Origin of the sequence: Faecalibacterium gallinarum (assembly GCF_022180365.1) — a bacterium.
Lineage (GTDB): Bacteria > Bacillota > Clostridia > Oscillospirales > Ruminococcaceae > Faecalibacterium > Faecalibacterium gallinarum.
Map to the genome: position 1 here is coordinate 1 of NZ_BQKV01000032.1, position 57,149 is coordinate 57,149.

At 61.2% G+C, this 57,149-nt stretch carries 53 protein-coding genes, 1 tRNA gene and 1 other RNA gene (1 of these 55 running past the window's edge); 43 read left to right on the forward strand and 12 right to left on the reverse strand.

What is annotated here, in order from left to right; translation table 11 throughout:
* Positions 1-103 (forward strand): IS3 family transposase (locus JCM17207_RS05390; protein WP_238316536.1); only part of this gene is annotated, 103 nt, incomplete at its 5' end.
* Between the two features lie 76 nt (positions 104-179).
* On the opposite strand, the gene rnpB is transcribed toward JCM17207_RS05390, so the two are convergent.
* An RNA gene (gene rnpB / locus JCM17207_RS05395) (RNase P RNA component class A) lies at positions 180-517 on the reverse strand.
* 102 nt (positions 518-619) lie between these two features.
* Between rnpB and JCM17207_RS05400 the strand changes: the two genes are divergently transcribed.
* The 11 genes from JCM17207_RS05400 to JCM17207_RS05450 all read left to right on the forward strand — a co-directional run bounded on the left by JCM17207_RS05400 (position 620) and on the right by JCM17207_RS05450 (position 14,545).
* A complete protein-coding gene (locus JCM17207_RS05400) occupies positions 620-1,531 on the forward strand; it encodes an RluA family pseudouridine synthase (protein ID WP_238316604.1) in 912 nt (303 codons plus the stop codon).
* Between the two features lie 177 nt (positions 1,532-1,708).
* Entirely contained in the window at positions 1,709-3,580 is a 1,872-nt protein-coding gene (locus JCM17207_RS05405) for a M23 family metallopeptidase (RefSeq protein ID WP_238316605.1), read from the forward strand.
* 48 nt (positions 3,581-3,628) lie between these two features.
* Positions 3,629-4,348, forward strand: a complete 720-nt coding sequence (gene deoD / locus JCM17207_RS05410) for a purine-nucleoside phosphorylase (protein ID WP_238316606.1) — start codon at positions 3,629-3,631, stop codon at positions 4,346-4,348.
* A gap of 33 nt (positions 4,349-4,381) precedes the next feature.
* On the forward strand, positions 4,382-4,810 hold the full coding sequence (locus tag JCM17207_RS05415) for a cytidine deaminase (RefSeq protein WP_238316607.1): 429 nt from the start codon (positions 4,382-4,384) through the stop codon (positions 4,808-4,810).
* Between the two features lie 194 nt (positions 4,811-5,004).
* The gene (locus JCM17207_RS05420; RefSeq protein WP_238316608.1) at positions 5,005-6,183 is read left to right on the forward strand and encodes a BMP family lipoprotein; all 1,179 of its coding nucleotides are present in this window, start codon (positions 5,005-5,007) and stop codon (positions 6,181-6,183) included.
* A gap of 248 nt (positions 6,184-6,431) precedes the next feature.
* Entirely contained in the window at positions 6,432-7,928 is a 1,497-nt protein-coding gene (locus JCM17207_RS05425) for an ABC transporter ATP-binding protein (RefSeq protein WP_238316668.1), read from the forward strand.
* A gap of 21 nt (positions 7,929-7,949) precedes the next feature.
* Entirely contained in the window at positions 7,950-9,116 is a 1,167-nt protein-coding gene (locus JCM17207_RS05430) for an ABC transporter permease (RefSeq protein WP_238316609.1), read from the forward strand.
* A 1-nt stretch (position 9,117) separates the two neighbouring features.
* On the forward strand, positions 9,118-10,035 hold the full coding sequence (locus tag JCM17207_RS05435; RefSeq protein WP_238316610.1) for an ABC transporter permease: 918 nt from the start codon (positions 9,118-9,120) through the stop codon (positions 10,033-10,035).
* 205 nt (positions 10,036-10,240) lie between these two features.
* Positions 10,241-11,560: a thymidine phosphorylase gene (locus JCM17207_RS05440; protein ID WP_238316611.1), complete on the forward strand. Its 1,320-nt coding sequence runs from the start codon at positions 10,241-10,243 to the stop codon at positions 11,558-11,560.
* Positions 11,561-11,722: 162 nt separating this feature from the next.
* Positions 11,723-13,090 carry a Trk system potassium transporter TrkA gene (trkA, locus tag JCM17207_RS05445; protein ID WP_309295403.1) on the forward strand — a complete coding sequence of 456 codons (1,368 nt, stop codon included), beginning with the start codon at positions 11,723-11,725 and terminating at the stop codon, positions 13,088-13,090.
* 12 nt (positions 13,091-13,102) lie between these two features.
* Positions 13,103-14,545 (forward strand): TrkH family potassium uptake protein, encoded by a 1,443-nt coding sequence (locus tag JCM17207_RS05450; protein ID WP_238316613.1) that lies wholly within the window; start codon positions 13,103-13,105, stop codon positions 14,543-14,545.
* 69 nt (positions 14,546-14,614) lie between these two features.
* Here the strand turns inward: JCM17207_RS05450 and JCM17207_RS05455 are convergent, their stop codons facing one another.
* Positions 14,615-16,159: a YifB family Mg chelatase-like AAA ATPase gene (locus JCM17207_RS05455; RefSeq protein WP_238316614.1), complete on the reverse strand. Its 1,545-nt coding sequence runs from the start codon at positions 16,157-16,159 to the stop codon at positions 14,615-14,617.
* A 156-nt stretch (positions 16,160-16,315) separates the two neighbouring features.
* Here JCM17207_RS05455 and JCM17207_RS05460 point away from each other — a divergent pair, with 156 nt between their 5' ends.
* The 25 genes from JCM17207_RS05460 to glmS all read left to right on the forward strand — a co-directional run bounded on the left by JCM17207_RS05460 (position 16,316) and on the right by glmS (position 42,350).
* On the forward strand, positions 16,316-16,600 hold the full coding sequence (locus JCM17207_RS05460; RefSeq protein WP_238316615.1) for a hypothetical protein: 285 nt from the start codon (positions 16,316-16,318) through the stop codon (positions 16,598-16,600).
* Positions 16,601-16,759: 159 nt separating this feature from the next.
* Complete coding sequence (locus tag JCM17207_RS05465; protein ID WP_238316616.1) at positions 16,760-18,442, forward strand: phospho-sugar mutase; 1,683 nt, start codon at positions 16,760-16,762, stop codon at positions 18,440-18,442.
* Between the two features lie 199 nt (positions 18,443-18,641).
* Positions 18,642-19,808, forward strand: coding sequence for a 2-C-methyl-D-erythritol 2,4-cyclodiphosphate synthase (gene ispF / locus JCM17207_RS05470; RefSeq protein ID WP_238316669.1), 1,167 nt, complete (start codon positions 18,642-18,644; stop codon positions 19,806-19,808).
* Between the two features lie 27 nt (positions 19,809-19,835).
* Entirely contained in the window at positions 19,836-20,735 is a 900-nt protein-coding gene (cdaA, locus tag JCM17207_RS05475) for a diadenylate cyclase CdaA (protein WP_238316617.1), read from the forward strand.
* Complete coding sequence (locus JCM17207_RS05480; protein WP_238316618.1) at positions 20,732-22,039, forward strand: CdaR family protein; 1,308 nt, start codon at positions 20,732-20,734, stop codon at positions 22,037-22,039. Before cdaA ends, JCM17207_RS05480 begins: the two co-directional genes overlap by 4 nt.
* A gap of 44 nt (positions 22,040-22,083) precedes the next feature.
* Positions 22,084-23,679, forward strand: coding sequence for an NAD(P)/FAD-dependent oxidoreductase (locus JCM17207_RS05485; protein ID WP_238316619.1), 1,596 nt, complete (start codon positions 22,084-22,086; stop codon positions 23,677-23,679).
* Between the two features lie 8 nt (positions 23,680-23,687).
* A complete protein-coding gene (locus JCM17207_RS05490) occupies positions 23,688-25,016 on the forward strand; it encodes a 5-bromo-4-chloroindolyl phosphate hydrolysis family protein (RefSeq protein ID WP_238316620.1) in 1,329 nt (442 codons plus the stop codon).
* Positions 25,013-27,148, forward strand: a complete 2,136-nt coding sequence (gene recJ, locus JCM17207_RS05495; protein WP_238316621.1) for a single-stranded-DNA-specific exonuclease RecJ — start codon at positions 25,013-25,015, stop codon at positions 27,146-27,148. Before JCM17207_RS05490 ends, recJ begins: the two co-directional genes overlap by 4 nt.
* A 2-nt stretch (positions 27,149-27,150) precedes the next feature.
* Positions 27,151-29,487, forward strand: a complete 2,337-nt coding sequence (locus JCM17207_RS05500) for a RelA/SpoT family protein (protein ID WP_238316622.1) — start codon at positions 27,151-27,153, stop codon at positions 29,485-29,487.
* 7 nt (positions 29,488-29,494) lie between these two features.
* Positions 29,495-29,974, forward strand: a complete 480-nt coding sequence (gene dtd, locus JCM17207_RS05505) for a D-aminoacyl-tRNA deacylase (RefSeq protein WP_238316623.1) — start codon at positions 29,495-29,497, stop codon at positions 29,972-29,974.
* A 253-nt stretch (positions 29,975-30,227) separates the two neighbouring features.
* Positions 30,228-30,827: an MBL fold metallo-hydrolase gene (locus tag JCM17207_RS05510; RefSeq protein WP_238316624.1), complete on the forward strand. Its 600-nt coding sequence runs from the start codon at positions 30,228-30,230 to the stop codon at positions 30,825-30,827.
* Between the two features lie 15 nt (positions 30,828-30,842).
* Positions 30,843-32,297 carry a coproporphyrinogen dehydrogenase HemZ gene (gene hemZ / locus JCM17207_RS05515; RefSeq protein ID WP_238316625.1) on the forward strand — a complete coding sequence of 485 codons (1,455 nt, stop codon included), beginning with the start codon at positions 30,843-30,845 and terminating at the stop codon, positions 32,295-32,297.
* Positions 32,263-33,189, forward strand: a complete 927-nt coding sequence (locus JCM17207_RS05520) for a uridine kinase family protein (protein ID WP_238316626.1) — start codon at positions 32,263-32,265, stop codon at positions 33,187-33,189. The genes hemZ and JCM17207_RS05520 overlap by 35 nt, the downstream gene beginning before the upstream one ends.
* Positions 33,190-33,386: 197 nt before the next feature.
* Positions 33,387-33,839, forward strand: a complete 453-nt coding sequence (locus JCM17207_RS05525; protein WP_238316627.1) for a zinc ribbon domain-containing protein — start codon at positions 33,387-33,389, stop codon at positions 33,837-33,839.
* Between the two features lie 178 nt (positions 33,840-34,017).
* Positions 34,018-34,755 (forward strand): MazG family protein, encoded by a 738-nt coding sequence (locus JCM17207_RS05530; protein ID WP_238316628.1) that lies wholly within the window; start codon positions 34,018-34,020, stop codon positions 34,753-34,755.
* 22 nt (positions 34,756-34,777) lie between these two features.
* Entirely contained in the window at positions 34,778-35,047 is a 270-nt protein-coding gene (locus JCM17207_RS05535; protein ID WP_238316629.1) for an HU family DNA-binding protein, read from the forward strand.
* A gap of 97 nt (positions 35,048-35,144) precedes the next feature.
* Complete coding sequence (locus JCM17207_RS05540; protein WP_238316630.1) at positions 35,145-35,402, forward strand: RNA-binding S4 domain-containing protein; 258 nt, start codon at positions 35,145-35,147, stop codon at positions 35,400-35,402.
* 70 nt (positions 35,403-35,472) lie between these two features.
* Entirely contained in the window at positions 35,473-35,757 is a 285-nt protein-coding gene (locus JCM17207_RS05545) for a YabP/YqfC family sporulation protein (RefSeq protein ID WP_238316631.1), read from the forward strand.
* Complete coding sequence (locus JCM17207_RS05550) at positions 35,757-36,212, forward strand: hypothetical protein (RefSeq protein WP_238316632.1); 456 nt, start codon at positions 35,757-35,759, stop codon at positions 36,210-36,212. Before JCM17207_RS05545 ends, JCM17207_RS05550 begins: the two co-directional genes overlap by 1 nt.
* A 60-nt stretch (positions 36,213-36,272) precedes the next feature.
* Complete coding sequence (locus JCM17207_RS05555; RefSeq protein WP_238316633.1) at positions 36,273-36,569, forward strand: septum formation initiator family protein; 297 nt, start codon at positions 36,273-36,275, stop codon at positions 36,567-36,569.
* A 48-nt stretch (positions 36,570-36,617) separates the two neighbouring features.
* A complete protein-coding gene (locus JCM17207_RS05560; protein ID WP_373871928.1) occupies positions 36,618-37,094 on the forward strand; it encodes a S1 RNA-binding domain-containing protein in 477 nt (158 codons plus the stop codon).
* Positions 37,095-37,214: 120 nt separating this feature from the next.
* Positions 37,215-38,447, forward strand: coding sequence for a THUMP domain-containing class I SAM-dependent RNA methyltransferase (locus tag JCM17207_RS05565; RefSeq protein ID WP_238316635.1), 1,233 nt, complete (start codon positions 37,215-37,217; stop codon positions 38,445-38,447).
* A 381-nt stretch (positions 38,448-38,828) separates the two neighbouring features.
* Positions 38,829-39,701: a DUF5685 family protein gene (locus JCM17207_RS05570; RefSeq protein ID WP_238316636.1), complete on the forward strand. Its 873-nt coding sequence runs from the start codon at positions 38,829-38,831 to the stop codon at positions 39,699-39,701.
* Positions 39,698-40,252 carry a hypothetical protein gene (locus tag JCM17207_RS05575; protein ID WP_238316637.1) on the forward strand — a complete coding sequence of 185 codons (555 nt, stop codon included), beginning with the start codon at positions 39,698-39,700 and terminating at the stop codon, positions 40,250-40,252. Before JCM17207_RS05570 ends, JCM17207_RS05575 begins: the two co-directional genes overlap by 4 nt.
* A gap of 277 nt (positions 40,253-40,529) precedes the next feature.
* Entirely contained in the window at positions 40,530-42,350 is a 1,821-nt protein-coding gene (gene glmS / locus JCM17207_RS05580; RefSeq protein WP_238316638.1) for a glutamine--fructose-6-phosphate transaminase (isomerizing), read from the forward strand.
* Between the two features lie 84 nt (positions 42,351-42,434).
* On the opposite strand, the gene JCM17207_RS05585 is transcribed toward glmS, so the two are convergent.
* The 5 genes from JCM17207_RS05585 to JCM17207_RS05605 form a co-directional block, all read right to left on the reverse strand.
* Positions 42,435-42,773 carry a hypothetical protein gene (locus JCM17207_RS05585; protein ID WP_238316639.1) on the reverse strand — a complete coding sequence of 113 codons (339 nt, stop codon included), beginning with the start codon at positions 42,771-42,773 and terminating at the stop codon, positions 42,435-42,437.
* A complete protein-coding gene (locus JCM17207_RS05590; protein WP_238316640.1) occupies positions 42,766-43,059 on the reverse strand; it encodes a DUF2089 family protein in 294 nt (97 codons plus the stop codon). The genes JCM17207_RS05585 and JCM17207_RS05590 overlap by 8 nt, the downstream gene beginning before the upstream one ends.
* Positions 43,060-43,240: 181 nt before the next feature.
* On the reverse strand, positions 43,241-44,011 hold the full coding sequence (gene sigG, locus JCM17207_RS05595) for an RNA polymerase sporulation sigma factor SigG (RefSeq protein WP_238316641.1): 771 nt from the start codon (positions 44,009-44,011) through the stop codon (positions 43,241-43,243).
* Between the two features lie 112 nt (positions 44,012-44,123).
* Positions 44,124-44,828, reverse strand: a complete 705-nt coding sequence (locus JCM17207_RS05600) for a sigma-70 family RNA polymerase sigma factor (RefSeq protein WP_238316642.1) — start codon at positions 44,826-44,828, stop codon at positions 44,124-44,126.
* A 25-nt stretch (positions 44,829-44,853) separates the two neighbouring features.
* On the reverse strand, positions 44,854-45,720 hold the full coding sequence (locus JCM17207_RS05605; protein ID WP_238316643.1) for a sigma-E processing peptidase SpoIIGA: 867 nt from the start codon (positions 45,718-45,720) through the stop codon (positions 44,854-44,856).
* Between the two features lie 194 nt (positions 45,721-45,914).
* Here JCM17207_RS05605 and JCM17207_RS05610 point away from each other — a divergent pair.
* From JCM17207_RS05610 to JCM17207_RS05635, 6 genes are all read left to right on the forward strand, one after another.
* Positions 45,915-45,991, forward strand: a tRNA-Asn gene (locus JCM17207_RS05610).
* 480 nt (positions 45,992-46,471) lie between these two features.
* A complete protein-coding gene (locus JCM17207_RS05615) occupies positions 46,472-48,802 on the forward strand; it encodes a peptidase domain-containing ABC transporter (protein ID WP_238316644.1) in 2,331 nt (776 codons plus the stop codon).
* 115 nt (positions 48,803-48,917) lie between these two features.
* On the forward strand, positions 48,918-49,322 hold the full coding sequence (locus JCM17207_RS05620; protein ID WP_238316645.1) for a hypothetical protein: 405 nt from the start codon (positions 48,918-48,920) through the stop codon (positions 49,320-49,322).
* A gap of 320 nt (positions 49,323-49,642) precedes the next feature.
* Entirely contained in the window at positions 49,643-50,098 is a 456-nt protein-coding gene (locus tag JCM17207_RS05625) for a hypothetical protein (RefSeq protein WP_238316646.1), read from the forward strand.
* A 1-nt stretch (position 50,099) separates the two neighbouring features.
* Positions 50,100-51,212 (forward strand): HlyD family secretion protein, encoded by a 1,113-nt coding sequence (locus JCM17207_RS05630; RefSeq protein ID WP_238316647.1) that lies wholly within the window; start codon positions 50,100-50,102, stop codon positions 51,210-51,212.
* A gap of 27 nt (positions 51,213-51,239) precedes the next feature.
* Positions 51,240-52,697 carry an Ig-like domain-containing protein gene (locus JCM17207_RS05635; protein WP_238316648.1) on the forward strand — a complete coding sequence of 486 codons (1,458 nt, stop codon included), beginning with the start codon at positions 51,240-51,242 and terminating at the stop codon, positions 52,695-52,697.
* Between the two features lie 91 nt (positions 52,698-52,788).
* Here JCM17207_RS05635 and JCM17207_RS05640 read toward each other — a convergent pair whose 3' ends face one another.
* The 5 genes from JCM17207_RS05640 to htpG all read right to left on the reverse strand — a co-directional run.
* Positions 52,789-53,226 carry an aspartate carbamoyltransferase regulatory subunit gene (locus JCM17207_RS05640; RefSeq protein WP_238316649.1) on the reverse strand — a complete coding sequence of 146 codons (438 nt, stop codon included), beginning with the start codon at positions 53,224-53,226 and terminating at the stop codon, positions 52,789-52,791.
* A 1-nt stretch (position 53,227) separates the two neighbouring features.
* Positions 53,228-54,169: an aspartate carbamoyltransferase gene (pyrB, locus tag JCM17207_RS05645; RefSeq protein ID WP_238316650.1), complete on the reverse strand. Its 942-nt coding sequence runs from the start codon at positions 54,167-54,169 to the stop codon at positions 53,228-53,230.
* A gap of 15 nt (positions 54,170-54,184) precedes the next feature.
* Positions 54,185-54,940, reverse strand: coding sequence for a GntR family transcriptional regulator (locus tag JCM17207_RS05650; protein WP_238316651.1), 756 nt, complete (start codon positions 54,938-54,940; stop codon positions 54,185-54,187).
* Between the two features lie 413 nt (positions 54,941-55,353).
* Positions 55,354-56,475 (reverse strand): 5-bromo-4-chloroindolyl phosphate hydrolysis family protein, encoded by a 1,122-nt coding sequence (locus JCM17207_RS05655; RefSeq protein ID WP_238316652.1) that lies wholly within the window; start codon positions 56,473-56,475, stop codon positions 55,354-55,356.
* An 85-nt stretch (positions 56,476-56,560) separates the two neighbouring features.
* Positions 56,561-57,149 carry the 3' portion of a molecular chaperone HtpG gene (htpG, locus tag JCM17207_RS05660; RefSeq protein WP_238316653.1) on the reverse strand. Its footprint extends 1,340 nt past the window's final position, so 589 of the gene's 1,929 nt are visible here — the last part of the coding sequence; its start codon lies beyond the right edge, outside the window; it ends in the stop codon at positions 56,561-56,563.

Here is a 57,149-nt window from a genome sequence, read left to right on the forward strand (position 1 = left end):
ACTTGTGAATTATCTTGAGTATTACAACAACCGCAGAATTAAGACAAAACTAAAGGGCTTGCCGCCTGCTATTCACAGACAACAAGCCCTTTCGGCTGCTTAAACAATGTTTGCTTTCAAATATTGTCTAACTTTTTGGGGTCACTTCAGGAGCGAGCAGCGCGTCTTTTGAAAAATGGAAAACGAGATAGACCGTAAGCCGGGTTCTGTATTAAACGACGATCTGTCTAGGCCCGCCATTGCTGACGGGCTCGTGCCACCATCGGGACGCGCGAGCAGCGTTATATGTCCCATATAGGTGTTGCTTCCGGTAGGGTTTACAAAGCCGCATGGTCACCCATGCGCTGGTGAGCTCTTACCTCGCCCTTTCATCCTTACCGCATTGCTGCGGCGGTTTCCTTTCTGTTGCACTTTCCCTGGGGTCACCCCCGGCTGCCGTTAGCAGTTACCGTGCTCTGTGAGGCCCGGACTTTCCTCAGAGCGGTCAAAGCCGCCCCGCCGCCGTATGTTCCACTCGTTTTCCGCTCTTCATAATAGCATAAAAAAACAGGATTTGCAAGCTGGGGTATTTTTTGATATACTTAAGCTGTATTTTGTTTGGTTGAGGAGGCGGCGCGGAATGTGGCTGTATTTTCCGGTGCCGGTCACTCCGGCGGCAGAGGGGGGCGTATTGCTGCGCACTTTTCTGCGCCAGTGCGGCGTCTCCACCGACCTGGCCCGGGGGGTCAAATTCCAGGGCGGGGGCTTCTTTGCGGACGGGGCGCCGGTGCTGGCAAACCAGCGGGTTTACCCGGGGCAGGTGGTGTCCTTTGAACTGCCGCCGGAGGCAGGGGGCGTGGCTCCCCAGCCGGAGATCCCCCTTCGGGTGGCCCACGAGGACCCCTTTGCCCTGGTGCTGGACAAGCCCGCCGGGCTGGCGGTCCATCCCACCCTCAACTATCCCGGCGGAACCCTGGCCAACGGCTACGCGGCCTGGCGGGCTGCCCGGGGCCAAAGCCCGGTGTTCCGGCCGGTGAACCGGATCGACAAGGACACCAGCGGCCTTGTGCTGGCGGCCCAGAATACCTACGCCGCCCCGCTGCTGGCCCAGCACGTCCAAAAGCTCTATCTGGCAGTGGCCGAGGGGGAATTGCCCCTGGGGCCGGGGGTGATCGACGCACCCATCGGCCGGCGGGGGGATAGCATCATTGGCCGGTGCGTTACCCCCGAGGGCAAGCCCAGCCGCACCGAGTATACCATATTAAAAGCGGAACGGGGGCTGAGCCTGGCGGCCTGCGTGCCGGTGACCGGCCGCACCCACCAGATCCGGGTACACTTTTCTTCCATCGGGCACCCTCTGGCGGGGGACGAGCTCTACGGCGGCAGCCGGGAGCGGATCGGACGCCAGGCCCTCCACTGTGCGAAGCAGACCTTTTTCGTCCCGGCGGGGCAGAAAGTGGAGGATGGGTTCCGGTTCGAGACGCCCCTGCGGCTGGAACCTGTCACGGTGGAAAGCCACCTGCCCGAGGATATGCAGGCCCTTTTTTCGTGAAAACTCGGTGAAAAGTGCGTGAAACCTTTGACCAAATTCTGTGGGAACGCTTGTCTCAGGGGAGGCAGGGTGTATAATTTAACTTAACTGGCAGGCAGCCCGGCCGATTGGCGCCGGGGCTGCGGCCGCTGCCCGGGGGCAGCATCCCATCAAGCCAATCAGGAAGGAGAAACCCTTTTGATCGAAGAAAAGACACGAGAGCCGCAGCAGGAGGCCCCTTCCGCCCCGCAGCGGCCCTCAACTGGAAAAGAAAAACTGCGCTCACTCTGGGCGCGGCTCGAGTGCGTCGGCGTGCTGCGCCGCCACCGGATCCGTAATGGTGCAAAGCGTGGGATGGGCCGGGCGCTTCGGCTGCTGGTCTCAAACCCGTTCTTACATAAACTGGGCGGGATGCTCTATGCCCTGGGCTTTGCCGGGGAGTATACCACGGTCCGCATCGGCCGGGCCATCCGTGCGGCGGCCTTCTGGACCGGCCGCACCTTCTGGACAGAGCTTTCCAACATCATCCAGATGGCCTTCCCGGAGGTCAAACTGGTTCTCAAGGAACTGTTTGGCCCCTTTTATATCTTCTTCCGCGGATTGCGGAACATCTACCTCTACGGCCGCCAGATCCGCCGGGAAAAGGGGCTTGGCGCCGCTGTCCGGGAGAGCCTGTGCTACCTGGGCCGGGGCGTGATGCGGTATGTGGGCCTTTTGCCCCGGACCGCCGCCTATATTCTGCCTCTGTGCGCCCTGGGCCTGCTGGTGGTCGTGGTGCGCTATGTAATCAGCCAGCCCTATACCCTGGCCGTTCAGGTGGACGGCGTCACAGTGGGCTATGTGGAGAACGAGGGCGTCTTTGACTCGGCCCGCGAGGCGGTGCTGGAGCGAATCAACTACGCCGGCGCCTCCCAGACCGAGTGGACCATCGAACCCACCTATACCCTGGCCGTGGCGGGGGATGTGATGGACGAACGCCAGATGGCGGATACCATCCTGCGCACCGCCAGCGATGAGATCAGCGAGGGCACAGCCCTCTACCTGGACGGGGAGCTGACGGCAGTCTGTGCCGACGGCGACCAGCTGCGCTACTACATCGACAGCCTGCTGGAACCCTATGAAAACGCCGACGACCCCAACCAGACTGTCAGCTTCAACCGGGAAGTCACTCTGGAGGACGGCATCTATTTTAACGAGAGCTTTAAGAGCTACGAGGACATCGTCAACTATCTCTCGGGCGTGCAGCAGGCCCAGAAGGTTTACACCGTCATGGAGGGAGACAGCATCAGCCTGATCGCCTCCAAGAACAACCTGACGGTGGCGGAACTCTGCGCCCTGAACACCGATATCGGCCTGAACATTGATTCGGCCATCTTCCCCGGCGACCAGATCATCGTCACCAAGGAAGAAGCTGTGCTGGAGATCCGGATCACCCGGACGGTCACCTGGGAGGAGGAAATCCCCTTCACCACCGAAAAATCCAGCTCCAGTGACTATGCCTTCGGCACCACCAAGACTATTCAGGAGGGCGAGCCCGGCATCCGCAGCATCACCGCCCAGAACGTCTACGACGAAAACGGCGTGCTGCTGGAACAGCAGATCCTCAGCAGCGAAGTGGTCAAGGAGGCTGTGCCCCGCAAGATTGTCACCGGCACAAAGCTCCCCAGCGGCAGCGTGGCCCAGGTGGGCAACGGCACCTTTATCTGGCCCGTGCCTCAGTATACCTATTGTTCCCGCTGGTATTCCAGCGGCCACAAGGGCGTGGATATCTGCGCCCCGGCAGGTACGCCCATCTACGCCTCTTCCAGCGGCGTTGTCACCAAGGCCGGCTATGAGCGGGCGGGCGCGGGCACCGGCTACGGCAACTCCATCATCATCAACCACGGCAACGGTTACTCGACCCTCTACTCGCACTGCTTGTCCCTGACCGTCTCGGCGGGCCAGGCGGTCAGCCAGGGCCAGCTGATCGGCTACGTGGGCAGCACCGGCCGTTCCACCGGCAACCACTGCCACTTCGAGATCCGCTACAACGGCAAGTATCTGCCCCCGCAGAACTACTTCAACAAGTAAACCGGGCGGCACAGGGCTGCCTGAAAATAAGAAAAGGAGCGATGTGTTATGTCTACTCCCCATATCAGCGCAGAGCCGGGCGATTTCGCCAAAACGGTTCTGATGCCGGGTGACCCCCTGCGCGCGAAATTCATTGCGGACACCTTCCTGCAGGACGTCCGGCAGGTGACCGGTGTGCGCGGGATGCTGGGTTTCACCGGTACCTATGAGGGCCGCCCCATCAGCGTTATGGGCAGCGGCATGGGAATGCCTTCCATCGGCATCTACTCCTACGAGCTGTTCAAGTTCTACGGCGTAGAGAATATCATCCGGATCGGCTCGGCGGGCAGCTATACCCCCAAAGCCAAACTGTTTGATGTGGTCCTCTCCACCGGCGCCGTCAGCGAGTCCAGCTACGCCCGGGTGCAGAGCGGCTACGACAAGGACTTCACCCTGCCCAGCGAGAGCCTGAACGAGAAGCTCCGCGCCTCGGCCCAGAAGCAGGGCATCCCCCTGATCGAGGGCAACATCCATTCTTCGGACGTGTTCTACCGCCAGCCCTCGGACGAAAAACCCACCTACTGGGAAAAGCTGCGGGACGAGCGGGGCTGCCTGTGCGTGGAGATGGAGAGCTTCGCCCTCTTTGCCAACGCCCAGGCCCTGGGCAAGAACGCCGCCTGCCTGCTGACCATCTCGGACAGCTTTGTCTCCCCCGAGATCACCACCGCAGAGCAGCGCCAGAAGAGCTTTACCGATATGATGAAGATCGCGCTGGAAGCAGAGTATTGAGCCCCCAGCCCGAACACAAGGAGGCGAAACCGGATGACCCAGCTGACACAAGAGCAGAAACAGGAGCTGATCCGCGCCGCACTGGAGGCGCGCACCCGGGCGGTGGCACCTTACAGCCGGTTCACGGTGGGGGCGGCGCTGCGGGCCGAGGATGGCCGGGTGTTTACCGGCTGCAACATCGAGAACGCGGCTTTTACCCCCACCAGCTGCGCCGAGCGGACGGCCCTGTTCAAGGCCGTGAGCGAGGGCGTGACCCGCTTTACCGATGTGGCCGTGGTGGGCGCGCGGATCGGGGAGGTCAACACCCTGGTCACCGCCCCCTGCGGAGTCTGCCGTCAGGCCCTGTTTGAGTTCTGCGGCCCGGACCTGAACGTCATTATGGCCAGGACGCCCGAGGACTTTATCGAGCGGAGCCTGGGGGAGCTTCTGCCCTTCGGCTTCGGCCAGGCCAACGTTTTGTGAGAAATGTGTGATACGGCGGATTTCCCGACGGGTTTTCTGTTGGGGTTGGCGGAATATTGTAAAGAAATTGTAATAGAAAACGACTTGCGTCTGACAAAATTTGCCGTTATACTTAAAGACGGAATGCGACAGATTGCACATTCCCACAGAAAAAAGTTTGTTAAAGTTGATCGTATACAAAGGAGAGAGTTCTTATGAGCATGATTTCTCGTCGTAAGTTTATGGCAGTGGCCGGCGCGACCGCTGTTGTCTCCGCTCTGGCTGCCTGCGGCAGCTCTTCTTCCAGCACCAGCACCGCTGCTTCCACCGGTTCCAGCTCTGCTGCCGGTTCCGAGGCTGGCACCAAGGCTCTGAGCTACGTTGCTCTGTGCTGCGACACCGGCACCATTGATGACGAGAGCTTCAACCAGGCTTGCTGGGAAGCTGTCGAGAGCTACATGGGCACTGAGAACTGCCAGTACTACATCCCCGAGGCAGACGCTTCCGATGAGGACCGCGAGACCTTCATCCGTCAGGCTGTCAACGACGGCGCTGAGGTTGTCGTCTGCGTTGGCTACCTGTACGGCGCTTCTCTGGCTTGGGCTGCCGAGCAGTACCCCGACACCAAGTTCATCGCTGTGGACGTGACCCAGGCCGATATCGGCACCGACACCATCCCCGCCAACTGCTACTGCATCACCTTCAAGGAGGAGCAGGCTGGCTACCTGGCTGGTTACGCTGTCGCGAAGGACGGCTTCACCAAGCTGGGCTTCCTGGGCGGCATGGCTGTTCCCGCGGTTATCCGCTACGGCTACGGCTACATCCAGGGCATCGACGCTGCTGCTCAGGAGACCGGCAATGCCGTTGAGGTCAACTACTTCTACGGCGGCCAGTTCTACGGCGACGCCAACATCACCTCCCGTATGGAGGGCTGGTACTCCAACGGCACCGAGATCGTCTTCGCCTGCGGCGGCGGCATCTACACCTCCGCTCTGGAGGCTGCCGTCAAGAACAACGGCTATGTGGTCGGCGTTGACGTGGACCAGAACTACATCGGCGTGAACGGCGTTGAGGACGGCTCCTTCAGCTACAACCCCTTCATCACCTCTGCCATGAAGGGCCTGACCGAGTCTGTCAGCGACTCTCTGGCCAACATCGACGCAGGCGACTGGAGCTCCATCGCCGGCACCAACGGCAACTTCGGCCTGGAGGAGGGCGAGTACGTCGGCCTGCCCACCGCTGAGGGCAGCTGGAACTTCCGCACCTTCACCGTCGAGGAGTACGAGGCTGTCAAGGCCAAGATCGCCAGCGGCGAGGTTGTTGTGGACAACAGCAGCGAGGACAGTGTGAAGCCTACCACCAGCGATCTGGTCACTGTCAACTACATCCAGTAAGTTTTAGCTAAATATCCTATTCAGGCGGGGCGCTCATCCGGGCACCCCGCCTTTTTTGTGCCCTGAAAAAGGGGCAAGAATTGGCAAAAGTCACAATAAAAAGTATGACTTTTAACAAACCTTACCCAGAAAGTAAAAAAACGCTTGTGCAATGCGTCGGAAATACGGTATAATTAGGGCAATATAAATGCATGCCATTATGATGTGAAAGGAGAGTGAGCAGATTGGCAGAGGATTTTGTAATCGAAATGCTTCATATTACCAAGGAGTTCCCTGGCATCAAGGCAAACGATGATATCACCCTGCAGCTGCGCAAAGGCGAAGTTCATGCCCTGCTGGGCGAAAACGGTGCGGGCAAAAGTACCCTGATGAGCGTTTTGTTCGGCCTGTACCAGCCGGAGGCGGGCACCATCCGCAAAAACGGCAAGGAGGTACAGGTCCGCAACCCGAACGACGCCAACGCCCTGGGGATTGGCATGGTCCACCAGCATTTCAAGCTGGTGGAGTGCTTCTCGGTGCTGGACAACATTATTCTGGGCGTGGAGCCCAATAAACTGGGCTTTTTGCAGAAATCCGAAGCCCGCAAGAAGGTCGTGGAACTGAGCGAAAAGTACGGCCTGCGGGTGGATCCCGACGCCCTGATCGAGGATATCTCGGTGGGCATGCAGCAGCGCGTCGAGATCCTGAAGATGCTCTACCGGGACAATGAGATCCTGATTTTCGACGAGCCCACCGCCGTTTTGACTCCGCAGGAGATCGACGAGCTGATGGAGATCATGCGCGGGTTCAAGAAGGAGGGCAAGTCCATCCTCTTCATCACCCACAAGCTCAATGAGATTATGGCGGTGGCGGACCGCTGCACGGTTCTGCGCAAGGGCAAATACATGGGCACCGTGGAGATCGCCAAGACCACCAAAGAAGAGCTGTCCCGAATGATGGTGGGCCGCGATGTCCAGCTGGCTGTGGAGAAAGAGCCCGCCCACCCCGGCGACGTGGTGCTGGATGTGCAGGGCGTGACCATGTACAATGCCGCCCACAAGAAAAACTCGGTCAATAATGTCAGCTTCCAGGTGCGGGCGGGCGAGATCGTCTGCCTGGCAGGCATCGAGGGCAACGGCCAGACCGAGTTTGTCTACGGCCTCACCGGCCTGGAAAAACTGGCCAGCGGCAAGATCCAGATGGACGGCAAGGATATCACGAGCGCCAGCATCCGCCAGCGCTCCAAGGACGGCATGAGCCATATCCCCGAGGACCGGCACAAGCACGGCCTGGTGCTGGATTACACCCTGGAAAAGAACATGGTGCTCCAGCGGTACTGGCAGCCCGAGTTCCAGAACCACGGCTTTATCCGTCAGGATAAAGTGCGGGAGTACTCCGACCGGCTGATCCAGCAGTACGACGTCCGCAGCGGCCAGGGCAGCCTGACCATCGCCCGGAGCATGTCGGGCGGCAACCAGCAGAAGGCCATCATCGCCCGTGAGATCGACCGCGACCCCAAGCTGCTGGTGGCAGTGCAGCCCACCCGCGGCCTGGACGTGGGCGCCATCGAGTATATCCACCGCCAGATCGTGGCCGAGCGGGACAAGGGCAAAGCCGTCTTGCTGGTCAGCCTCGAGCTGGACGAGGTCATGAATCTGTCCGACCGGATCCTCGTGATGTACGAGGGTGAGATCGTCGGCGAGTTTGACCCCAAGACCACCACCGTTCAGGAGCTGGGCCTGTATATGGCCGGCGCCCGCAAATAGGGGAAAGGGGAGTGAGCTTAGATGAATAAAAAGAAACTTTCCCATACGGGGATGCGGTCGTCCCTCACCAGTGTGCTGGCGGCGCTGCTCTGCATCCTGATCGGCCTTGTCTGCGGCTACCTGGTCCTGCTGGCCATCAACCCCGCCCACGCCTGGAGCGACGGCTTTGTCCGCATCCTGAAGGGCGGCTTCTACGATGCCCCCTACGGCATCGGCAAAATGCTGGCCAACGGCGCCCCCCTGGTGATGACCGGTTTGTCGGTGGCTTTTGCCTTTAAGACCGGCCTGTTCAACATCGGCGCGGCGGGCCAGTACACCCTGGGAGCCTTCGGCGCCCTCTACTGCGCCATCGTGCTCCATCTGCCCTGGTATGTGGGCCTGCTGGCCGCTACCATTATGGGCGGCCTGTGGGGCGCCATTCCCGGCATCTTCAAGGCCTATCTGAACATCAACGAGGTTATCACCTCCATCATGTTCAACTGGATCGGCCTGTATCTCGTCAACGAGATCATCTACGGCAACGGTATGGGCGTCATGTACGACTCCCGCAACACCCGCACCTGGAACCTGCGCAGGCTGGAAGGGGCGGAGGGCACCATGATTCCCGATTTCGGCCTGAATAAGGTGTTCCAGACCAACAGCACCACCATCGCCATCTTCCTGGCGGTGATTGTGGCCGTTTTGATCTGGGTCATCCTGGAAAAGACCACCTTCGGCTACGAGCTCAAGGCCGTTGGCCTGAACAAGAACGCCGCCCGTTACGCCGGCATCAACGAGAAGAAGAACATCATCCTCTCCATGATGATCGCCGGCGCTCTGGCCGGGTTCGGCGCGGGCCTGTTCTACCTGTCCGGCGTGTCCGAGTGGAACCCCCTGAACTCCACCAGCCTGCCCGCCATGGGCTTCAACGGCATCTCGGTGGCCTTGCTGGCCAGTTCCAACCCCATCGCCACCATCTTCTCGGCCATCTTCATCTCCCACATCACGGTGGGCGGTTCTTTCCTTTCCACCAAGTATTACCCCACTGAGGTGGCCGACCTGATCAGTGGCATTATCATCTACCTGTGCGCCTTCTCGATGCTGTTCCGCGGCAAGATCCACGGTCTGCTGTTCGGCGGCAAGCGGGCGGACAAGACCAACGTAAACGCTGAGCCTGCCCCTGCGGCCCAGAAAAAGGAGGGCAAGTGATATGCTGTTGCTGATTAAATATACCCTGCTGTATGGCATCGTCCTGATGCTGGTGGCTCTGGGCGGCATGTTCAGCGAGCACTCCGGCATCATCAACATCGCGCTGGAGGGCATCATGGTTATCGGCGGCGTGGCGGGTGTCCTCACCCTGACGCTGCTGCCCCCCAGTATGTCCCCGGTGCTGGTGGTGATCCTCTCCATCCTGATGGCGGCTCTGGCCGGCATGGTCTATTCGCTGCTCTTGGCCTTCGCTTCCATCAACCTGAAAGCCGACCAAACCATCGGCGGCACAGCCCTGAACCTGCTGGCGACAGCCATCGCCGTGGTTGTGGCCAAGTATTTCAGCGAGAGCGGCAGCGCCAAGCTGAACTACTCCAACAAGCCTTTCCTGTTCACCGTCGGCGGGGTGGAGCTGAGCGTCTTTGTTCCCCTGGGCTTTGTGCTGCTGATCATCAGCTTCATCGTCCTGTACAAGACCCGGTTCGGCCTGCGGCTGCGGGCCTGCGGCGAGCACCCCCAGGCCGCCGACTCGGTGGGCATCAACGTCTACAAGATGCGGTACGCGGGCGTGCTGCTGTCGGGCGCCCTGGGCGCCATCGGCGGCATGGCCTATATCGTTCCCCCCGTCCAGACCTGGAACTTTGAGGTCGGCGTGGCGGGCGCAGGCTTCCTGGCCCTGGCGGTTATGATCTTCGGCCAGTGGAAACCTCTCCACATCTGCGGCGCGGCCATGTTCTTCGCCGTGTTCAAGAGCCTGGCCAACATCGCGGACTCCACCTTCCTGGCACAGCTGGGCTGGTCCAGCAATATCTACAACATGATGCCCTTCGTGGCTTCGATGGTCATTCTGGCGTTTACTTCCAAGAACAGCATGGCCCCCAAGGCCGAGGGTATCCCCTACGATAAGGGCTCCCGTTAAGGGAACAAATACCCCCAAAAACACCAAGTGGCGGCACAGCGGCAGAAGGACGGCTGTGCCGCCTTTTGTCTGTGAAAATATGGCACAATCTTCCAACTTCACCTTGCATTTTGGTAAAAGTATGACTATACTGGAACCAGAAAAACGACCGTTTGACCTGCTGCGGGGCTCTGGCCCGGCGGCGCAAAGGACAGGAGATGAGACCATGCGGATCTATGATTTGATCGCAAAGAAACGGGACGGCGGAACCCACGACCGGGCCGAGCTGGAAATGATCGTCAACGGCTATGTCCGGGGCGAGGTGGCCGACTACCAGATGGCCGCCTGGATGATGGCGGTCTATCTGCGGGGCATGACCCCCCAGGAGACCGCCGACCTGACCGACATCATGGCGCGCAGCGGCGAGATGGTGGATCTTTCCCCCATTCCGGGGATCAAGGTGGACAAACACTCCACCGGCGGCGTGGGGGATAAAACCACCCTGGTAATTGCGCCCCTAGTGGCGGCCTGCGGGGTCAAGATCGCCAAGATGAGCGGCCGGGGCCTGGGCCACACCGGCGGCACCATCGACAAGATGGAGAGCGTGCCCGGCACCCGCACCGCCCTGTCTCAGGAAGAGTTCTTCGCCCAGGTGAACCGGATCGGTCTGTCGGTCATCGGCCAGAGCGAGGGAATCGCCATCGCGGACAAAAAGATGTACGCCCTGCGGGACGTGACCGCCACCGTCAGCTGCATCCCCCTGATCGCCTCCAGCATTATGTCCAAAAAGCTGGCCTCCGGCTCGGACGCCATCCTGCTGGACGTCACCACCGGCACCGGCGCCTTTATGAAGACGGTGGAGGACAGCATCCGGCTGGCCCAGCAGATGGTGGAGATCGGCACCCGGAACGGCCGCCGGGTGGCCGCCCTCATCACCGATATGGATACCCCTCTGGGCCACAACATCGGCAACAGCCTGGAAGTGATGGAGAGCATGGAGGTGCTCAAGGGCCGGGGGACCGCCGACCTGACCGAGGTTTGTTTGCAGCTGGCCGCCAACATGCTGGTTCTGGCGGACAAGGGTACCCGGGAAGAGTGCCGGGCCATGGCCCAGGCGGCCATTGCGGACGGCAGCGGCTTTGCGAAATGCAAGGAGATGTTCGCAGCCCAGGGCGGTGATACCCGGGTTTTGGAGGATTACAGCCTCTTTGCCCAGCCCGCGGCCCGGTATGAGCTGCTGGCCGAACAGGACGGCTACATTGTGGCCAACGACGCCGAGAAGATCGGCAGCGCCAGCGTGCTGCTGGGTGCGGGCCGGCTCAAGAAGGGCGATCCCATCGACTATGCCGCCGGCATCATCCTGCACAAAAAGCGGGGCGATTATGTCCACAAGGGCGAGAGCCTGGCCACCTTCCTGGGCGACCCGGCAAAATTTGCAGCGGCGGAAGAGGAATACCGCAGCGGTCTCGCCTACGGCGAGAACCCGCCCGCCGAGGCACCGCTGGTCTACGCCCTGGTCACCAAGGACGGGGTAGAGCGGTTCTGATTCTTCTCCCCCTATGCCCCCCGCGGACGGAGACAAGCCGCCGGGGGCATTTTTGCGGAAAGATGTGGAATTTTCGGGTCGTATATGTTACAATCAAACCAGTTTGAGCTGGGCGGCGGGAGCGCCGCCCGCTCTTTTTCATAAGAACGGAAAGAGGAAGGAATCCAGGGAATGCAAATTATTCTTGTGGGCGGCGGAAAGGTCGGCGTGGCGCTGGCGCGCCAGCTTTGTGAGGAGGGCCACAATGTCACGGTGATCGACATAAACAAAGCCCGGGTGGAGCACATCGTCGAGCGGTACGATGTAATGGGCGTTGTGGGCAACGGTACCTCCATCAGCACCCTGTCGGAGGCGGGCATCGAGAACACCGATGTGTTCATCGCCATCACCGGTTCGGACGAGCTGAACCTGCTCTGCTGCATGTTCGCCAAAAAGGCGGGCAGCCGCCACACCATCGCCCGGGTGCGCAACCCGTCGTACAGCCATGAGCTGGACTTTATCCGGCACCAGATCGGCATCTCGGCCATCATCAACCCCGAAATGGCAGCCGCCAAGGAGATTTCCCGGCTGCTGCGGTTCCCCGGGGCCAGCAAGATCGACACCTTCGCCGAGGGGCGGGTCCAGCTGATCAAAGTTCCCCTGACCGGGGCCCAGAATCTGGACGGGGTGGCCATCCGGGAGATCCCCGCCAAACTCAAGAGCGATATTCTGGTCTGTGCGGTGGAACGGGGAGCCGAAGTGATCATCCCGGACGGCAATTTTGTCCTCCGCAGCGGGGATGTGGTTACCTTTTTGGCGACCCCCGAGAAGGCACATCAGTTTTTCGTCACCATCGGGCTGCCGGTCCGCCCGGTGCGCAACGCCATGATTGTGGGCGGCGGCGCCATCTGCTATTACCTCAGCCAGGAGCTGCTGGAAAACCGGGTCCGGGTGCGGATCGTAGAGCGGAACCCTGAGCGCTGCGCCGAGCTGGCTCAGGAGCTGCCGGGGGCCCAGATCCTCTGCGAGGACGGCTCCAACCGGGAGTTCCTTCTCTCGGAGGGGCTGGGCTCCGCCGAGGCCTTTGTGGCCCTGACCAACATCGACGAGGAAAATGTCCTTCTGGCCCTCTTTGCCAAAAAGCACTCCCAGGGCAAACTGGTGACCAAGATCAACCGGCTGGAGTTCGACGATATCCTGGGCGGGCTGGATCTGGGCAGCACCATCTACCCCAAGTATATGACCTGCGACTACATCGTCCAGTATGTCCGGGCCCTCCAGAACGAGGCGGGCAGCAACATTAAGACCCTCTACCGGATTCTGGATGACCGGGTGGAGGCTTTGGAGTTCACGGTCCATGAGAACAGCCCCGCCACCGGAGTACCCCTGAGCCGGATGCGGCTCAAGCCGAATCTTTTGCTCTGCTGCATCACCCGGGGGGACCGGATCATCATTCCCCGGGGCGGCGACCAGATCCAGGTGGGGGACAACGTCATCGTGGTCACCCTGGAACACGGCCTGCACGATTTGCGGGATATCCTGGCAGATTAAGGGGGCGGCGGCATGAACTATGCGATTGTATTCCGCCTTCTGGGGGATATCCTCCTCTGTGAGGCGGCTCTGCTGCTTTTGCCGGCGCTGACCAGCGTGATCTACGGCGAGTGGTTTATCCTGGCGGTGTTCTTGTTCACCGCCTGCCTGTGCGCCCTGTTTGGACTGCTGCTGCGGCAGATCAAGGCCAAAAGCGATATCTTTTATATGCGGGAGGGTTTTGTCACCACGGCCCTGAGCTGGATCGTCATCAGCGTGATGGGGGCGGTGCCCTTTGTGATTTCGGGGGCCATCCCGGACCCCATTGAGGCGCTGTTCGAGACGGTGTCGGGGTTCACCACCACCGGCGCCAGCATCCTGGCCGAAGTGGAGGATCTGCCCAAAGGCATCCTGTTCTGGCGCAGTTTTACCCACTGGATTGGGGGCATGGGCGTCCTGGTCTTTCTGCTCACCCTGCTGCCCCTGACCGGCGGCTCCCACATCAACCTGATGAAAGCCGAAAGCCCCGGCCCCCAGGTGGAAAAACTGGTGCCCAAGGTCCAGTCCACCGCCAAGATCCTCTACGGCATCTACTTCACCCTGACAGCGGTGCAGGTGATCCTGCTGCTGGCGGGCGGGATGCCCTTTTTCGATGCCCTGCTGACCTCCTTCGGCACGGCGGGCACCGGCGGCTTCGGGATCAAAAACGACAGCATGGCCGGTTACTCCACCTATGTGCAGGTGATTGTCACCCTCTTTATGATCCTCTTCGGGATCAACTTCAATGCCTATTTCCTCATCCTCCTGGGCAAATTCCGCCGTGCCGCCGCCATTGAGGAGGTGCGCTGCTATCTGGCCATCATCCTGGCGGCCATCGCGGTAATCACCTGGAACGCCCGGGACTTCTTCGACAGCCTGGGCCGTGCGGTGCAGCAGGCGGCGTTCCAGGTGGCATCCATCATCACCACCACCGGCTTTTCCACCTGCGATTTCAACCTCTGGCCCGCCACATCCCGCAGCGTGCTAGTGCTGCTGATGTTTGTGGGCGCCTGCGCGGGGAGCACGGGCGGCGGCATCAAAGTCAGCCGGCTTTTGATCCTCTGCAAGACCATTGTCAAGGAGATCCGCCAGGCCCTCCACCCCCAGGTGGTGGCCCCGGTTCGGATGGACGGCAAGCTGATCCCCCACGAAACCGTCCGGGCCACCAATGTGTTCCTGGTCACCTACATGATTATCTTTACCTTCTCGGTGCTGCTGGTGAGCCTGGACGGCAATGAGCTGGCCACCAACTTTACCGCGGTGGCCGCCACCCTGAACAACATCGGCCCCGGCCTGGAAATGGTGGGCCCCATGGAGAACTTCTCCCTCTTTTCCAGCCCGGCCAAACTGGTGCTGATCTTCGACATGCTGGCGGGGCGGCTGGAGCTGTTCCCGATTCTGGTCCTCTTTGCACCGGACACCTGGCGCCGCTTTTAACCCCGTTTTAAACCAAAAGAAAGCCCTCTGTGGAAAACCACAGGGGGCTTTTTGGTTGTGTTGGGGCGCTCAGCGGGAGGCATACTCTTCCTGGGCGCGGTATTGCAGGGCTTCCAGCAGGGCTTCTTCCTCAATGAGGGTCTGCCCGGCCAGGTCGGCGATGGTACGGGCCACCCGGAGCAGCCGGTCATGGGCCCGGGCCGAGAGGCCCAAAGCGTCGTAGGAGGCCCGGAGCAGCTGTTGGGCGGCGGGGGTCATCCGGCAGATCCGCCGCACCTGCCCTGCCGAGAGCTGGGCGTTGCAGAGTACCCCCTCGTACCCGGGGGCGGCGTACCGTTTGGCCTGGATCTGGCGGGCGGCCAGCACCTGACGGCGGAGGGAGGCGCTAGACTCCCCCTGACCGGCGCTGTGGAGCTCGTCGAAGGCGATGGGGTCCATCTCGACGCAGAGGTCGATCCGGTCCAGCAAAGGCCCCGAAACCCGGCTGCGGTACTGCCGCACCGCGCTGGGGGAGCAGGTACAGGGCCGGGTGGGGTGGCCGTAGTAACCGCATTTGCAGGGGTTCATGGCCGCCACCAACTGGAACCGGCTGGGGTAGGTGGCGCTGCCTGCGGCCCGGCTGATGGTGATTTCCCCATCTTCCATGGGCTGGCGGAGCACTTCCAGACTCTCCCGGGGGAACTCGGGCAGTTCGTCCAAAAACAGGACCCCCGCATTGGCCAGACTGCACTCCCCGGGGCGGAACTGGCTGCCGCCGCCGGAGAGGGCCACCGGGCTGGCCGAGTGATGGGGACTGCGGAAGGGCCGGGCAGTGATCAGGCCGCCGCCCCCGGGCAGCTGCCCCGCCACCGAGTAGATTTTGGTGGTCTCCACCGATTCGGCCCGGCTGAGGGGCGGCAGGATGCCGGGCAGCCGTTTGGCCAGCATGGATTTGCCGGTGCCGGGGGCGCCGATCAGAAGGATGTTGTGTCCCCCCGCCGCGGCGATGACCATAGCCCGCCGGGCCACCGACTGGCCCAGCACGTCGGCGAAGTCGGGCAGATTGTCCCAGCTGCTGGCCGGGTCGAAGGGGATGGGCTCCGCCGGGGCCAGGGGCTGGACCCCTTGCAGGGCGTCCACCACCTGACGCACATTCTGGGCGGGGTAGACCTTCATGCCGGTGTCGCCGCAGGCCTCGGCGGCTTCGGCGGCGTTTTCGGCGGGCAGGTAGAGGGCTTTGACCCCGCTTTCGGCGGCGGTGAGGGCCATGGGCAGAACGCCGGTTACCGGCCGGAGGGTGCCGTCCAGGGCCAGCTCCCCGAGAAAGGCCGTGCCCGGGGCGGGCGGGTTAATCTGGCCCGAGGCCGCCAGCACCGCCAGCAGCAGGGGCAGGTCATAGACCGGGCCGGTTTTCCGGACGCTGGCGGGGGCTAAGTTGATGGTGATCCGCCGGTCCGGCCAGCGAAACCCCAGGTTCTTGGCGGCGGTGCGCACCCGGTCGCCGCTTTCCCGGACCGCCGAGTCCGGCAGCCCCACAATGGAAAAGGCGGGCAGGCCCCCCGAGACATCGGCCTCGACTTCCACCGCAAAACCCGCCAGGCCATTTAACCCAAAGCTCTTTAAAACAGAATACATAGCCCGCCCCTTTATCTCCGCCGGTGAGGACCTTTTTCTATGAGAAAATGGAAAAAATTGGAATTTTGTGCCATCGTTCGACGGATTTTTTTCTTAAAATCCATTATATTAAGGGCACAGGCAGATGTCAATGCCGGAAAAGGAGTGTAGGAAATCATGGAAAATCAGGAAATCTTTCGCTTCGAGCGCGGCTACTCGGAGCTGGAAGGGCTGCAGCAGGCCCATCGGATGATCTACTGTGCCCGCCGCACGCCGGAGGGGATTGTGCTGGAGCTGGCGGTACAGCAGGCCGGGAAAACCGAGCGCTGCGCTCTGCTGTGCCGGAATCTCGAGGAAAAACGGGCCGGGGATCTGCTGCTCTATTTCTGCGAGAATGGGGTGGACCCGTTCCAGTGCCTGGACGTGCTGGAAGAGCTGGGCCAGTCCTACGAAGAACTGTGAAGAGCGCGAACCTATATTTTGTGTCTTTTGCTGGTTTTAGGGCCAAAAACTTGGTACACAATACAGAATTGACAGGGCAGACGGGAGAGTTTATATTATAAATAGTTATGGGAATTTCTATAAAAACCCTGAAATTTTACAAAAGGTAAGGTGTGCAACATGTATCTTGATGAATACAAGCGCTGGCTGGCAGCAGACCTTGAGGATGCTGATCTCAAGCCGGAACTGGCAAAGATCGAAGGCAACGAGGAAGAGATCAAGGACCGTTTCGCCGTGGCTTTGAAGTTCGGCACCGCGGGTCTGCGCGGCGTGCTGGGCGCGGGCACCAACCGGATGAATATTTATGTTGTCCGTCAGGCGACCCAGGGCCTGGCCAACTGGGTCAAGACCCAGGGCGGCACCCAGACCGTGGCCATCAGCTACGACAGCCGTCTGAAGAGCGACGTCTTCGCCAAGACCGCTGCGGGCGTCTTGGCTGCCAACGGCATTAAGGTTCGGATCTACGACGCTCTGATGCCCGTCCCCGCCCTGAGCTTTGCCACCCGGTATTATCAGTGCAATGCCGGCATCATGGTCACCGCTTCTCATAACCCGGCCAAGTACAACGGCTACAAGGCCTATGGCCCGGACGGCTGCCAGATGACCGACGACGCAGCTGCCATCGTCTACGACGAGATCCAGAAGACCGATGTGCTGACCGGCGCCAAGTACATTTCTTTCGCCGAGGGCGTGGAGCAGGGCCTGATCCGCTTTGTGGGCGATGACTGCAAGGATGCTCTCTACCAGGCCATCGAGGCCCGCCAGGTTCGCCCCGGTCTGTGCAAGACCGCCGGCCTCAAGCTGGTGTACAGCCCCCTGAACGGCTCCGGTCTGGTGCCCGTCACCCATGTCCTGAACGACATCGGCATCACCGATATCACCATTGTTCCCGAGCAGGAGTATCCCAACGGCTACTTCACCACCTGCTCCTACCCCAACCCCGAGATCTTCGAGGCTCTGAAGCTGGGCCTGGAGCTGGCCAAGGAGTGCGGCGCCGACCTGATGCTGGCCACCGACCCCGACGCCGACCGTGTGGGCATCGCCATGAAGTGCCCCGACGGCAGCTATGAGCTGGTCTCGGGCAACGAGATGGGCGTTCTGCTGCTGGACTACATCTGCGCCGGCCGGATCGAGAAGGGCACCATGCCCAAGAATCCGGTGGCCGTCAAGTCCATCGTTTCCACTCCGCTGGCCGACGCAGTGGCCGCACACTACGGTGTGGAGCTGCGCAGCGTCCTGACCGGCTTCAAGTGGATCGGCGACCAGATCGCCAGCCTGGAGGCTGCCGGTGAGGTGGAGCGCTTCATCTTCGGCTTCGAGGAGAGCTACGGCTACCTGGCCGGCCCCTATGTCCGGGATAAGGACGCCGTCATCGGTTCCATGCTGATCTGCGAGATGGCTGCCTACTACCGCAGCATCGGCTCTTCCATCAAGCAGCGCCTGGAGGAGATCTACCAGCAGTATGGCCGCTACCTGAACAAGGTGGACAGCTTCGAGTTCCCCGGCCTGACCGGTATGGACAAGATGGCCTCCATCATGCAGAACCTGCGCGACAACCCGCCCGCAGAGTTCGCCGGCTACAAGGTCACCAAGGTCACCGACTACGAAAAGCCCGAGGAGACCGGCCTGCCCTCCGCCAACGTCCTGATCTACACCCTGGAAGGCGGCGCCACCGTGGTGGTCCGTCCCTCCGGCACCGAGCCCAAGATCAAGACCTACTTCACCACCCTGGGCAAGGACCTGGCCGAGGCCCAGGCTCAGAAAGACAAACTGGCCGCCGCTCTCAAGCCCATCCTGGCCTGATGACCGCCGCCGGTTGAACCGGTAACCCATCCCCCCGTCTGGCATACCGCCGGGCGGGGGGATTTTTTCTTTGTTCGGGCGGCCGGGGCCGGGGCCCGGGTGTTGCAGTTTGCTTTTTCATACGTTATAATATTAAACGTATTGTTGTATCCAGTGGAAACCGGCGGCCCGGAACGGCCGCATAAGGCAGGTGTTTCGATTGAATAAAACTGTTTCGGCCGTGTTGGTGGCGGCCGGTTCCTCCACCCGAATGGGGTTTGATAAACTGGCGTTTGATTTGGGGGGCGAGAGCGTGCTCCGGCGGAGCGTCCGCGCCTTTGAGACATGCCCCCTGGTGAGCGAAATTGTATTGGTGGCGGGCAAAAACGCCGATTGGCTCCGGGCCGAAACCGCGGACTGCACAAAACCGGTGAAGATTGTGCCCGGCGGGGCCACCCGGGCCGAGAGCGCCCGAAACGGGGTGCTGGCGGCGGCGGGGGAGCTGGTGGCTGTCCACGACGCGGCCCGGCCTTTTGTGAGCCAGGCGGTGATCACGGCGGCCCTTGAGGGGGCGGCCCGGTGGGGGGCTGCGGCTCCGGCGGTGCCAGTGAAAGATACGGTCAAGCTGGCGGACCCCGGCGACGGCAAGACGGTGCCGGAGGAATGTGTGGTGGAAAACACCCCCGACCGGAACCGGCTCTACGCCGTCCAGACCCCCCAGTGCTTTGAACGGCGGGAGTATCTGGCGGCCCTCGGGGAGCTGACGGGGGAAAACCTCCGCCGGATCACAGACGATTGCAGCCTGTTTGAGCTGACGGGGCGGCCGGTGCGGCTGACCCAGGGCGACTACGCCAATTTGAAGATTACCACCCGGGAGGATCTGCCCTGCCCGGCGAACAAAGGAGAGAAAAAGATGCGGATCGGGCACGGATACGACGTTCACCGGCTGGTGGAAGGGCGAAAGCTCATCCTCGGCGGGGTGGAGATCCCCTTTGAAAAAGGCCTTTTGGGCCACTCGGACGCCGACGTCCTGGCCCATGCAGTCATGGACGCGGTTCTGGGGGCGGCGGCCCTGGGGGACATCGGCCAGCATTTCCCCGACACCGACCCCGCCTACGCCGGGGCGGACAGCCTGGCTCTGGCCCGGGCTGTGGCGGCTATTTTGAAGGAACAGGGCTGGCGGATCGAAAACATCGATGCCACCATCCTCTGCCAGCGGCCCAAGCTGGCGCCCCATATCCCCGCCATGCGGGCGAACCTGGCGGCGGCTTTTGGGCTGGAGACTGGGGCGGTGAGCGTAAAGGCTACCACCGAGGAGCATCTGGGCTTCACAGGGGAGGGGCTGGGCATTGCGGCCCATGCGGTGGCCCTGATTGAGCGAATTTGAGAGGGAGCAGAGGGAGAGTAGGAACCGATGAACCTGAACGTAATCATCTCCAATTTTCAGACCTTCAAACTGGTAGACCTTTTGGACATTGTGATCGTAGCCTTTGTGGTCTATCAGCTCTTGGGGTTCATCAGCCGCACCCGCGCGGGCCAGCTGGCCCGGGGCGCGCTGATTGTGGTGCTGATCTATTTGATCGCGGCCACCCTGCATATGCGCACCATTACCTGGATTATGGATGCGCTGCTCCAGGTGGGTCTTCTGACCCTGGTGGTGGTCTTTCAGCCGGAGATCCGGCGTGCGCTGGAACAGATGGGCCAGACCGACCAGTGGATTTCCAAGGTGTTTTGGCGCAGCCGCCACAACGACCCCAGCCTGCGGGGCAGCTGGCGGAGCGCCATCATCGCCATCTGCGACGCAGCAGAGCGGTTTTCTGAGACCAAGACCGGCGCGCTGATCGTGCTGGAGCGGCGGACCAACCTCTCCGAGATTGTCCGCACCGGCACCCCCGTCAACAGCGAGGTGAATCTGGAAGTGCTGGGCACCATCTTCTACGAGGGCACCCCCCTGCACGATGGTGCAGCCATCATCGAGAACGGCCGGATCAAGGCGGCGGGCTGTGTGCTGCCCCTGTCCAACAACCTGGATCTGGGCAAAGATATGGGCACCCGCCATCGGGCCTGCCTTGGCATCGCCGAAAACTCGGACGCCATCGCCGTGGTGGTCAGCGAGGAGACGGGCATCATCTCCATGGCCAAAAATGGAGTGCTGATCCGGCATTTTGACCGCCAGTCCCTCTACACCCGCCTGATTGACGAGATGATTCCCAAAGAGCCGGTGACCGAAAAGGCCAAAACCATTGACGGCTGGAAGGAACAGGTCCAGCGGCTGGTGGAGCGGGTCACCAAAGGAAAGGAGGAAGAAAAATGAATCTGATTCCTTTTACGGGTAAACCCCAGGGCACCCCCGGCCCCACCCCAGGCAAATCCATCCTGGACGACCGCCGGGTCCGGCTGGCCATGGCCATTCTGCTGGCGATTCTGGGCTGGATGGTGGTTACCATCGTGGTTCAGCCCAACACCACCATCACCATGCGGAACGTCCCGGTGGATTACACCTATGACGCCACCACCTATACTTCCAAGGGGCTCAGCATCGTGGAGGCCCCCGAAAAGACGGTGGATCTGACTATCTCGGGCGATGGCTACACCATCGGCAACCTGACCCAGGACGATTTCGTGGTCTACCCCGACTGGTCCTCGGTGCGCAGCAGCGGCGAGAAAAACCTCTGGCTGCGGGTCCGCTGCGTCAACAGCTCGGTGGACGGCATCACCGTCTCCATCGCCGGGCCGGACAATACGGTGGATGTGGTCTTCGACGTGGTGGAGGAAAAGACCATGCCCATCCAGGTGAGCACCCTCTATCTGAAGGTGCGGGATGGCTATATCCTCTACAATACAGCCCTCTCGGCCGAGACGGTCACCCTCTCGGGCCCCAGCAGCGAGCTGAACCAGGTGGCCAGCTGCACCGCTGAGGTATCCTATTCGGAGGAGTTGCACAGCACCCAGACCCTGGAGACCAAGCTCCGCTTTTACAGCGAAAACGGCACCGAGATTCACTTCGACTACGTCACCCTCAGCCGGGAGAGCGTGGAGGTGACCCTGAGTGTCTACAAGCTGGCCCAGCTGCCGGTGAATGTCCGGTTCATCAACACCCCCCTGAACTTTGACGAGTCGGTGCTGGTCTACTCCATGAGCCAGACTTCCCTGCGGGTGGCCGGGCCGGAAAACGTCATCGACAACCTCAGCGAGCTGGCGGTGGGCACCATCGACCTTTCCACCTTTGCGCTGGATAAAGTCTACGAAATGCCCATCAGCCTGCCCAGCGGCATTGTCTGTCTGGACAACATCAAGACGATTTCGGTGAGCTTCGACTGCACGAATCTCTCCACCAAGGTGCTGAACCTGCCGGCCGAGTGCGTCCAGGTCATCAACCTGTCCTCCACCTACCAGCTGGAGGTGGAAACCGAGCGGTTGATGAACGTGGTGCTCTGCGGGCCCAAGGACGCGCTGGAAACCCTGACCGCCGAGCAGGTGGTGGTCCTCATCGACGCCAATGACTTCCCGGTGGTGCTGGGGCAGCAAAACATCGCTTGCAGCCTCTATGTGCCCTCCAACGGCAAGATTTTTGCCCTGGGCAGCTATATGATCCAGTGCCGGATCACCAGCAACTGAGCCGGCCAAGGCTGAAATAAAACACAGGAAATGGAAAAGATTCAATGATTCTGGTAAGAGATATCCGCCTGCCTCTCTCCGCCGGGGAGGCGCAGGCCTTTGACCGGGCCCTCCGCCTGGCGCGGATCCCCCGCGCCAAGGTGGCCCGGCTGGGGGTGTCCCGGCTGTCGGTGGATGCACGGCACGGACAGCCAAACCTTGTATATACCGTGGCCGTAACGCTCAAAGATGAGGGTGAGGAACCTGCCTTTGCAGGGGCCTCGCCCTGCGTTGCTCTACGCCGGGAGCCCGATTTCACCGTCCAGAACGGCGCCGAGCCCCTGGCCCACCGGCCGGTGGTCTGCGGCCTGGGCCCGGCGGGGCTGTTCGCGGCGCTGCTGCTGGCCCGGCAGGGCTTCCGGCCCATCGTGCTGGAGCGGGGCCCGGCCCTCGGCCAGCGGGTGGAGGCGGTGGAACGGTTTACCGCCACCGGCGTTCTGGACCCCGAGGCCAACATCCAGTTTGGCGAAGGGGGCGCGGGCACCTTCTCAGACGGCAAACTCACCACCCGGATCGGCGACCCCCTCTGCGGTTTTGTGACCCGGACTTTTCTGGAGCACGGGGCCCCGGCGGAGATCGCCTGGAAACAAAAACCCCATGTGGGCACCGATCTTCTCCGGGGGGTGATCTCCTCCATCCGGCAGGAGATCGAGGGCCTGGGGGGCGAGGTGCATTTCAACACCGCCCTCACCGGCCTGCGGCAGCAAAACGGCCGCCTGACCGGCATCTCCACCACGCAGGGGGATTTCGCCTGCGAGGCGCTGATCCTGGCCGTGGGGCACTCGGCGCGGGATACTTTCTCCATGCTGATGGACAGCGGCCTCAATCTGGAGTGTAAACCCTTCAGTGTGGGGTTCCGGGCAGAGCACCTGCAAAGCGAGATTGAAAAGAGCCTTTACCATGCCGCTGCGGGCCATCCGGCCCTGCCCCGGGGGGAGTATCAGCTCTCCCAGCATGTGGGCCAGCGGTGCGTCTACACCTTCTGCATGTGCCCGGGCGGGCAGGTGGTGGCTGCCGCCAGCGAGGAAAACCACCTGGTTACCAACGGCATGAGCTACCACGCCCGGGACGGCAAAAACGCCAACGCCGCGGTGGTGGTCAGCGTCAGCGGGGAGGATTTCGGCTCCGACCCCCGCCGGGCCATCGAGTTCCAGCGCCAGCTGGAAGCCCGGGCCTTCCAGGCCGGGCGGGCCGCCGGGGCCTACGCCGCCCCGGCCGAGAATATCCAGAGCTTTCTGGAAGGGCGGGGCCAGCTGAAGATCGGCCGGGTCCAGCCCACCTATAACCGGGGGGTTACGGCGGCCGATTTGGGCAGCCTGTTGCCCGAAGAGCTGGCCCAGACCCTGCGGGCGGGTCTGCGGGCCTATGAACGTAAAATCGCGGGCTACACCGCGCCGGAGGCCATTTTGACCGGCCTCGAGACCCGAACCAGCAGCCCGGTGCGGCTGGCCCGGGGAGAGTCGATGGAATGTACCCAGCTGGCAGGGCTCTATCCCTGCGGCGAGGGCGCGGGGTATGCGGGCGGCATTATGAGCGCCGCCGTGGACGGGCTGCGGGTCGCGGGCGCGGTGTGCGGCCGGTATTGCCCGACGGAGGGATAAGGATGAGAATGGAAGATCAAGAGGGAAAAGAACCCCGCACCGCCCAGACGGGCGCGGAGGTCCAGAAGGAGCTGGAGCGCCAGCTGCGAGAGTTTGGCGTTTCGGTATCGGACGCGTTCCAGCACGGCTTTGAGGGCCGGGGCCAGGAGCTGGGGGACCGGGCCTACGGCGTGGGCCGGGCGGTGGTGGATGCCATCAATTTCGGCCTGTCCGAGGCGGGCCGGGCCCTGGATAAGAAGCAGACCCAAAAGAAACCCCAGAGCGAAGGCTCTGCCGGCACGGCCTACGATTACAGCGCCGAGTACTCCGGCGCAAAACAGCCCGGCGCCCGGAGCGCCCAAAGCGCCAAAATGCCCCGCTGGGCCCGGACGGTTCTGGACCCGGGCCAGAGCCGGGGGCCGGAGGTGGAGATCCGGGCCAGCGCCCGCAAGCGGTTCGGCGCCGGGCTGACCATGTGCATTGTGGGCGGGCTGATGGCCTTCGGCTTTTTCATCGGCGGCATCGCCTGCCTGGCGTCCACCGACCTGTTTTTGTCCGGCTCGGTGGAGGAGGCGGTCCTCAGCGTCACCGGCGTCGGCCTGATGATCTGCGGCGGCCTCTTTACCTGGATGGCCGCCGAGGGGGGCGACCGGCTGGAAGCCTCCGGCGACCTCAAACGGTATGCCGACGCCTTCCAGGCGCTGGATATCTCCCAGGGGGTGCCCCTGGACACACTGGCGGGCCTTTTGCAGCAAAAAAAGCGGAAACTGCGCAAAACCCTGCGCAAGTTGATCCATAAAGGCTGGCTCACCGCCTGGTTGGACGAGGAGACCGACAGCCTCTATCTGTCCGCCGAGGACTACCGGGCCGCCCGGAATATCCCCACCGCCCCGCCGGAGGAAGAACCCGCCCCCGAGGCCCAGGCCGAAGGAGAAAATGTCCCCCTCACCCTGGAGACGGCCCGGCGGTTTGTCCGGGTGCTGGAGGAGGAGCGAAAGATCATGCAGGACCCCCAGGCCGCCGAAGAACTGGAACGGATGCACGGGGTGACCCAGTCCATCTGCGACTGGCTGGAGGACCACCCCGAGAGCCTGCCCAAGATCCGCCGTTTTGCGGATTACTATATTCCCACCACCTTAAAGCTCCTCCACACCTACAACGATGTCCAGGGCCAGCGGGGGGAATCCGCCGAGAACATCCGGCGGGACATTGCGGGGATTCTCCATACCCTGAATACGGCCTACGATAACCTCTACGACAAACTCCTGTCCGACGTGGCGCTGGATGTGTCCAGCGAGATCGCCGCGCTGGAAGGGATGCTGGCGCGGGACGGGCTGACCGGGGAGGGGCTGCTATGATCTGCCGGGCATGGAACCTGAAACCCCTGGACCGGCAGACCGCGGCCGGCCTGGCCGAAGCCATCGCCCAGGAACAGGCCGACCAGCTGGAGATGGAAGCCTCCTCCATGGGGGAGGACTGGCCCGAGGCCAAGTACCTGTCTGTCCGCACGGCCTGCCAGAAAGAGGTGGGCCTCTTGGCTGGGGTGCTGGCGGCCCGGGGGATCACCGACCCCGACGAGGCCCTGATCCTTTTGGCGGGGGAGGAGCCTTTGAGCGACCCGTTCCTGCTGAAAGACATCGACAAAGCCTGCGCCCGGATCCAGCAGGCGGTGGAGAAGGGCGAAACCATCGTCATCTTCGGCGACTACGACGTGGACGGCGTGACGGCCACCGCCCTGCTCTACCAGCACCTCAAGGGGATGGGGGCACAGGTCAAATGTATGCTGCCCAGCCGGGAGGGGGACGGCTACGGTCTGTCCAAAAACGCCATCGATTCGATTTATAAAAAGGGCTATCGTCTCATTGTCACGGTAGACAACGGCATCTCGGCCGTGGAAGAGGCCGCCTACGCCGCGTCTCTCGGCATCGAGCTGATCGTCACCGACCACCACCTGCCCCCCGAGGTTCTGCCCCAGGCGGTGGCGGTGGTGGACCCCCGCCGGGAGGATGACCCCAGTCCCTTCAAAGCCCTCTGCGGCGCGGGGGTGGCTTTTAAGCTCTGCTCGGCGCTGGACGGCTGCCCGCCCGAGGAGATGCTGGAATATTGCAGCGACCTGGCCGCCGTGGGTACGGTGGCGGACGTCATGCCCCTGACCGGAGAGAACCGTACCCTGGTCAAAGCGGGGCTGCGGCTCTTGCAGCAGACCGACCGCCCGGGGCTGGGCGCCCTCTTGCAGGAGGTGGGGCTCTACGGCAAGCCGGTGACCTCCGAGAACATCAGCTATGCTCTGGCCCCCCGGATCAACGCCGCCGGCCGGATGGACAGCGCCGTCACCGCGCTGCAGCTGATGCTCTGCGAGGATGAAGTCCGGGCCGAAGAACTGGCCCATAAACTGAACGAGATCAACGCCGCCCGGCAGGAGATCGAGCAGAAAATCGCCCACGCCGTGGAGGCACAGCTGGAAGCTGACCCCGAACTTCTGTCCGACCGGGTGGTCCTGATCTGGGGCCGGGACTGGCACCAGGGGGTCATCGGGATTGTGGCATCCCGGATGGTGGAGCGGTGCGGCCGCCCGGTGGTGGTGGTCTCGGTGGACGAACAGGGCGAGGGCCGGGGCAGCGGCCGGAGTGTGCCGGGGTTCAACCTCCACTCCTGCATCGCTGCCTGCTCCGATCTGCTGATCCGGTTCGGCGGCCACGCCATGGCGGCGGGCCTCTCGGTGGAGGAGAAAAACCTGCCCGAGCTGCGCCGCCGGATGAACGAGTGGGCGGCCCGCACCTGTCCGGTGCTCCACACCCCGCCCCTGGAATGTGATTTGTCGGTCCGGCTGGACCGGATTACGGTGGAAGGGGTGCGGGCGCTGGACCGCCTGGCCCCCTTTGGGGCGGCCAACCCCACCCCAGTGTTTTTGCTGGAAGGGGCGGTGGTGGAGGGAATCTACCCCGTATCCGAGGGCAAACATTGCCGGCTGCGGCTGCGGCAGGGGAATACCTGCCTCTACGCTGCCTGGTTCGGGATGTCTCCCGACCGGTTGCCCTATGAGGTGGGGGACACGGTGGACGCTGCCCTCAACCTCTCGGTCTACGACGGGGCCCGAGGGCCCCAGCTGTCGGGCCGGATTGTGGACCTCCACCCGGCGGGGTTGGACCCCGAGGCGGCCCGTCAGGCCGACCTGGTGGAGGCGCTGCGCCGGGGCGCCCCTTTGAGCCCGGAGGAAAAAGAGCTGCTGTGCCCGGACCGGAATGAGATTGCCGCCGTCTATCGGGAGCTGCGGGCCCGGCCCTGGCATGCCGAGGATTTACAGCCCCTGGTGGCCCGGCTGGGCGCCGGCCAGGCGGGCAAAACCCTGGTGGCCCTGACCGCCCTGGAGCAGGTGGGGCTGGTGGCCCGCACCGAGCGAGGGGGCGCACGGTTTTTGACCCTGGTACCCGCTCAGGGCAAGAAAGACCTGTCGGACGCCCCCATCCTGAAATGTCTGGAGGAAAGATAATTATGCCAGAGGGAAAGAAAGCGCCCGCGGCCGCCGGCCCCGGGCCGGAGCAGGATACCTACTCCGCCAAGACCCATTTACAGCATCATATACAACAGATCGGGACGGTGGCCGCCACGGCCCAGCCCGCCAATTCGCCGGATTCGCTGGTGCCGTCCGAGACCATGCCCGAGATCATCACCCACGAAAAGTTAATGGAGGCCATCCAGGCCAGCGGCCGGGCCTATAACACCGAGATGATCGAAAAGGCGTTCCATATGGCGGACGACGCCCATAAGAACGTCCGGCGCCGCAGCGGCGAACCCTATATCTGCCACCCCCTGGCGGTGGCCCGGCTGGTGCTGGATCTCGGCATGGACAGCGAGAGCATCGCCGCTGCCCTGCTCCACGACGTGGTGGAGGACACCCCCACCACCGTGGAGGACGTGAAAGCTGCCTTCGGGGCCGATGTGGCCCTGTTGGTGGACGGCGTCACCAAGCTGACCAAGATCCAGTTCTCCAGCATCGAGGAGCAGCAGGCCGAGAACCTGCGCAAGATGCTCCTGGCCATGAGCCAAGACGTCCGGGTCATGATCATCAAGCTCTGCGACCGGCTGCACAATATGCGCACTGGCGACGCCTGGCCCGAGCAGAAGCGGCGGGACAAAGCCCGGGAGACCATGGAGGTCTACGCCCCCATCGCCAACCGGCTGGGCATCCTCAACGTGAAAGAGGAGCTGGAAGACCGCAGCCTCCATTACCTGGACCCCATCGGCTACGAGGAGATCAGCCGCCTGCTCAGCGAGCGCTCGGGCGAGGAATTTCTGGCCAACGTCTCCAAGCTGATCGCCCGCCGCCTGGAAGAGAGCGGCATCGAGGGCGCCACCATGAAGCGCCGGGTCAAGAGCATCTACGGCATCTACCGCAAGATGTTCGTCCAGAACAAAAATTTCGACGAGATTTACGACGTCTACGCGGTGCGGATCATTCTGGACACCCTGGCCGAGTGTTACAGCGCCCTGGGCCTGATCCACGATATGTATCATCCGCTGCCCAACCGTTTTAAAGACTATATCTCCACCCCCAAGCCCAACGGCTACCAGAGCCTGCACACCACCGTCATCGGCCACGAGGGCATCCCCTTCGAGGTGCAGATCCGCACCCGGAAGATGGACGAACAGGCCGAATACGGCGTGGCGGCACACTGGAAGTATAAAGAGGGCCTGGGCGGCCACGACAAGCTGGACGAGCGGCTGGCCTGGGTGCGGCAGCTTTTGGAAAACCAGCGGGTGTCCGAGGATTCGGGCAACCTGCTCCACGACCTCAAGAGCGATCTTCTGCCCGAGGAGGTCTTTGCCTTCACCCCCAAGGGGGATGTGATCAATCTGCCGGCGGGGGCCACCTGCATCGACTTCGCTTACGCCATCCACTCGGCGGTGGGCAACCGGATGATCGGCTGCAAGGTCAACAACCGGATGGTGCCCATCGACCACATCGTGGCCACCGGCGAGATCATCGAGGTGGTGCTGGGCCCGGCGGACAAAGGTCCCAGCCGGGACTGGCTCAAGATCGTCCGCACCAGCGAAGCCAAGAGCAAGATCCGCAACTGGTTCAAGAAGATGTGCCGGGAGGAGAACATCGCCCAGGGCCGGGACACCCTGTCCAAGGAGCTGCGCCGGGAGGGGATTTTGATTCCCGACGACCAGCTGGACGAGTTCGTGGGCAGCTGCTGCCGCCGCCTGCGCCAGAACAGCACCGAGGATCTCTACGCCGCCATCGGCTACGGCGGCATCACCATCGCCAACTGCCTGCCCAAGCTGAAAGAGGAGTATCAGAAACTCCGGGCCGCCGAGGAAGCGGAGAACAAACCCATGGAGCTGCCCAAGGTGGATCTGCGCCGGGTGCACGCCACCGACGGCGTGGTGGTGGAGGGCTTCGACAACACCCCCATCAAGTTCGCCAAGTGCTGCAACCCGCTGCCCGGGGACCCCATCATCGGCTTTATCACCCGGGGCTTTGGCGTGTCCATCCACAAGAGCAACTGCGTCAATGTGATGTCCAGCCTCAAGGACCCTGCCAACGCTCCCCGCTGGGTCAAAGCCTACTGGGCCGACAGCGTCAAGGACAGCTATAAGGCCGGGATCGAGATTCTGGCTCTGGACCGCACCGACCTGCTCAAGGATGTGTTGAATGTGCTGTCCGATATGCGGGTGCCCATCTATACCATGAACGCCCGCCAGGCCGAGAACGGTTACGGCATTGTCAACCTGACCATCGGCATCAACAACACCGAGCACCTGAACCGGGTGGTGGCCCGTATGGCCAAGATCCGGGACGTGCTCAAGGTAACAAGGAGTTAAACAATCAATGCGAGCTGTGATTCAGGCCGTTTCTTCCGCCGGGGTGCGGGTGAACGGCGGCGAGCCCCGCACCATTGGGCCGGGGCTGGTGATTCTCCTGGGGGTAAAAGACACCGACACCCTGGATATTGTCCCCCGTCTGGCGGAAAAATGCGCCGGGCTGCGGATCTTCCCCGACGAGGAGGGCAAACTCAACCGCAGCGCCCGGGATCTGGGCTATTCGGCCCTGGTGGTGTCCCAGTTCACCCTCTACGGCGACACCAAAAAGGGGATGCGCCCCAGTTTTATCCGGGCGGCCAAACCGCCCCTCTCGGTGGATGCCTATGAGCTGTTCCTGGCCGAGATGGGCAAACAGGGCCTTAAAGAAATCCAGCACGGGGAGTTCGGGGCCGACATGCAGGTCTCGCTGGTGAACGAGGGCCCCTGCACCATCATCATGGACACCGACGAGTGGCAGAACCACCGAAGCGCCGCCTGCGGCGGATAAAGTGCTGCGCAGCTGAGGCGCTGCCTGCGGCAGATTCAGCCGAAGCGGAGCAGGGGCAGCCGTCCAAATTTTCAAGTTTGGCTTTTAGCCTGCGCAGAAAATTTGGCAAACGGCAACCCGTTGGCGTGTTCTGGCGCAGCGCTCCAATATTTGCAAGTGCGCCAGTCACGCCGCAAATATTGGCTAAGCGCAAGAGGAAGAACGGCTGAGCCGCCCTTCCGCCCCCAAAAACCCCAAATAAAGGAGAACCACTATGCAGGCTTTTCACATTGTGGGCCCCGCGCCCCTGTACACCAATAGTTTCCTGCTGATTTCGGAGGCGAAGCACGCCGTCGTCATCGACCCGGCGGCGGATGCGGCCGAGTATGAGAAGATCCTCACCCAGCAGGGGGCCAGCCTCTCGGCCATCTACTGCACCCACGGCCACTACGACCATGTGGGCAGCGCCGAGGCCCTGGCCCGCAAGTGGGGCGCCAAGCTCTACTGCGAGGCCGCCGACCTGGCGGGAGACACCATGTTCCCCCTGACCCGGGCCGACAGCGGCTATCCCGAAGGGGGCCAGGTGTCGGTGGATGAGCTGGCCTTTACCGTCTGGCACACCCCCGGCCACACCCCGGGCAGCGTCTGCCTGCTCTGCGAGGGGCTGCTCTTCGCGGGGGACACCCTCTTCCAGGGCAGCATCGGCCGGACCGACCTGCCCGGCGGCAGCCCCAAGGAGATGGATGACTCCCTGCGCAAGCTGGCGGGCCTGCCCATCCCCCGGGATGCCCAGGTCCTGCCCGGCCACGGGGATTTCTCCCAGTTCGGGTGGGAGCTGGAACACAACTGGTTTATCAAAAATGCTTGCAGATAAAGGCGGTCTTACAGAATGAAGATTTATATTACCGGCCTGCCCTCCGGCTACGAGGTGGAGCATCTGGTCCGGCTGTTCTACCCCATGGCGCCCCTGACCCTCACCCCGCCGGAAGGGGAAGAGGACTGCGTCTGGGCTGAAAAACGGGAAGATGGCCTCTGGGCCATGGTGCGGCAGAAGGGCCAGAGCAAAACCGCTCAGGCCCCGCTGCCCACCGACGAAACCCCTGAGTTTGCCCTAGCCAGCCTGACCTATGAGCTCTTGCGGGGATGGACGGGGATCCGCCCCCCCTGGGGCAAGATGACCGGGGTGCGCCCGGTGCGGCTGATCCACGATAAGCGCTCGGCGGGATGGACGCAGGAAGAGATCGACCGTTATTTTCTTGAGCGGTTCGACTGCTCCCCCGAAAAATACGGCATGGCCCGGCAGATCGCCGACTTGCAGGAGCCCATCCTCCGCAAAGGCAGCGAGCCGGGGGCATATAGTCTCTACATCGGCATCCCCTTCTGCCCCTCCCGGTGCAGCTATTGCAGCTTTGTCAGCTGCAACCTGGACCGGGACCGCAAACTGGTGCAGCCCTATGTGGACTGCCTCTGCCGGGAGGTGGAGGCCATCCGGGACGAGGCTGCCCGGGCGGGGCTGAACCTCCAGAGCATCTACATCGGCGGCGGCACCCCCACCAGCCTTTCGGCCGATCAGCTCCGCCAGCTGATGGGCACCGTGCGGGACTGCTTTGATCTGACCCAAATCCAGGAATACACGGTGGAGGCGGGCCGCCCCGACTGCACCGACCGGGAAAAGCTTGAGGTCATTCGGGAATACGGCGCCACCCGGATCTCGATTAATCCCCAGACCTTCTCGGACGAGGTGCTGGCTGCCATCGGCCGGCGCCACTCCGCCCAGGCGATTCTGGACTGCTTCGCCGAGGCCCGGGCGGCGGGCCACAAGGACATCAACATGGACCTGATCGCCGGGCTGCCCGGGGACACGGTGGAAGGCTTCGAGCGGAGCCTCCGCCAGGCCATCGCCCTGGACCCTGAGAACATCACCGTCCACACCCTGACCCTCAAGCGGGCTTCCCGGATCGTCATGGAGGACCAGCAGGACAATACCTATGCCGACGTGGCGGCCATGCTGGAAAAGTGCTCCCTGCTGAAAGGGGCGGGCTACCAGCCCTATTACCTCTACCGGCAGAAAAACACCCTCCAGAATCTGGAAAATGTGGGCTGGTGCAAACCGGGCCACGAGGGGTATTATAATATCTATATCATGGAGGAAGTACAGACGATTCTCTCCGCGGGCGCGGGCGGCAGCACCAAACTGGTGGCCGACGGCGGCAAGCGGATGCAGCGCATCTTCAATTTTAAATATCCGAACGAGTATATCCAGCGTTTTGCGGAGGTGCTGGAACGGAAAAAAGGAGTGGCTGAGTTTTATGATTACGATCTGGGTTCCCAAACGTCTGGTTGAGGTAGGGCTGTGCAACGTGGCGGCCCGCAGCCCCCAGGACCTGGTGGAGCTGTGCGAGCAGAGCTACCAGGACCGGCTGGATTATGCCGCCGAAAAAATCCGGGCGGCCCGCGCCAAAATCATCATGCTGACCGGTCCGTCCGCCAGCGGCAAAACCACCACGGCCCACAAGTTGGCCGCTGCCCTGATGGCCAAGGGCACCCCGGCCCAGGTGGTCAGCCTGGACAATTTCTTCCGGGGGTCGGAGTATTACCCCCGGATGCCGGACGGCTCTCTGGACTACGAAAACCCCGATACCCTGGATATGCCCCTGGTGAGCCAGTGCCTCGAAGAACTGAGCCGAACGGGAAAAACCGTTCTGCCGAAATACGATTTCATCAACGAGCGCCGGTCTGAGGAGACCGAGCCCATTGACCTGGCGGGCGGCGTCTGCATTGTGGAGGGCATCCACGCCCTCAACCCGGCCCTGACCAGCCTGGTGCCCGCCGGGCACGTCTACCGGGTCTATGCGGGATTGCGGGAGGAGTACTCCCAGGACGGCCGCCGGGTCATCAGCACCCGGGACATCCGCCTGTGCCGCCGCACATTGCGGGACGCCGCCACCCGGGGCCGCAGCCCGGAAAAGACTCTGGCCATGTGGGAGCGGGTGCTGGACGGAGAGACCCGATATATCAAGGGATTCAAAAACACCGCGGATTTCCTTTTGGACACCTCCTTTACCTATGAGCTGGGGATCATCTCGGGGCTTTTGGGCCAGGCGGGCAAGATGCTCTCCCCCGACAGCCGGTATACCGAGCTCTGGGATGAGACGGCACGCCGGTTCGAGCATGTGGAGCCGCTGGACCGCTCTCTGGTGCCCGAGGGCAGCATGCTGCGGGAATTTTACGATTGATTTTGTGCAAATAAGAAAAAATTGTTTCCAAACCGTCAGAGAACTGTAAAAAATACAGGCGCTTCATTGCATAAAAGATAGGAGTGCGCTATAATAATCCTATACCGAAAGGCGCGCGGAGGCTCTGCCGGCGGGCGGCGGAGCCCGGACGCGGGGTATCTGAAACAGGACAACAAGACAAAGTGAGGTGTCTTTCTGTGGATTTTAATAAACTGAAAGAAAAGGGCCTGGAATATGTGGAGAAAGGCCGGCTGGCGGCGGCAGATCTGACCGAAAAGGGCAGAATCCAGACCCGCATCCTGACCGACCAGGCCAAGCTGATCCGGGCCCAGCGCCAGCTGGGCGTGCTGGTGTACAGCCTGGCCAAAGGCAACGAGGAAAACCAGCCCCTGGTGGATAAATATATCGATATGATCGGCGCCATTGAGCAGGAGATCGCCCAGCTCAAAGCCAAGCTCACCCCCGCCGAAGTGCAGGAAGTGGAGCGGGCTGTGGCCGACGTGGAGATCGACCCCGCCGATGTGATGGACCAGACCGAGGACGAGGCCGAGCCGATGGAAACCGCCGGGGCAGACCATTGCTGCCCCCAGTGCGGCGCACCGGTGGAGCCGGGCTCCCTGTTCTGCAACAAATGCGGGGCGCAGCTCTGATCCTGTCCCACACAATTTAAAAAGCGGCGTCCCGTTCGGACGCCGCTTTTTTAGCCCGGCGGGCGGCGGGCCCCCAAAAGTGGGGAATTTGCGCTCCAGACCTTGCAAATCGGGCTGGAGTGCGGTACAATAAAGCTCGACTTTTGCCGGCCGGCTCCGGCGTTTCAGGGAGGACATCATGATAGATTGGCCCGAAAAGGAACACTATACGGCCGAAGATCTGGTCCAAATCATCCGGATTCTGCGCAACCCTCAAACGGGCTGCCCCTGGGATAAGGTGCAGACCCACGGGTCCATCCGCAAGAATTTTTTGGAGGAGACCTGCGAAGCGCTGGAGGCCATCGACGCCGACGACCCCGCCATGATGCAGGAGGAACTGGGCGATGTGATGATGCAGGTGGCGTTCCACACCGTGTTGGAGGAGGAGCGCGGCCGGTTCGAGTTTTCGGATGTCTGCCGGGAGGTCTGCGAAAAACTGGTTTTTCGCCACCCCGGGATCTTTGCTTCTTCTGCGGCGCAAAACAGCGGTATAAACGGCTGGGACGCGCTCAAGAATAAGGAAAAAGGCCGCCGGACCCTGCGGGACGAGCTGGAAAGTGTCCCCGCAACCCTGCCGGCGCTGATGCGGGCCCAAAAGCTGCAAAAGCGGGCGGCGGGCCGCGGCCTTGGCCCCCAGGGCCAGCCCCAGGCCGAACAGGCGCTGACCCAGGCTTTGGCCCGGTGGCAGAGCCATGCGGCCGGGGAGAACACCTCGCCCGAATCGCTCCAAAAGGCGGCGGGAGAGCTGCTCTTTGCGGCGGCGGATGCCCTGCGGCTGGCCGGTGTGGACGCAGAAGAGGCGCTGACGTTTGCATCCAAAGCGTTTTGCCGGCAGCAGCTGGACCAGCAGGAGCCGGCGGAAAAAACTGGAGAATAATTTTTTTGGAGGTTTTACAGGTATGACGAAGGCTGATTTGATCGCGCAGGTCGCAGCAAACACCGAGATGACCAAGAAGGACGCCGACAAGGCTGTGAACGCTATGTTCGAGGCACTGAGCAAGGCGCTGGCCGACGGCGAAAAGATCACCATTTCCGGCTTCGGCACCTTTGAGGTGCGCGAGCGTGCAGAGCGCGCGGGCATCAACCCCCGCACCCACGAGGCGATCACTATTCCTGCTTCCCGCAGCGTGGTGTTCAAGCAGGGCAAATCCCTCAAAGACGTTCTGTAATCCATCCGTAGGGGGCGTTTGCCCCTGACGGTCTGAGCCGGGTGCCCCCGTTTGCGCGGGGCTCCGGCTTTTTTGCTGAAAAGGAGAGAAGTTTTCTATGCGTTTGGACAAGTATCTGAAAGTTTCGCGGCTGATCAAGCGCCGCACTGTGGCCAACGAGGTGGCCGACGCAGGCCGCATCCTGGTCAACGGCAAGGTGGCCAAGGCCAGCCTGGCCGTGGAGCCGGGGGACGAGATCGAGATCACCTTCGGCAACCGTCCGGTGAAGGTGCGGGTGCTCTCCAACCAGGAGCCCCGGACCAAGGACGTGGCCCGGGAGATGTACGAGATCCTCTCGGAGGGCGCGGCGGAATAAATCGCCCCCGGTTTCGCATACAATGCTCCACAGGGCGGTGCATACTGGGCGCCGCCGGGGAGGCGAACCGATGGAAAAATGGACCGAAAAACCCTCCGACACCCAGCCTCACGACCTGATCCTGGAAGGGCGGAGCAAACTGACGGTGACCGGGGTGCGCCGGGTGATCCGCTGCGAGCCGGACGGCGCGGCGATCGAAACATCCCGGGGCATTCTTAACCTGGTGGGGGCCGAGCTGAGCGTGACCGCTCTGGACCTGGACCTGGGGGAGGCCAGGCTGGCGGGCCGGATCGACGCGCTGGAATACACCGAAAAGCGAACGCCGGGCGGCTTTTTGCGCCGCCTGGCCCGCTGATGGCCCCTCTCGTCCTGCCCTGGCAGGCGGGGCAGGAGATCCTGGCCTGCCTGGGGCTGGGCGCCCTGGTGGGGGCCGCCCGGAGCCTGGCCCCCGGCCGGGGGCGGGGGGCCATTTTGCCGGATGCTCTGCTGGTGGGGCTCGTGTTGCTGCTGCTCCAGAGCTACGCGGCGGGGTACAGCCAGGCGGGCAGCCTGCGGTGGTATATGGCCGGAGCCGGGGCGGCTGGGGCCGGGGTGGCCCACGCCCTGCTGGCCCCGGTGGTGCGGTGGATTCTGCAGCTTTTGCTGGCGCCGGGCCGGGCGCTGGTCCGGTGGGCGCTGGCCCCCGCCGCCCGGGCCTGCGGGGAGCATCTGCGGCAGAAACAGCAGGCATACCGGCAAAAAAGGACGGCAAAAAAAGAGAAAAAAATCTTGCAAAAGGAGCGGCGCATGTTGTATAATTCTAACATATGACGGTGCGCTGTACAGGGGCGGCCCTCCGCAGGCGCCGGACAAGGGGGCAAACGCATAAAGATGAGTCGGAGCCATAAAAAACGCAGAGCGGTCTGGCGCGTCTTTGCCCGGATCTTTTTTCTGCTGGTGCTGCTCAGCATGCTGGGGGCCTACATCTCAAACCAGGTGACCATCAGCTCCAAGCAGGCTGAGCTGGACGAACTGAACGAACAGATCGCCCAGCAGCAGGCAGAAAATGAGGAAATGCAGCGGATCCTCAGCGGCGACCCCGACGAGGTCACCGAATGGGTCGCGCGGGACTCGTACGGCTATGCGGCGCCGAACGAGCGGATTTTTGCGGATATTTCGGGCAACTGAGCGCTCCGCAGCGGTTTTTGGAAGAAAGAACAGGGGTATTGTATTTTGGTGATTGAGGTTGGTAATATTTTTGAAGGCAAGGTCACGGGGGTAAAACCCTTTGGCGCTTTCGTCGCCCTGCCCGAGGGTCAGGTCGGCATGGTTCACATCTCCGAGGTGTCCAACGAATTTGTTCAGGACATCACGGCGGTTCTCCACGAGGGCCAGCAGGTGAAGGTCAAGGTCATCAATGTGGCCCAGGACGGCAAGATCGGCCTGTCCATCAAGCGGCTGCTGGCTCCGCCTCCTCGCCCTCAGAAAGAGGAGCGCCGGGGCGGCCCCGCTGGCGGCAAACGCCCGGCCCGCGCTGCGGCGCCCCACGTCTGGCAGCCCAAAGCTCCCGCCAAGAGCGAGAATCTGAGCTTTGAGGATATGATGAGCCGCTTCAAGAGCCAGAGCGAGGAGAAGATGGCGGATCTGAACCACGAGACCAACAACCGCCGCGGCGGCGGTTACGCCCCCCGTGGGCGGCGCGGCGGTCGCTGATGGGGCGGTCCCCGCAAAAAAGCGGAAGATACCGGGCCTGCCCCCAGCGGGGCGGGCCTGTTTTTTGGTCCGGGGGCGGCACAGCCCCGGGGCCTGCACTGTAAAAAGAAAGGATTTTTCATGTCTGCACAATACGAACTGATTGCCCCCTGCTTTTTTGGCTGCGAGTCCACCGCCAGCTTTGAGCTGCGCCGGATCGGCGCCGAGGAGATCCGGGTGACGGATGGGCGGCTGACCTTCCGGGGCGGGGCCGAGATGATCGCCGCCGCCAACCTCAACCTGCGGACGGTGGAGCGGGTGATGGTCCTCCTGGCCAGCTACCCCGCCTCCACCTTCGACGAGCTCTTTGATGGGGTGTACAATATCCACTGGGAGGAGCTGCTCCCCGCGGATGCAGCGATCCCGGTGACGGGCTCCTCCCTGGACAGCCAGCTGACCAGCGTGCCCGCCTGCCAGAGCATCATCAAAAAAGCCATTGTCAAGCGGATGATGCAGGGGTATCACACCTCGGTGCTGCCCGAGAGCGGCGTGGAGTACCGGGTGCGGTTCATGCTGCGGAAAAACCTCTGCGAGATTATGCTGGATACTACCGGCGAGGGCCTCTATAAGCGGGGCTACCGCCGGAACGCCATGGAGGCCCCCATCCGGGAGACCCTGGCCGCCACCATCGCCGACCTGGGCCGGGTGCGCCGGGACAGCCTGGTGGAGGACCCCTTCTGTGGCAGCGGCACCCTCATCATCGAGGCGGCCCAGAAGGCCCTGAACATTGCCCCGGGGCTCAAGCGCCGGTTCGCCGCCGAGCGGTACAGCTTTGTGCCCGCCTCGGTCTGGGCCGAGCAGCGGCAGCTGGCCCTAGCCCAGACCCGGCTGGACGCCGGGTTCGAGGGGATCGGCTATGACATCGACCCCGCGGCGGTGGCTCTGGCCAACGCCAACGCCAAGCTGGCCGGGGTGGACAAGCGCTGCCGGTTCGAGGTAGCCGACGTGGCCCAGTTCGAAGCCCGGCCCGAGGCCATTGTGCTGACCAACCCCCCCTACGGCGAGCGGATGGGCACCATCGAGGGGGCGGCCCGGCTGGCCCGGACCCTGGGGCGGCAGATGGAGGCCCACCCCTGCCAGGGGCTCTACGCCATCACCGCCGATCTTGAGTTCGAGAGCCACTACGGCAAACGGGCCAACAAGCGCCGCAAGATGTACAACGGCATGATTCCCTGCCAGCTGTATATGTATTACAATGTCCCCAACCGGGAGCAAAAGCCCGCCGCCGCGGCAAAACCCCTGCCCAAGACCGGCTTTGACGGCAAGCGGAGCTACCCCACCGGCCGCCGGCCTCTCCGCACCGACGAAAAATAATCCATGAATGAGGCTGTGTCCGCTTTTTGAGAGGCGGCACAGCCTCTTTTTTGTGCAGAAAACCGGAAATGTCTGCCCCGGTTTGTGCATAAACGCGGGGCGGGGGAGTTACCGGGTAAAAAGGCGCCAGATCCCCGGGGAAAAGGACCAAACTGAAAATTACACAATTTCAGAAAAACAACGAAGTACAGATTAAAAAACTGGAATCTGCGCGAAAATACACCGGCCCCAAAAGGGAAATGCCCGGCCGTTGGATTTTGGGGAGTTGCAACCCATACCAAAATCGATTATACTAACTTTATCTGGTTCCCAAAAGGCGGTTGGTGCGGCCGACCGCCGGGATCTTGTTTTGTGCAAACCGAACGAGGAGGATGCGCTGCCATGAGGGGGAGACTGAGGCCCTACCTTCCAGAGCTGACCATACGGGATTACAACATCTACCAGCGGTATACCCGCGGGGTGCGCCGTCAGCTGTATAAGGAATATGGACTGTTTTCCTGCTGGATGCTCCATCACCATGGGGTGGTGTATGCCATTTTGGCGGACAGCCTGGCTGGGCGGCCCGCCACCTGCCGGGTGGAGCGGCTGCCGGGCACTTTGATCCGCGCTCCTCTGATGTGCCAGACCAAAGGGATCTGGCTGGCCGCCCGGATGGAAATTCTCATGAGCTGGCACCGCTTGCAGGAGTGCAAGTGGCAGGACCTCCGCTTTTACCAGAAACTGCGGTGGGCGGTCCACCGGCTGCTGCTCCACCGGGCTTACTGCAAGGCTGTCCGGGAGGTCCCGGCGCTGGAACGGCTGTTCCGGCAGGAGAAAGCCCAGATCGAGGCCCAGATGGAGCTGCACAGCAAGGACTATGCTCTGGCCGCCGAGCCCATGAGCAACGTGTTTGGTGCGCTTTATTCCAGCCTGGCGCCGGACGACGCCACCGCCCGCAAAAATATGCGGTACATCGGCTGCTGCATCGGCCGGGCCTTTTATCTGCTGGATAAGGCCGAGGGGTATCTTGTGGACAAACGCTATGGCCGGTACAACGTCTTTATCGAAAACGGCCTCAGCCGGGAGGAGGCAGACGCCAACGCTCACCGTCAGGCCATCGACGCGGTGAACGATCTGGCCCGGGTTTATTCCATGATGGATATCAAACTGAACCGTTCCCTTTTGGGGAATATCATGATTTTAGGGCTGCGCAACGCCGTGGACCCGCTGGAATACGGCGGCGAATGGACGGGCGCACGCTGGGAGCTGCCATGAAAAAGAACCAACAGAGCTGGGAGATCGCTTTCTGCGGGGTATCGGCCGCCCTTTCGGTGGCGCTGATGCTGCTGGGGGCGGTGATCCCCATTGCAATGTTTATTGCTCCGGCGGCCGCCGGGATCCTGATTGCGGTGCTCCAGGTGGAGTGCGGCACCCGGCTGGCGGTCACCGCCTATGGTGCGGTGAGCCTGCTGGGGCTTTTGTTTGTGCCGGATAAGGAGGTCCCACTGATTTTTGCCGTGCTGCTGGGGTATTACCCCCTGGTCAAGCCCTGGTTCGACCGGGTCCGCCCGGCGTTTTTCCGGGGGGTGTGCAAACTGCTGCTCTGCAACGGGGCCGTTTTGGTGATGTACGGCTTTTTGCTGGTGCTCTTCCCTGCGGCGGAGATGTCCCCTGAGGCCATGTGGGGGGCGCTGGTTCTTTCCGGCATTACTCTGGCCATCGGGAACGTGGCGTTTCTGCTCTACGATAAGGCCCTGGTCAACTTGATGCGGGCCTATCGGCTTCTCTGGCAGCCCCGGCTCCACCGGATGCTGGGCCGCCATTAAGATACGAAAACAGGGAAAGGGGGAATGTGGAACTTTTGGTTGACAAAAAAGCGCCGGGCCACGCAGGTGACAGCTGTGAGGGTGACGAGGAGAAAAATGATCGAAAGATTCGGCGGATGTTTTTCCGGCTGAGGGCTCAGCCGCAAGCGAGGGACAAAAAACGGCAGCAATACCGCAACAGAACCCTTCAAAGCAAGCCATGCAAAAGAATATACTTTAGAGAAGCTGAGCGGCGGACCGGGGGACCCGGACGGCTGCCGGCATGGAGGTGTTTTGTATGTGTGGCATTGTAGGTTATGTGGGCAAACGTTCGGCCCAGGATGTGCTGCTGGATGGTCTGACCAAACTGGAATATCGGGGCTATGACTCGGCCGGCGTCGCCCTGGCGCTGGAGGGCGGTATCCGGGTGGTTAAGAGCAAAGGCCGCCTGACGGCCCTGGAGGAAAAGCTGCGCCAGGCCCAGCTGGCCCCCAGCAGCTGCGGCATCGGGCATACCCGGTGGGCCACCCACGGGGAGCCCAGCGATGTGAACAGTCATCCCCACTCCACCCCCGAGGTGAGCATTGTTCACAACGGCATCATCGAGAATTATGGCTCCCTGAAGGAGATGCTCTCCGCCCGGGGCTATACCTTTGAGAGCGAGACCGACACCGAGGTCCTGGTCAAGCTGATCGACAGCTGCTACCAGGGCGACCCGTTGAAAGCCCTGATGGAAGCTCTGGCCAAGGTGCGGGGCAGCTATGCCCTGGCCGTCCTCTTCCGCGATCACCCGGACACCATCTTCGCCGTCCGGCGGGAGAGCCCCCTCATCGTGGGCTATGGGGAGGGGGAGAACTTTGTGGCCTCGGATATCCCCGCCCTGCTGAAATACACCCAGAAATACAGTGTCCTGGAAGAAGGGGACATCGTCGTCTGCAAGGCGGAGGGCCTTTCTTTCTACAATGAATTCGGCGAGCCGGTCCAGCGGGCCGTCCTGACGGCGGACTGGGACATCGAGGCCGCCGAAAAGGGCGGCTACCCCCATTTTATGCTTAAGGAGATCAACGAGCAGCCCGCCGCCATCACCGCTACCGTCAGCCCCCGGGTGGAGGACGGGATGCCGGTGCTCCGGGTGCCCGAGCTCACCGACGAGGCGCTGCGGAAGATTGGCCGGGTTCATCTGGTGGCCTGCGGCACCGCCATGCACGCCGGGATGGTAGGCAAGGCGGCCATCGAGGCCCTGGCCCGGGTCCCGGCAGAAGTGGACATCGCCAGCGAGTTCCGCTACCGGGATCCCATCCTCAGCCCGGAGGATCTGGTCATCATCATCAGCCAGTCGGGGGAGACCAGCGACACTCTGGCAGCCCTCAAGCTGGCCAAGAGCCGGGGGGTGCCGGTGCTGGCCATCGTCAACGTGGTGGGCAGCTCCATCGCCCGGGCGGCGGATTATGTGATGTACACCTACGCGGGCCCCGAGATTGCGGTGGCCTCCACCAAGGCCTATATGGTTCAGATGTGCGTGCTCTATCTCTTCGCCCTCCGTCTGGCCTATGCCCGGGGCCGCCTGACCGAGGCCGAAACCCGCCGGTACACCGCCCGGCTCCAGGACGCCGCCGAGATCATCAAGCCCCGCCTGGCCGACTGTGAGTACATTAAGTACCTGGCCAGCCTGTTCATGAACACCCAGAGCTGTTTCTTCATCGGGCGGGGGTTCGACTACTCCCTCTCTCTGGAGGGCAGCCTCAAGCTGAAAGAGATCAGCTACGTCCACTCGGACGCCTATGCCGCCGGGGAGCTGAAACACGGCACCATCAGCCTGGTGACCGACGGGGTGCCGGTGATCGCCCTGGCCACCCAGAAGTCGGTATATGAGAAAACCCTCTCCAATGCCAAGGAGACCAAGAGCCGGGGGGCCAAGGTGATCCTCTTCACCACCAAAGACACGGTGGTCCCCGAGGGAATCGCCGATTACATTGTCCGGCTGGATGAATACGAGGACATCTTCATGCCCTTGCAGCTGATCGTCCCTCTTCAGCTTTTTGCCTATTATATGGCGGTGCTCCGGGGCTGCGACGTGGATAAACCCCGCAACCTGGCCAAGAGCGTGACGGTGGAATAACTGATATAAAAACAAGGCTCCGCGCCTTTCCTGCCCAAAAAGCAGGGGAGACGCGGAGTTTTTCTGTACTATTTCGACGGAAATTTACAAATTGTAAAGGCCAATCTTCTGCTGTTCGGTCAGATGGCGGCGGGCGCGGGCGGCTTCTGCCAGCAGGCCGGCGAAAAGAGCAATCAAATCCGCCAGCGCTACGGCGATCAGGGACAACCAAAAGGCGCTGCCGAGACCGGCCCAGCCCAGGAAAAGATAGAGCAGCAGGGCTTGGGTCAGAGCCAGCAGCCCGAACCCCCACGCCAGCAGGAGCCGCCGCCCCCGCCGTGTTCCAGCAGCCCGTCCGCTGACACACGCCCCGAGAAAGAGGCGGAAGAGCAGACCAAGCCCCGCAGCCAGCAGAAAGACAAGGATCGAGCGATACTCAGCCATCTTCTTTCTCCTTTCGATAGGCGTGTATTAAAAGATTGGCGGCGTCGAAGTCGATTTTTTCCTCGATGGCCAACCGGCGGATCAGGTTAATGTAACGTTCATCGGTCTTGTTTTCCGATGCCATAATTTTTTCGATCAGTTGGTCCAGACGGGCCCGGACGGTGGGGTAGGAGATCTGGTAGACCTTCGCCACCTGTTTGAGGGACCCGGAGGCCAAAAGAAACTGCTTGATAAAGGCGATGTCTGCGTCTTCCAGTTCAGTCAGCCAGAGGGGGAGTTTTTCCATAAGGACCACCTCCACTCTGTATCAATAAGGTTTTATACGATAATGTGATGTTTCTGCAAATTCAGTATAACATATAAATAATATTGAAGTAAACATTAACTTTGTTTATTTTGAGGGGAAAAGAAACAGCCGGAAAGAGAAAAATCTCTCCGCCGGCTGTCCGACTCTCTGCAAAGGGTGCTCACTCCCGCCCGGCGCGGAACTGTTCCAGGGCGCATTTTTCCAGCCGGCTGACCTGGGCCTGGCTGATGCCGATTTCCTGGGCAACTTCCATCTGGGTTTTGCCCAGGAAATACCGCAGCTGCATGATCCGCTTTTCCCGGGGGGTGAGCCCCTCCACCGTCTGGCGGAACTGCAGGCCGCTGATCCAGCTGTCCTCCCCGTCGGTATCCCGCACCTGGTCCATTACATACATGGTGTCGCCGCCGCTGGAATAGATGGGCTCTTCCAGGCTGATGGGTTCCACCACCGATTCCAGGGCCGCGGTCACATCCCGGCGGGGCAGGCCCACCGCCTCGCTGATCTCGGCCACGGTGGGCTCCCGGCCCAGCTGCTTTTCCAGCTGTTCCCGGGCCTGCATGGCGCGGTAGGCGGTGTCCCGCAAAGAGCGGCTCACCCGCAGGGTGTTGTTGTCCCGCAGAAAACGCCGGATCTCTCCCACGATCATGGGCACCCCGTAAGTGGAAAACCGCACGTCCAGGGCGGGGTCGAAGTTGTCGATGGCTTTGATCAGCCCGATGCATCCCACCTGGAACAGGTCGTCCAGATTCTCGTCCCGCTGGGCGAACTTTTGCACCACGCTTAGCACCAGACGCAGGTTGCCCTCGATCATCTGGCGGCGGGCGTCGGCGTCGCCGGCCCGGGCCCGGGTCAGCAGCCCGCGTTTTTCTTCTTCGGTCAAAATGGGCAGCTCGGCGGTATTGATGCCGCACAGCTCGACCTTGTTGTACATCCTGTGATCCCCCGGTTCCTTTTAAGATACCGGGAGTATGGCCGCGCCGTCGGGCGGTCATTCATGAGCCGCGTTTGCCAAATCCATCCTGCCGGGGCAGGGGAGGGGGACTTTACTCGGTTTCCAGCTGGCGGCGCAGGTCACGGATGATCCGCTTTTCCAGCCGGGAGATATAACTTTGGCTGATGCCGATGGCGTCGGCCACCTCTTTTTGGGTGCGCTCCACTCCGTCCACCAGCCCGAACCGCAGTTCCATAATTTGCCGTTCCCGGGGGGAGAGCCGATTCACCGACTGGCGGAGGGTGGACCGCTCGGCGTCCTGTTCCAGTCGCAGCCCCACCTGGTTTTCGTCGCTGCCCAGCACATCCGAGAGCAGCAATTCATTGCCGTCGCTGTCTACATTCAGGGGTTCGTCAATGCTGGCCTCCTGCCGCCGGTTGGAGGTCTTGCGCAGGTACATCAGAATCTCGTTCCCGATGCACCGGCTGGCGTAGGTGGCCAGCTTGATCTTCCGCTCGGGGGTGAAGGTGTTCACCGCCTTGATCAGCCCGATGGTGCCGATGGAGATGATGTCCTCCGAGGGGACCCCGCTGGTCTCGAACTTTTTGGAGAGGTAGACCACCAGCCGCAGATTGTGGGTGATCAGGTCGTCCCGGGCAGTGCGGTCCCCGGCGCCCATCCGGTCCAAAAGCAGCTTCTCCTGCTCGGCGGTCAGGGGCGGGGGCAGACTGGGGGTGCCCGCAATATAATGTACCGTGCCCCGCCGCCCCAGCCGGGCCAAAAGCAGTTTCAGCGTGTTCCAGATTTGATTCAGCATGAAAATTCCCCCTTATCTCAGCAGCCTATAATCCCAGGGCCCCCGCTGTTTCGGCCCCCAGCAAAAGGCTCCAACCCTCCTCATTGCTCCCGGCGCAGAAGGCCGCCAGCAGATTTTCCTGCCGGTAAGTGCGGCCCTTGCTCTGGCGGGTCAACCGCTTGGCCGGCAGGGCGGGCAGAAGCTTTGCCCCGGCGATGGTCCGGCAGGGCAGAAACCGAAGCCGGAGGGCCGGGTCGGGCGGGGGCGGGCAGCCCCCAGCCAGCAGCTGGGCGTCCAGCCCCTCCCGCAGTGCGGGGGGAAGAGCCGTGCGCACCGCCTCGTACCGCACTAACACCACCGGCCGCCCCGAGAGCGGGTCTTCCACCGAAAAGCCGGTGTCGTAGAAAGCCCGCACCGGGAGAGAGACACCTCCCAGCTCCAGCACCGCCGGGACACACCCCGCCCCCGGCCGCCCAAAACAGAAGAGAATCCCCCGCAATGCCAGGTATACCCCCGCCACACACAACAAAAGCCGCCCGGGGGTGATGTCCAGATAGACCACTAAGTTGCCCGTCTGAGCTCCGCCTCCCGGCAGGGCCAGCACGCCCCCGGTGAGGGCCAGGTTCAAAACCAGGTACCATCCCGCCAGATGGAAAAAACTCCGCCGCCCCGGCCAGCCGTAGGCCAGAGCCACACAGGCCCCACCGGAGGCCGCCTTGACCCCCAGAGCCAACCCAAAGGGCAGCTCGGGCGCCAGCAGCAGAAGGGCGCTCAAGCCCGCCGCCCCGGCCCCCGCGGCCAGCCGGGGCCCGCTGCACCGCTGCCCTGCCAGCAGCCCCGCTCCCAAGAGAAAGGCCGCCGCAATCACGAAATTCACCAGAACCAGCTCATCGAGGTAGATCACGGTTTTCATATGTACAGACGCCCGCTCCTTGCCTTGGGTTACTTTCTCCCGTTATAAACCGTCCCGGCTCTCAAAACTTGTCGGAACAGGGTTAGTTCTGTTCCTCCCGGTTTTTTTCGCTTTTTTTCCAAAACCCCTTGCAAAAGCCAGCACCGTGCGGTATAATGCAGGGCGTAACGCAGCCGGACGGCTGCGCGGAGCATGCCTCTTTAGCTCAGTCGGTTAGAGCACCTGACTGTTAATCAGGGTGTCGCCTGTTCGAGTCAGGCAAGAGGCGCCATTAAGCAGTGGACCCTTACGGTTCACTGTTTTTTCATATGGTTTCCCGGTGTGTCGGTTGCAAAAAAGTAGATTTATCGTGCAAATTAAAAAATGTCCTCTTGAAGAAACCGTCACATTGTGGTAAACTAGCGTTGAGCCGAAGGGCGGCTTGTATATTACAAGACGTCACAGAGCTCCAGCATCTCGGTCAAAGGGTAGGCGCTCCCTTCTTTTTGATAGCAGCTGACCCCTGCTTTGTCCTGTTTCTTTAACGGGGCAGGGCAAAGCAGGGGGCTTGCGCTGCTTTCTGGCGCTGAACCTTTTACTTCGCCTCAGACATAGGACTTTTTTATCATTTTTTGATGAAATGGCGGAATCTTCCTCTTGAGGAACCGCTCACAATGTGATAAAATATGTCCATGGTTTGAATAAAATCTGAATAAATCATGTTCCAGAGTTTATTCCCCGTTGTCCGAAATATCTTGTAAAGGAACCATCTATGCGTTATACTTATGTACGGCAGCACGATACCACCGATTGCGCGGCTGCCTGTCTCGCAATGGTGTGCCTGCACTACAAAAAGGAAATCACCATCACGCGGCTGCGCGATATGATGGGTACCGACCTCAAGGGTACCAACCTGGTTGGCCTCCAAAAGGCTGCCAACGAACTGGGCTTCACCTGCGCGGCGGTTCGCGTGGATCGGGAAAATTTCCTCAGTGATTTTTCCCTCCCGTGCATTGCACAGGTAATCACCGATCAGGGCCTGGCACATTTCGTTGTAGTTTTCAAAAAGACCACCATCCCGGACGACGAAGCCCGCCGCAGCCATATGCTGAAACAAGCAAAGGCTGACCAAGAAGCGGACCCCAAGAAAGCCAAAAAGCTTAAGTCCAAAGATTATGTCATCATCGGCGACCCCGCTACCGAGCTTAAGAAGATCAGCCTGGACGAGTTCTACAAGAACTTCACCGGCGTGCTTCTCCTGCTCAACCCTACCTCCGATTTTGCCCCCGGCAAAGTGGAGCAGGGTAGCATCTTCAAGCGGTACGTCAACCTTCTTCTGCCCCAGAAAAAGCTCTTCGCCTATGCAATCCTGAGTTCTTGCATCCTGACGGTTCTGGGCATTGCGTCCTCTCTCTTCAATAAGATATTGATGGACGAGGTCCTGCCCTACGGGCTGAAGAATCTGTTGGTAGCTCTGATTTTGATTTTCAGTGTTGTCAACATCACCTCTACCTTGATTTCCTTCGTGCGGCAGTGGGTTCTGATCCATCTGTCCATTAAGATTGATATCCCCCTCATGCTTGGCTACTTCGGGCACATCTACAAGCTGCCCATGAAGTTCTTCGCCACCCGCAAGACCGGCGATATCACCACCCGTTACTCCGATGCGAGCACCATCAAGTCCATCTTCACCAGCATCGCGCTGAGCCTGATTATGGATATCGCGATGGCTCTCATCACCGGCGTGATTCTCTTTAAGATGAACGCCACCCTGTTTTCCATCTCCCTGTTCATGACTCTGGTCAGTATCCTCTTGGTGCTGGTGTATAAGCAGCCCTACAAGAAGATCAACGAAGAGACCATGCAGCAGGCGGCTGTCCTCAACAGCCAGATGATCGAGAGCCTCCGCGGCATCGAGACCATCAAGTGCAACGCCAACGAGGATACCGAGCTGGAAAATCTCGAGCGGGAGTACATCAAGAGCTTGAAAATCAGCCTGCGTTCCAGCAAAATCTCCACGACGCAGTCCCTGATCACCTCCTTTATTTCCACTGGCTTCACCATGCTGACCACTTTTGTGGGTATCAGTCAGGTGTTGGACGGACAGATCACCCTGGGTTCCTTTATGGCATTCAGCACCCTGTCCAGCTACTTTACCAACCCGATCAGCAACCTGGTTAACCTGCAGATGCAGATCCAGGAAGCGTCGATCTCCATGAAGCGTCTGACCGAGATCATGGACTATGAGCCCGAGCAGACTGCTGATCAGGAGCATATCGATCTGCAAACGATCGAGGGTGACATCGAATTTAAAGATGTCACCTTCCGCTACGGCAACCGCAGCCCCGCGCTGGACCACGTCTCCTTTACCATCCCTCAGGGGAAAAAGGTGGCGCTGGTCGGCTCGAGCGGCTCGGGCAAATCCACCATCACCAAACTTCTGCTCAAATATTATGAGCCGGAGGAAGGCGAAATCGATGTGGGCGGTGTGAATCTGAACGAATACAGCAACGATTCCGTCCGCCGCGCGATCTCCTACGTTCCGCAGAACATCGAGCTTTTCAGCAAGAGCATCTTTGACAACATCCGGGTGTCCCGTCAGGACGCAACCCTGGAAGAAGTCAAGGAAGCCGCCAAAAAGGCAGATGCGCACGAGTTCATCCGCAAACTGCCGCTGCAATACTATACCTATCTGGAAGAAGCCGGCAACGGTCTCTCCGGCGGTGAGAAACAGCGGATTGCCCTGGCCCGTGCCTTCCTGAAAGACTCGAACCTCTATATCTTGGACGAATCCACGAGCAACCTCGACTTTGCGACAGAGAATATCATCTTTGATATGATCTACAACCAGCTGGCCGACCGCTCGATGCTGATCGTCGCCCACCGCTTGTCCACGGTGCGGGACTGCGACATGATTTTGGTCATGGAGCAGGGCCACATTGTAGAGCGCGGTACCCATGACGAGCTGATGGCGAAGCAGGGCAAGTATTATGACCTGTGGAACATGCAGCAGGGCATCTTCCGCCGCAAGCCGGAACATGCCGCCCCCGCAGCTGCCCCCGTGATCGAAGAAGACGACGACGGCGAGGCAATTACCTATTAAGGTGCAATCGAGTGCGCACTCGATTACATAAAATGGCTTTTGGATGGATGCGCAGCCGGAAGGAAGCCGACCACTTAAAAAATTCGATTCAATCATTTGAAGGGAGTAATTCATTATGATGATGCCTGCAAACTACTCTGTTGTTGCAGAGAACGAGATGACCTACGTTGTCGGCGGTGGTATCGCTGACATCCTGGCCCCTGTCATGACCGCTAAGAACGTCCAGAACATCGTTGTCAACACCATTTCCATGGTTGGCAGCTACTTTGTCAACAATGTTGTTGTCAAGGGCCTGGGCATGGTCTTTAGCAATGGCTTCACTGGCGACTACCAGTATGTTGGTGCTGATGACCTCGGCTTCCTGCGTGTTGACTTCAATGGTGATGGCTTCGGCAAGGCTCTGGGCAACCTGGCTCTGAACATTGTCGGCACCGCTTCTGCCATCTACACCATGGGCATGGATGTTATCGGACCCAAGTTCGACGGCATTATCAAGGCTCAGACTCTGCCCAAGGCCTAATCAGTTCTAAAACTGAATATGAAGCGTATTTAGTCTAGGCTCTTTGAGCTTAGATGACAATGCCTCAGTATGGTGTGCCAGGGGGCATCTGCCCCCTGGCACACCTTATTTTTATTATAAAATCGGAAAGAAAAATTTTTTCCTGTTGCCTTTTGGCCCGAAATTTACTATACTTCTTTTAGCAGAGCCTGCGGACAAAAAGCGGGTGGCTGCGCCAAAATTTGAAATTCCTCGCTCTATGCTTCGATCAAAATGGGAGCCACTGGGTGCGGCTTGTGTGGCTTGTGAGGAAAATTTAAGAAAAGACAAGGTGAACAACAATGAATCCGATCCAAGTCAGCGAATCCAAAACCCTGAAACTCACCAACGTTCTCTCCCGCCGGATTATGCCGGAGGAGCTGCAGAACATCGGCACCATCGTTATGCAGATGGATAACTTTATCAAGAGCCAGAACGCTCTGCCCATCGGCCCCCTGGTGCAGCACGTCCAGGTGACCCTCGGCCCCAAACCCGAGGCCCAGATCTACCTGATGCGTCAGGCCAATCAGCTGATCACCAAGATCGACCCCCAGTACCACATGGATGCCGTCCTGCGGGTGAAAGATTGCCTCTACGCCCACTACACCGGCCCCATGGCAAAATCTGAGCTGGCGACCCACAAGCTCAACATTCTCGCCTTTGAGAATGATATTAAGTTGAAAAACAGCAGCTACACCATTTTCGTCAATCAGGACGATGACGATGCGGTGGTAGATGTTTTTATGGAGAAAAACTAATATGACCACGTCCATTCGTAATCTTTATGACCTGCAGGACCGCCGGATCATGATGGAGAAAAAGCTGCCCCCCTATGGCTACGCTTTGATCCTGGTGGTGGCGGCGCTGCTGGTTTTCCTGGTGGTGTGGAGTGTCAACACCCCCCGCGTCTATGTCAGCCAGGTGACCGGCACCGTGCAGGCTGAAAACAAGAGCTACATCATGTCCTCTTATTCCGGCGCCATCACCGAGCTGACCGTCTCGGAGGGCAGCTATGTGGAGGAGGGCGACCTGATCGCCCACATCAAGAGCACCGATATTGACCTGCAGCAGAGCCAGCTGGAGGATCAGCTGGCCATCTATGAGACTCAGCTGGCCCAGTACCAGAAACTGATCCGCTCCATTCAGGACAATACCAACTATTTCAGCGAGACCGACCCCGCCGACCAGCCCTACTACTTCCAGTACCAGAACTACCAGAGCCAGGTCGCTCAGAAAACCTTTGACTCCTCTGCCTACCAGGCCGCCGGCTACACCGACGCCCAGATCCAGGCACTGATGGAGCAGAACCAGAGCCAGATCGAAGAGCTGTATTATTCCGCCCTGCAGTCTGCCTCTCAGTCGGTGACCAACCTCCAGAGCAACATCGACAACATCAAATCCCAGATCGAGGCTCTGAGCACCGGCGCCAACGACTATTACATCTATGCCCCTACCTCCGGCATCATCCACATGGATGTGGCTTATAAGGAGGGGATGGTCGTCTCCTCCGGTGCGGTGCTGGGCACAGTGTCCAGCGTCAACTCGGACTATGAGATCGTGGCCTATGCCTCTCTCACCGACCGCCCCCTGCTGAACGAGGGCGACAGCTGCACCATCGCCATCAACGGCCTGTCCCAGACCGCGTATGGCACCCTGACCGGGACGGTAACCTCCATCGACAGCGACGTGACCACCAGCGGTGAATCCGCCTATTATAAGGTGACGGTCAAGCCGGACAGCACCTACCTTGTCAGCAAGAGCGGCGATAAGGTGGACCTCTCCAACGGCATGAGCGTGACCGCGCGTATCCAGTACGACGAGGTGACTTATTTCGAGTATGTGCTGGATGCTCTGGGCGTCCTGGTGCGCTGATATTCTGCCGAACGAGGTATCATGAAGATGAAATTCAACCTAAAAAAACTGGTGCTCTGCGGCTTTATGCTGGGCGTGCTGACGGTGGCCGCCGCATTGCCTGCCGCTGCGCTCAACATCACCTGGCCGTTCCAAAAGGTGAAGGTGGAGAGCGTGGAGCTGGGCGAATACGAGGCCACCATGGTGGTGGGCACCACCCAGCAGCTGCGGCCTTATGCCCTGCCGGAAAATGCCTCCAAACCCCAGGTTACCCTCTATTCCGAGGATAACACCATCATTACCATTATGGAGAACGGGGTCATTGGTGCGCTGGCCGAGGGCACAACCCGGGTAGTGGCTACAGCCGATGGTGTGAGCAACTACTATACCATCACCGTAACCCCCGACCCGTCCACCATCGTTACTGACATGGATCTCTCCATGGAATCCACCGAGATTGCCGTGGGAAGTACGGTTAGCCTTTCGGTGGCGGTCAGCCCCTCCAGTGCGGTTTCCACTGCTCAGGTGACCTTTACATCCTCCAATGAGCAGGTGGCTACGGTCAACGCCTTCGGCAAGGTGACAGGCGTCTCCAAGGGCACCGCCACCATCACCGCCCAGTGCGGCGACGTGGTCCGTACCATTGACGTGACGGTAAAGATCCCCACCGACGGCATCCATCTGAATACCAACTATGTGGTGCTCAAGCCGGGCCAGACCTTTACCATCAAGGGCAGCGTCACCCCCGCTTCGGCCCCCCAGTGGCTGAGCTTTTCCTCCAAGGACAAGAGTGTGGCCAAGGTCAGCAGCGGCGGTGTGATTACCGCCGTGGGCACCGGCAGCACCTCTATTGTGGTGTCCAACGGTTCTTCTTCCAGCATGGTGACGGTGATTGTCAACCAGAACGCTTCCTCCACCACCCCGGAGGAGGGCGAGGGTTCTGGCCAGACCCCGGACGGCAATGAGCCTGAGACCAGCACCAACCCCATCTATCAGCAGATTTCGGACAGCACCGAGGCTCAGGTTGTGTTCAGCCAGGCCCAGCTGCCCCAGATTGATACCGATATCCTGGACCTGCTCCGCCGCACCGGCAGGGTTCTGGTGATTGAGGGCGACGGTTATACCCTGAAACTGGATGGAGCCCAGATCCAGAACACCGGGAACACGGTGGACACCGCCCTGGTGTTCACCCAGGGGGAGAAGGGGCTGGAATTCGTTCTCAACAACGGCCAGGCCCTGCCTGGTACCCTGGAAATCACCCTGAAAGACGGCAACAGCGGGTATGCCCGGCTGTACCTCTTCAACGAAGCCACCGAGAAGTGGCAGTACCTGAACAGCTACGAGAACGACGTTCTGCGTACCGACGAGGCGGGCCGCTACCTGCTCACCAACCAGACCCTGACCTTTATTGGGGTCAGCTGGTATGCCCTGGGCGCGGCGGTGGTGGTCCTGCTGGCGATTGTGGTGGTCTACATCGTCATCAAAAAGCGGTATTGGTTCTGGTAATCGCCCCGGGAGTAAATCCCCTTAAAAGCAATCAAAAAGCCCACGCCGGGCGTTATCTTCCGGCGTGGGCTTTTTTATTTGTATGGGTGGCTTAGTCCTGCTTGACCTGCAGCTCCTGCTCGCAGTAGATGCAGCGGTACTTACCGTTGGCGCTCAGCTCAAAGATCTGGTCGCACTCTTCCTCGATGGAGGAGATGCACCGGGGATTGCGGCAGCGGACAATGTTCACCAGCTTTTTGGGGGGCTGGGGCTTTTCTTTCCGCACCGGCTTGCCGTCCTGGATGATGGTCACAGTGATGTTGGGGTCCAGATAGGCCAGCACATCCAGGTTCAGCCAGGAGGCATCCCCCTCCACCTTGATGATGTCCTTGCGGCCGCTGGGGGCCTTGTAGGAGCGGGCGTTCTGGATCAGTGCCACGCTGGCCTTCCGGTTGGATTTGATGCCCAGCAGGTCCATCAGACCGATGGCAGTGCCGGCCTGGATGTGATCGATGACGATGCCGTTCTGAATCTCGTCGATGTTCAGCATATCAGTTGCCCTCCTTTGCTGCTTTGGGGTCCTTGAGGCCCAGCAGGGTCATAATCAGTGCCATACGGACGTAGACGCCGTTCTGGACCTGCTCAAAATAAGCCGCCCGGGGGTCGTCGTCCACGTCCAGGGCGATCTCGTTCACCCGGGGCAGGGGATGGAGCACCGCCATGGTGGGCTTGGCATCGGCCATCTTGTCCCGGGTGAGGATATAGCTGTTTTTCAGCCGGACGTAGTCCTCCTCGTTGAAGAACCGCTCCCGCTGGACCCGGGTCATGTAGAGGATATCCAGCTGGGGCATGGCTTCTTCCAGGCTGCGGGTTTCCTCGTAGGGGATGTTGTTGGCCTCCAGCACGTCCTTGATGATATAGTCGGGCACACGCAGCTCCTCGGGGCTGATGAGCACAAACCGGATGCCGGGGCGGCGGGCCATGGTCTTGATCAGGGAGTGGACGGTGCGGCCGAACTTCAAATCGCCGCACAGACCGATGGTCAGGTTTTCCAGCCGGCCCATCCGGCGGCGGATGGTCATCAGGTCGGTGAGGGTCTGGGTGGGGTGCTGGTGGCCGCCGTCGCCCGCGTTGATCACGGGGATGCGGGAATACCGGCTGGCCCGCAGAGGGGCGCCCTCTTTGGGGTGGCGCATGGCCACGATATCGGCGTAGCAGGAGACCACCCGGATGGTATCAGCCACGCTCTCACCCTTGGAAGCGCTGGAGACGTTCTCGCTGGGGAAGCCCAGCACATGGCCGCCCAGGTTGAGCATGGCGGCCTCGAAGGAAAGGCGGGTGCGGGTGGAAGGCTCGTAGAAGAGGGTGGCGAGCTTTTTATGGACGGCTACCTCCTGGTAGGCGGCCGGGTCGTCGCAGATCCGGTCTGCCAGGTCCAGCAGCGCGGAGATCTCCTCCGAGCTGAAATCCAATGGGTCGATGAGATGACGCATGCGAAAATACCTCCATTAAAGCAATTTGCGAAGAATGGAAAAATCGAAAAAGTTGGTATAGTAACTCAGCGAGCGCATCACCGGTTTGCACAGCCGGTTGTAGCAGACCTCGTCGAGCAACAGCATGGCTTCGCCGGGGGCCAGGCGCATGGCAGCCCGGATGGTTTCGTCCCCGCAGCTGGCTTTCAGGTGGGCCACGTTGGAGGATACCTGCTGGTGGCACTCCTGTTCCAGGATATCAAAGGCTGAGGCCGTCAGGTCCAGCCGGGTAATGTCCCGGCTGCCAAAGAGGGCCCGGGGCAGGTAGTTGATGGAGTAGATCACAGGAGCGGTGTCGGCCAGCACCCGCTTTTTGACGCAGATCAGCTCGTCGCCGGGGTGGATCTCCAGGCTGGCGGCCATCTCTTCCCCCGCGCGCAGGGTGGAAACCTGGATCCCGTCTGCGTGGGGGTAGCTGCCAAAGCTGCGGATCAGGTCGTAGTATTCCAGCTTCTGGTCCAGCCGGCTGCGCAGGTTGAGCACAGCCCGGTTGACCACGGTGCCGATGCCCCGCACCCGTTCGATGTAGCCGGCCCGCTCCATTTCGCTCAGAGCGTCCCGGATCACCGTCCGGCTGACCCCCATTTCGGCGGCCAGATCCACCTCGGCGGGCAGATGATCGGTGTCGGCGTAGCGGCCGTTCCGCAGCTGGTCCAGCAGGTTGGCGACGATCCGGTCGCTGATCACGACGCCGCCCAGGCGGCTGGAGTTTCCAAAAGTGGTTTCTTTCATGCAGTCAAATTCCTTTCCCTCTCCGGGTGAGCTGGGCCCGCTGCCTTGGCCGCGTGCCCATGTTTAGACTAGTATAGCATAAACGCGGGCGATTTAAAACGGACTTTGGGCGGGAAATGCGGAAAAAGTACGATTTATGTTTTTTCCCCAGGGATAAACCAGAAAATCAGCCTTAAACCCCCGCCTCCCAAAAAAACAGCACCGAGGTTCCGGTGCTGCAAGGAGACAAAAAGTGTAATTTCTGGGCTGTATATTACAAACTGGATATTGATTTCGAGCTTTTCAGGAGAAGATTGAAAAACCTGTTTTTCGTCCGCAGCCCTGTGGCGTGGGGGAGCCACCGCCCAGGGCAGGGGGGTGGCCTCGCTTTTCCTGGAAAATATCAATACAAATTGTATAGAGCTGACTTGAAATTACGAATTGTCCAGGCCGAAATCCTGTTTGCCAGTCAGACCGTCCAGGTTGAGCATCCCTTCCAGGGCCGAGATATCCGCCGAGACATCCAGGGCGTCGGCCTGGAACAGCTTGTCCAGCTGGTTCTCGAAGGCGGTGATCAGCATGTCCATGGAGCGCTCGATGCTCTGCTTGGCCTCCGAGATGTTTTCCCCCTGGATGCCCTGGTGTTCCATCTGAACGTAGGTGTTCAGCAGTTTGAAAGAGGTGGGCAGATAATACTCGGTGAACTTTTTCAGCTGGGGAGCCTTGTCGGGGTCTTTTTCCGCCAGGGTGAAAATTTGTTGGGCCAGCTGTTCCAACCGGTGGATCTTGGCCCGCAGGAGAGGGTTAGCAACCGCCTGGCCCAGCAGACGGAATTGGGTCAGCATGGCGTCGTACTGGCCGGGCTCGGGGGCGGGTTCTTCCTTCGGAGGCTGGGCGGGAATGGGGGCGGGCCCCCGCACCACCAGAAAATCCGTCCGGTTATCGATGTAGGCCCCCGCGCCGAAGTACCCATGGTCGATGGCATTTTCCAGCAGCTTCCGCCCCTGCTCATAGGGCAGCCCGGCGGCGGCGAAGAGTTCTGCCAGGGGGATATTGTCCCGGTTGCCCACGACTTTATCCAGCCGCTGTTCCAGCTTGCGGGCCTGCTTCATCCGCATCCCGAGAATCAGGGCGCCGCCGCCTCCCACCAGCTGAGCCAGGCCGGAGAAGAGCTCTTTCAGGGAACCGAAGGCGGTCATCTGGTCGAATCCTTCCCCCAGAGAGACCAGCCCCATAAAGAGCAGGAAAGCTCCCAGCAGGGTACAAAGGTTGATGAGGCTCTTCTGCCGCTTCTGGGCGGTGCGCTGCTCGGCGGTGGGGGCGTCCGGGCTGGGAGTATAGTTGTAGGGAGTGTAGGCCGGCCGGGCCGGATTGGGGGTCTGGTGGGCGCTGTTCTGGATCTGGGGGTCCCAGCGGGCGGCCTCCTTGCGGGCGGCGCTGCGGTCGATGGCCCGCAGGATAAACAGGAGGATCGCCGCCTGGGGCGCCAGACCCAGCAGCACCAACAGGACGATGGTGGGGATCTGGGCGAGATAGTGTTTCCGTTTTGGTTCCATGATATAACTTCCTCCCGGGCGGCTGGGCGCAAAAAAAGCCGTATTCCACTCTATTATAGCGGAATACGGCGGGTTTGTTAAGGGATTACTTCATCAATTCGCAGACAGCCTGGGTGTAGGCGGTGGGATCGTCCACCGGCAGGCCCTCGATCAGCTGAGCCTGGGCGTAGAGTAGGCGGCTGTAATTCTCCACCTTGGCCACGTCGCCGGCTTCCTGAGCGGCTTTCAGCACCGCAAAGACCGGGTGGTTGGCGTTCAGCTCCAGCACCTTGTCGCTCTTGACCCCCTCGCTGCCGGGCTGACGGGCCAGAACCTTCTCCATCTCGATGGAGAGGGGGCCATCCGCCGACAGGCAGACCGGGTGATCCTTCAGCCGGGTGGAGACCCGAACCTCCTTGACCTTGTCGGCCAGGGCATCCTTCATCTGGTCAAACAAGGCCTTGTTCTCGGCGGTGGCATCCTCGGCGGCCTTCTTCTCCTCCTCGGATTCCAGGCCCAGATCACCGCTGTTGATGTTCTTGAACTCCACGGTGCCGTCCTTGCCCTCGGCGTCCTTCCGGGGGAAGCTGCGCATGATCTGGAGGCAGAACTCGTCCACGTCCTCGGTCAGGAGCAGCAGGTCATAGCCCTTGTCCAGCACCAGTTCGGCGGCGGGCAGTTTGGCCAGCCGGTCG

What these genes read in the sequence shown, in the direction of transcription:
- JCM17207_RS05400 (WP_238316604.1), top strand. Translation starts at nt 620, where the DNA reads ATGTGGCTGTATTTTCCGGTGCCGGTCACTCCGGCGGCAGAGGGGGGC.
- deoD (WP_238316606.1), top strand. Translation starts at nt 3,629, where the DNA reads ATGTCTACTCCCCATATCAGCGCAGAGCCGGGCGATTTCGCCAAAACG.
- JCM17207_RS05415 (WP_238316607.1), top strand. Translation starts at nt 4,382, where the DNA reads ATGACCCAGCTGACACAAGAGCAGAAACAGGAGCTGATCCGCGCCGCA.
- JCM17207_RS05420 (WP_238316608.1), top strand. Translation starts at nt 5,005, where the DNA reads ATGAGCATGATTTCTCGTCGTAAGTTTATGGCAGTGGCCGGCGCGACC.
- JCM17207_RS05425 (WP_238316668.1), top strand. Translation starts at nt 6,432, where the DNA reads ATGCTTCATATTACCAAGGAGTTCCCTGGCATCAAGGCAAACGATGAT.
- JCM17207_RS05430 (WP_238316609.1), top strand. Translation starts at nt 7,950, where the DNA reads ATGAATAAAAAGAAACTTTCCCATACGGGGATGCGGTCGTCCCTCACC.
- JCM17207_RS05435 (WP_238316610.1), top strand. Translation starts at nt 9,118, where the DNA reads ATGCTGTTGCTGATTAAATATACCCTGCTGTATGGCATCGTCCTGATG.
- JCM17207_RS05440 (WP_238316611.1), top strand. Translation starts at nt 10,241, where the DNA reads ATGCGGATCTATGATTTGATCGCAAAGAAACGGGACGGCGGAACCCAC.
- JCM17207_RS05450 (WP_238316613.1), top strand. Translation starts at nt 13,103, where the DNA reads ATGAACTATGCGATTGTATTCCGCCTTCTGGGGGATATCCTCCTCTGT.
- JCM17207_RS05455 (WP_238316614.1), bottom strand. Translation starts at nt 16,159, where the DNA reads ATGTATTCTGTTTTAAAGAGCTTTGGGTTAAATGGCCTGGCGGGTTTT.
- JCM17207_RS05460 (WP_238316615.1), top strand. Translation starts at nt 16,316, where the DNA reads ATGGAAAATCAGGAAATCTTTCGCTTCGAGCGCGGCTACTCGGAGCTG.
- JCM17207_RS05465 (WP_238316616.1), top strand. Translation starts at nt 16,760, where the DNA reads ATGTATCTTGATGAATACAAGCGCTGGCTGGCAGCAGACCTTGAGGAT.
- cdaA (WP_238316617.1), top strand. Translation starts at nt 19,836, where the DNA reads ATGAACCTGAACGTAATCATCTCCAATTTTCAGACCTTCAAACTGGTA.
- JCM17207_RS05480 (WP_238316618.1), top strand. Translation starts at nt 20,732, where the DNA reads ATGAATCTGATTCCTTTTACGGGTAAACCCCAGGGCACCCCCGGCCCC.
- JCM17207_RS05485 (WP_238316619.1), top strand. Translation starts at nt 22,084, where the DNA reads ATGATTCTGGTAAGAGATATCCGCCTGCCTCTCTCCGCCGGGGAGGCG.
- JCM17207_RS05490 (WP_238316620.1), top strand. Translation starts at nt 23,688, where the DNA reads ATGGAAGATCAAGAGGGAAAAGAACCCCGCACCGCCCAGACGGGCGCG.
- recJ (WP_238316621.1), top strand. Translation starts at nt 25,013, where the DNA reads ATGATCTGCCGGGCATGGAACCTGAAACCCCTGGACCGGCAGACCGCG.
- JCM17207_RS05500 (WP_238316622.1), top strand. Translation starts at nt 27,151, where the DNA reads ATGCCAGAGGGAAAGAAAGCGCCCGCGGCCGCCGGCCCCGGGCCGGAG.
- dtd (WP_238316623.1), top strand. Translation starts at nt 29,495, where the DNA reads ATGCGAGCTGTGATTCAGGCCGTTTCTTCCGCCGGGGTGCGGGTGAAC.
- JCM17207_RS05510 (WP_238316624.1), top strand. Translation starts at nt 30,228, where the DNA reads ATGCAGGCTTTTCACATTGTGGGCCCCGCGCCCCTGTACACCAATAGT.
- hemZ (WP_238316625.1), top strand. Translation starts at nt 30,843, where the DNA reads ATGAAGATTTATATTACCGGCCTGCCCTCCGGCTACGAGGTGGAGCAT.
- JCM17207_RS05520 (WP_238316626.1), top strand. Translation starts at nt 32,263, where the DNA reads ATGATTACGATCTGGGTTCCCAAACGTCTGGTTGAGGTAGGGCTGTGC.
- JCM17207_RS05530 (WP_238316628.1), top strand. Translation starts at nt 34,018, where the DNA reads ATGATAGATTGGCCCGAAAAGGAACACTATACGGCCGAAGATCTGGTC.
- JCM17207_RS05535 (WP_238316629.1), top strand. Translation starts at nt 34,778, where the DNA reads ATGACGAAGGCTGATTTGATCGCGCAGGTCGCAGCAAACACCGAGATG.
- JCM17207_RS05540 (WP_238316630.1), top strand. Translation starts at nt 35,145, where the DNA reads ATGCGTTTGGACAAGTATCTGAAAGTTTCGCGGCTGATCAAGCGCCGC.
- JCM17207_RS05545 (WP_238316631.1), top strand. Translation starts at nt 35,473, where the DNA reads ATGGAAAAATGGACCGAAAAACCCTCCGACACCCAGCCTCACGACCTG.
- JCM17207_RS05550 (WP_238316632.1), top strand. Translation starts at nt 35,757, where the DNA reads ATGGCCCCTCTCGTCCTGCCCTGGCAGGCGGGGCAGGAGATCCTGGCC.
- JCM17207_RS05555 (WP_238316633.1), top strand. Translation starts at nt 36,273, where the DNA reads ATGAGTCGGAGCCATAAAAAACGCAGAGCGGTCTGGCGCGTCTTTGCC.
- JCM17207_RS05565 (WP_238316635.1), top strand. Translation starts at nt 37,215, where the DNA reads ATGTCTGCACAATACGAACTGATTGCCCCCTGCTTTTTTGGCTGCGAG.
- JCM17207_RS05570 (WP_238316636.1), top strand. Translation starts at nt 38,829, where the DNA reads ATGAGGGGGAGACTGAGGCCCTACCTTCCAGAGCTGACCATACGGGAT.
- JCM17207_RS05575 (WP_238316637.1), top strand. Translation starts at nt 39,698, where the DNA reads ATGAAAAAGAACCAACAGAGCTGGGAGATCGCTTTCTGCGGGGTATCG.
- glmS (WP_238316638.1), top strand. Translation starts at nt 40,530, where the DNA reads ATGTGTGGCATTGTAGGTTATGTGGGCAAACGTTCGGCCCAGGATGTG.
- JCM17207_RS05585 (WP_238316639.1), bottom strand. Translation starts at nt 42,773, where the DNA reads ATGGCTGAGTATCGCTCGATCCTTGTCTTTCTGCTGGCTGCGGGGCTT.
- JCM17207_RS05590 (WP_238316640.1), bottom strand. Translation starts at nt 43,059, where the DNA reads ATGGAAAAACTCCCCCTCTGGCTGACTGAACTGGAAGACGCAGACATC.
- sigG (WP_238316641.1), bottom strand. Translation starts at nt 44,011, where the DNA reads ATGTACAACAAGGTCGAGCTGTGCGGCATCAATACCGCCGAGCTGCCC.
- JCM17207_RS05600 (WP_238316642.1), bottom strand. Translation starts at nt 44,828, where the DNA reads ATGCTGAATCAAATCTGGAACACGCTGAAACTGCTTTTGGCCCGGCTG.
- JCM17207_RS05605 (WP_238316643.1), bottom strand. Translation starts at nt 45,720, where the DNA reads ATGAAAACCGTGATCTACCTCGATGAGCTGGTTCTGGTGAATTTCGTG.
- JCM17207_RS05615 (WP_238316644.1), top strand. Translation starts at nt 46,472, where the DNA reads ATGCGTTATACTTATGTACGGCAGCACGATACCACCGATTGCGCGGCT.
- JCM17207_RS05620 (WP_238316645.1), top strand. Translation starts at nt 48,918, where the DNA reads ATGATGATGCCTGCAAACTACTCTGTTGTTGCAGAGAACGAGATGACC.
- JCM17207_RS05625 (WP_238316646.1), top strand. Translation starts at nt 49,643, where the DNA reads ATGAATCCGATCCAAGTCAGCGAATCCAAAACCCTGAAACTCACCAAC.
- JCM17207_RS05630 (WP_238316647.1), top strand. Translation starts at nt 50,100, where the DNA reads ATGACCACGTCCATTCGTAATCTTTATGACCTGCAGGACCGCCGGATC.
- JCM17207_RS05635 (WP_238316648.1), top strand. Translation starts at nt 51,240, where the DNA reads ATGAAATTCAACCTAAAAAAACTGGTGCTCTGCGGCTTTATGCTGGGC.
- JCM17207_RS05640 (WP_238316649.1), bottom strand. Translation starts at nt 53,226, where the DNA reads ATGCTGAACATCGACGAGATTCAGAACGGCATCGTCATCGATCACATC.
- pyrB (WP_238316650.1), bottom strand. Translation starts at nt 54,169, where the DNA reads ATGCGTCATCTCATCGACCCATTGGATTTCAGCTCGGAGGAGATCTCC.
- JCM17207_RS05650 (WP_238316651.1), bottom strand. Translation starts at nt 54,940, where the DNA reads ATGAAAGAAACCACTTTTGGAAACTCCAGCCGCCTGGGCGGCGTCGTG.
- JCM17207_RS05655 (WP_238316652.1), bottom strand. Translation starts at nt 56,475, where the DNA reads ATGGAACCAAAACGGAAACACTATCTCGCCCAGATCCCCACCATCGTC.